Source organism: Paraburkholderia tropica (assembly GCF_914484835.1).
GTDB classification, from domain to species: Bacteria; Pseudomonadota; Gammaproteobacteria; order Burkholderiales; family Burkholderiaceae; genus Paraburkholderia; species Paraburkholderia tropica_A.
The window spans coordinates 1-56,255 of sequence record NZ_CAJZAR010000001.1 but is presented as its reverse complement, the minus strand read 5'-3'; the positions used below and the strand labels follow the sequence as shown (position 1 = coordinate 56,255).

Genomic DNA, 56,255 nt, shown 5'->3' with positions numbered 1-56,255 from the left:
CGCACGTCCCAGCGCGCCTTGTCGCCGCCCGCGCAGATCCAGTGCGCGAGGCCGATATGGTCGGGATGGCAGTGCGTGACGATCACGCGCAGCACCGGCAGGCCGTCGAGCTGGTTCTCGAACACCTGCTCCCAGTGCGCCTTGATGGTGTCGTTGGTGATGCCGCAGTCGACCACGGTCCAGCCTTGCTGGCCGTCGATCTCGTCGCGCAGCAGCCAGAGATTGATGTGGTCGAGCGCGAACGGCAGCGGCATGCGCAGCCACTTCACGCCGGGCGCGACCTCGAAGGCGTGGCCGGGTTCGGGCAGGGTGTCCTTGAAGGGGTAATCGAGCTGGTGTTCGAGCGCATTCATGGGGGTCTCAACTCCTGTCTTTTATGTGTGCGTGGCGGCGCGGCGGTTCGGCATCGTGCGCGCGCGCCGTCCGTCCCACGCCTTCCATCCACATTGTCGCCGCATTGCGGCATTTGTGCAGGAATTCCGGGAGAGTGTTCCGATACGCGGAACAATGTCCAGCGCGAGCCAGTCACGCTCGGTGGGCTCGCTCGGTGCAAGGTTGCGAAACCTGCAGGTTGACGATAACGTAAACGTCGATTCTAACGACGAACGAGCCGCCTTGCCGAACCCCACGGCCGGCGGCCAGAGGCGCCCGACCAGTCATGACCCATTACACGATTACCGAACTCGCCCGCGAATTCGACGTGACGCCGCGCGCGATCCGTTTCTACGAGGACCAGGGCCTGCTGGCGCCGAGCCGCGAAGGCGCGAGCGGCCTCAAGCGCGTATTCTCCGGCCGCGACCGCACGCGCCTGAAGCTGACCTTGCGCGGCAAGCGCCTGGGCTTCACGCTCAACGAAATCCGCGCGCTGCTCGATCTCTACGAGTCGCCGACCGACACGCTCCCGCAGCTCCAGGCCTTCCTCGACACGGTGGTGCGCCATCGCGAGATACTCGAACGTCAGCGCGCCGACCTCGACGCGACGCTCGAAGATCTCGCGCAGTACGAGGCGCAGGCGCGTGTGCTGCTCGAAAAGAACGCCGCGGCGGCGAACAAGTAAGCCGCGAGCTCCTGAGCATTGACCCCGGCGATCGACCCGAACTGAGCGCGCCATGAGACATTTTCCCAAGCTGCTCTCGTCGCAGATCGGTTACGACGTGGCGCAGACCATGCTTGAAGGCTTCGATCGCCATTACCGCAACTTCTGCGTGGCGGCGGCGCGGGCGCGCGAGTGCTTCGAGGCGCGCGACTGGCAGGGCTTGCAGCAGCTCGCGCGCGAGCGCATCGCGTCCTACGACGAGCGCGTGCGCGAATGCGTCGTGGCGATCGAGGACGAATACGACGCCGAGCATATCGACGACGATGTCTGGGAGCAGATCAAGCTGCACTACATCGGCCTGCTCACGACGCACCGGCAGCCCGAATGCGCCGAGACGTTCTTCAACTCGGTGTGCTGCAAGATCCTGCATCGCTCGTACTTCAACAACGCCTTCATCTTCGTGCGCCCGGCGATTTCGACCGAGTACATCGAGAACGACGAGCCCGCCGCCAAGCCCACGTATCGCGCGTATTACCCGCTCAAGGACGGCCTCGCCGCCACGCTCGAACGCATCGTCACGAACTTTCAGATCGACACGCCGTTCGAGGATCTGGGCCGCGACGTCGAATGCACGATGCGCGCAATGCGCGAAACCTTCGGCGACGTCGAGCCGAAAGCGAACTTCCAGATTCACGTGCTGGCCTCGCTGTTCTTTCGCAATCAGGCCGCGTATATCGTCGGGCGCATCATCAACGGCGACATGCTGGTGCCTTTCGTCGTGCCGATCCGTCATGTCGCGGATGGACGGCTCGCGCTCGACACCGCGCTGCTGCGCACCGACGACGTGCTCATCATGATGAGCTTCGCGCACTCGTATTTTCTCGTCGACATGGAAGTGCCCTCGGCCTATGTGGAGTTTCTGCGCAGCATCATGCCGCGCAAGGCGAAGGGCGAGATCTACACGTCGCTGGGCCTGCAAAAGCAGGGCAAAAACCTGTTCTATCGCGATCTGCTGCAACACCTCCGGCATTCGAGCGACCGTTTCATCGCCGCGCCCGGCATACGCGGCATGGTGATGATCGTGTTCACGCTGCCTTCGTATCCGTATGTGTTCAAGGTCATCAAGGACAGCTTTCCCGCGCCGAAGGAAACCACGCGCGAGCAGGTCGAGGCGAAGTATCAGCTTGTAAAGCGCCACGACCGCCTCGGGCGGCTCGCCGACACGCTCGAATATTCGAGCGTCGCGCTGCCGGTCGCGCGGCTGGACGAAGCGCTCGTGCGCGAGCTCGAAACGCTCGCGCCGTCGATGATCGAGTACGAGGGTGACCAGCTCGTGATCCGCCATCTGTATATCGAGCGGCGCATGGTGCCGTTGAACCTCTGGCTGCAAAACGGCAGCGACGCGGAGGTGGAGCACGGTATCCGCGAATACGGCAACGCGGTGAAGGACCTGATACGCGCGAATATCTTCCCGGGCGACATGCTCTACAAGAACTTCGGCGTGACGCGCCACGGTCGCGTGGTGTTCTACGACTACGACGAAATCGAATACCTGACCGACTGCAACGTGCGCGCGGTGCCGCCGCCGCGTCATGAGGAGGACGAACTATCGGACGAGCCGTGGTATCCGGTCGGCCCGCGCGATATTTTTCCTGAGACGTATCGCACGTTCCTGCTCGGCGACCCGCGCGTGCGCCGCTATTTCCTTCAGCATCACGCCGATTTTTTCGAGCCCGAGATCTGGCAGGACAGCAAGTCGCGCCTGCTCGCGGGCGAGGTGCCCGACTGCTTGCCGTACGACGCGAGCGCGCGGTTTTGCACGCGCTATCCGCAATTGTTCGAACGCGCACCCGAGAGCGGCGACGCCGCCGCGTGCGCGGCCTGATCGCGCATGACCGACTGACCGACATGACCGACGTATCGAGACATCCAATCAAGGAGACAGACATGAGTGAGACGCAGCAGGATCCCATCGTGATCGTGGCGGCCGCGCGCACGCCGATGGCCGGTTTTCAGGGCGATTTCGCCTCGCTCACCGCACCGCAGCTGGGCGCGGCGGCGATTGCGGCGGCGCTCGAACGCGCGGGTCTGAAGCCCGAGCAGATCGACGAAGTGGTGATGGGCTGCGTGCTGCCTGCGGGACAGGGCCAGGCGCCCGCGCGCCAGGCGTCGCTCGGCGCGGGACTGCCGCTCGCGGCGGGCGCGACCACCGTCAACAAAATGTGCGGCTCGGGCATGCGCGCGGCGATGTTCGCGCACGACATGCTGCTGGCGGGCTCGGCTGACGTGATCGTCGCGGGCGGCATGGAGAGCATGAGCAACGCGCCGTATCTGCTGCCCAAGGCGCGCGCGGGCATGCGCATGGGCCACGGCCAGGTGCTCGATCACATGTTCCTCGACGGTCTCGAAGACGCCTACGACAAAGGCCGTCTGATGGGCACCTTCGCCGAGGAATGCGCGGGCGAGCACGGCTTCTCGCGCGAGAGTCAGGACGCGTTCGCGATCGAATCGCTCAAGCGCGCCAAACGCGCGAACGAAGACGGCTCGTTCGCGTGGGAAATCGCGCCGGTGACGGTCGCGACGCGCGCGGGCGAGACGCTCGTCGAGCGCGACGAGCAGCCGTTCAAGGCCAAACCCGACAAGATCCCCACGCTCAAGCCCGCGTTCAGCAAGACCGGCACGGTGACGGCGGCGAATTCGTCGTCGATTTCGGATGGCGCGGCCGCGCTCGTGCTGATGCGCGCGTCGACCGCGAAGCGTCTCGGCGTCACGCCGCTTGCGCGCATCACGGGCCATTCGACCTTCGCGCAGGAACCGTCGAAGTTCACCACGGCGCCCGTCGGCGCGATCGCGAAGCTGTTCGAGAAGACCGGCTGGACGGCCGCCGACGTCGATCTCTACGAGATCAACGAAGCCTTCGCCGTGGTCACGATGGCCGCGATGAAGGCCCACGATCTGCCGCACGACAAGGTCAACGTGAACGGCGGCGCGTGCGCGCTCGGTCACCCGATCGGCGCGTCGGGCGCGCGCATTCTCGTCACGCTGATCGGCGCATTGCGCGCGCGCGGCAAGAAGCGCGGCGTCGCGAGCCTGTGCATCGGCGGCGGCGAGGCCACGGCAATGGGCGTCGAACTCCTGTAGGCTGACGCCTGAACGCGCGCCGCAGGGAGGCGGCGCGCGGCATCACCCGCACGCGGCGCTCCAGCAAAGGCCGCGGCACACAAGAGAAGGTGGCGAGATGAAAACAGCGTTGATCGTGGGTGCGTCGCGAGGCCTGGGTCTCGAGTTCGCGCGTCAATATGCGAAGGCCGGATGGCGCGTGCTGGCCACGGCGCGGTCCGAATCTGCGCTCGCGGATCTGCGGGCGCTCGGGGCGCAGACCTATGTGGTCGATATCGCGAACCCCGAGGACATCGCCGCGCTCGGCGGGAAGCTCGACGGCGAACGGCTCGACGTGGCGCTGATCGTGTCCGGCGTCTACGGTCCGCGCACCGAAGGCGTGGAATCGATCACCTCCGAGGACTTCGAATACGTGATGAACACCAACGTGCGCGGGCCGATGCAGCTGATTCCGATTCTGCTGCCGCTCGTCGATGCGGCGCACGGCGTGCTCGGCGTGCTGTCGAGCCGCATGGGCAGCATCGCGCAGACCACCGGCACGACGGGCTGGCTCTATCGCGCGAGCAAGGCGGCGCTCAACGACGTCCTCAAGATCACCTCGCTGCAGACGCGCCGCGCCACCTGCGTCGCGCTGCATCCGGGCTGGGTGCGCACGGACATGGGCGGCGCGCACGCGGCCATCGACGCCGCTGCGAGCGTGGCCGGCATGCGCGAGGTGGTGGCCGAGGCGGCCGCCGCGCGCGAGGTCTTCAACGGACGCTTCTTCCAGTACGACGGCACCGAACTCGACTGGTGAGCGCTGGTGAACGGCGTGCCGTTCAGGTAAAAATGCGAAAGGCCGCTTTGCTCGCGCGAAGCGGCTTTTGTTTTTTGCTCTTGTCTTTGTCCACGGATTTTCCCGATGACCGCTGATTCCCCGCGCGCCGCGCGTCCGCTCGACTGTCCTTGCGGCGGCGCCGCGCCGAACCTCAAGGCGGGCGCGAAGCCGCCGCGCTACGCGGCCTGCTGCGGCCGCTTCATCGACGGCGGCGAGTTGCCCGCCACGGCGCTCGAACTGATGCGCTCGCGCTACACGGCCTATGTGCTCGGCGACTCCGCGTATCTGCGCGCGAGCTGGGATCCGGCGACCTGTCCCGCCGATCTCGACGCCGACGCCGATGCGCCCGGCGCACCGCGCTGGCTCGGCCTTTCGGTCAAGCGCCACGAGCCGATCGACGAGACGCACGCGCGCGTCGAATTCGTCGCGCGCTACAAAAGCGGCGGACGCGCCTATCGTCTGCATGAACTGAGCCGCTTCACGCGCGGCGAGGACGGCCGCTGGCGCTATGTCGACGGCGACGTTTCCGATGCGTGACCTGCGCTGAACATCTGCCGATCGCGCCCATCGACAAGATGGCGCCATAACACCCGAAATATCGCGTTTGCAAACAGGCACTTACGTGAAAGCGGCGCGATTGTTGGCGCCGCGCGACGCGAAATTTCCCGAAATGTTTTTATTCCCTCTCCCCGCAAATCGGCCGAAATTCCCGCAGACGCCGTGCAGCAAGGGCTGCGCGCCGCTGGCATGCCTTATGCCGGGTTACTACTGAATTGCACAACAAATATTTGTCGTGCGAGGATGCAATCACGGTGTTCGTCCGCCACGTAAGCGAATGTTGAAAAAGCACTTTTTCGACGCATCGCAGTGGCATCCCGGGCGAGCGCTGGCGGCGGGTCTGGTCGATGACAGAACGGTGCCGCACAGGTTTTCCGATCGGTTTTCTTCCCCGCGATGGGTCACAAACGCGCTTTGGCTCCGGCCACGCGCAGCGGTGTCCTGTTGTGTCCCGCGAAAGCGGGCAGGTCGCGGGTGAGTCGCTCGGGTAGTCAGATTGACAGCGGGAATTTCGCGGGCAGGTGCAGCAGATGGCGTTCAGGAAGCTTCTTACCGGATGGGCAGTGACCGGCACGGCGTGCGTGCTGTCGGTCGCGCTGTCGAACGCTCACGCCGCCTCGCTGGCCGATGCGGCATCGGTGCCGAACAACACGCCCGCGCTTTCCGCTTCGCCTTCTTCCACGTCCACGTCCGGTCAGCATGCGAATGCGGGCGGCCCGCTCGGCAACGCCAAAGTGGCGCGCCTCGCGCTCGACGACGCGTATCTCCCCGTCGTCCACGCCGACATGAACGCGCAGATCATCCAGATCCCCGTCGACGGCGAACCTGGCGTGACGCTCGAAACCACCGTCTATCGCCCGGAAGGCTCCGGCCCGTTCCCGATGGTGGTGTTCAACCACGGCAAGATTCAAGGCGATCCGCGTTTGCAGGCGCGCAGCGACCCGATGTCGTTCGCGCGCGAATTCGTGCGCCGCGGCTACGTGGTCGTCGCGCCGAACCGCCGCGGCTTCGCCGGTTCGGGCGGCACCTACGAACAGGACGGCTGCGACGTCGCGAGCAACGGCATGGGCCAGGCGTCGGACGTCGCCACGGCGGTCGATTACATGTCGAAGCAGCCGTTCGTCGACGCGAACCACATCGTGGTCGCCGGCACCTCGCACGGCGGCCTGGCCACGATGGCCTACGGCACTGAAGCCGCGAAGGGCGTGCGCGCGCTCATCAACTTCTCGGGCGGTCTGCGCCAGGATGCGTGCACCGGCTGGCAGGGCAACCTGACCCAGGCGTTCGGCGACTACGGCGGCAAGGCCCGCGTGGCCTCGCTCTGGCTCTACGGCGACAACGACTCCGTGTGGTCGCCCGATCTCGTCACGAAGATGTTCGCGGCTTTCCGCACCGCGCAGGCGGGCGGGAACGGCAGCGTGGCGAGCGCGAAACTGATCGACTTCGGCGCATACAAGAACGACGCGCACCGCCTCGTCGGCGACCGCGACGGCGTGCAGGTCTGGTGGCCGAAGGTCGAATCCTTCCTCGCCGAGCAGGGCATGCCCACGTCCGTGCAGTACCGTGTGGCCACGGCGTCCGCGCCGCAGGCGACCGGCTATGCGTCGATCGACGCGGTGGGCGCGGTGCCGTTCCTCGACCAGGCGGGCCGCGACGGCTATCGCAATTTCCTCAAGCAGTATCCGAGCCGCGCGTTCGCGGTGTCCGATTCGGGCGCGTGGTCGTGGGCCGAAGGCGGCGACAATCCGATGGCCGTCGCCGTCGCGAACTGCCAGCAGCACAGCAGCGATCCGTGCCGCCTCTACGCGGTCAACGGCAACGTGGTGTGGGCGAACGACACCGCCACCACGGCGCAGAACGACAGCAATGGCGACGCGCATGCCGTCGCCGACGCCGCCGAGCCGTCGCACGCGCTCGCGAGCCGCTGAGCCACGCGCTCAGGCGTTTCCCCCATTTTTGCAGTGTGTTCGGATCGGGCGGCCCGCGAGGCTGCCCGTTTTTTTGCCGGTCTTTTCTGATCTCGCCCTAAAAAATACCGCTTCCGCATGGCCGACGCGCGCGCTCGCGCTCACGCGCCCCCGGATTTTTTTGCATAAGCGCGCATGACTTTGCCGTCGTCATCTACGGTCATTTCCGGGCTTTTAAAACGAACCCGCCGCAGATGTCGCGAACCGCGCCGTACCCCGGTCGAAGCCATGCTGGGCGGGGTTTTGAGGGGTAGTGCATTGCGCGGGCGAACGCGCTAATCTCGGTCCCGCTGTCGTACCTGGAGCCGTACTTGAATTCCGCAAACCCCTCATCCCAAGGCACTGCCAACGATGAATGGATCGCGCGCAGCCTGCGCGCCGTCTGGCATCCGTGCACCCAGATGAAGCATCACGAGCGCCTGCCGCTCGTCGCCGTCTCGCGTGGCGAAGGCCCGTGGCTCTACGACCACGAAGGGCGCCGCTATCTCGACGCCATCAGTTCGTGGTGGGTCAACCTGTTCGGTCACGCCAACGCGGACATCAACGCCGCGCTCAAGGCGCAGCTCGATACGCTCGAGCACGTGATGCTCGCGGGCTGCACGCACGAACCGGCGGTCGAACTCGCCGAGCGCCTGAGCGCGCTCACGGGCGGCACGCTCGGGCATGCGTTCTTCGCTTCCGATGGCGCGTCGGCGGTCGAGATCGCGTTGAAGATGAGCTTTCACGCGTGGCGCAACCGGGGCGCGATCGACAAGCGCGAATTCGTCTGCCTCGCCAACAGCTATCACGGCGAGACCATCGGCGCGCTCGGCGTGACCGATGTGAAACTTTTCAGGGATGCTTACGATCCGCTGCTGACGCACGCCCACGTGGTGGCGTCGCCGGACGCGCGCACGGCGCAGGAAGGCGAGAGCGCCGCCGATGTCGCGCGCCGCGCGCTCGCCGACGTCGAGCGCCTGTTCGCCGAACGCGAAGGCCGTATCGCCGCGCTGATCGTCGAGCCGCTCGTGCAGTGCGCCGCCGGCATGGCGATGCACGATCCGCTCTATCTGCAAGGCTTGCGCGCGCTTTGCGACCGCTATGAAGTGCATCTGATCGCCGACGAAATCGCCGTCGGCTGCGGCCGAACCGGCACCTTCTTCGCGTGCGAGCAAGCGGGCATCTGGCCCGATCTGCTGACGCTCTCGAAGGGCATCAGCGGCGGTTATCTGCCGCTCTCGATCGTGCTCTCGCGCGACGAGATCTACGCCGCCTTCTACGACGACGACACCACGCGCGGCTTCCTGCATTCGCATTCGTACACGGGCAATCCGCTCGCGTGCCGCGCCGCGCTCGCGACGCTCGACCTGTTCGAGCGCGATCACGTGCTGGCGACGAACGCGCAAAAGTCGCAGCAACTGCGCGAAGCGTTCGCGCCGCTCGAAGCGCATCCGCTCGTGCGCGATCTGCGCCAGTGCGGCACGATCCTCGCGTTCGACGTGAAGCTCGACGATCCCGCGCGCGCGCGCACGTTCTCGCGCCGCTTCTTCGAGCACGCATTGCAGCGCGAACTGCTGCTGCGCCCGATCGGCACGACGGTCTACGTGATGCCGCCGTACATTCTCGACTCGCAGACGCAGGCGCATCTCGCCGAACGCACGCGCGAAACTTTCGACGCGACCGTCGCGGAGGACCTGTAATGCCGCTTCTCGACACGCTCGAACAAGGCCTGCGCGAACTCGACGCGCGCGGCCTGCGCCGCCGCCGCCGCACCATCGACACGCCGTGCGACGCGCACATGACGGTCGACGGCCGCGAGACCATCGGCTTCGCGAGCAACGACTATCTGGGCCTCGCCGCGCATCCGCAGCTCGTTGCCGCGCTGGCCGAAGGCGCGCAGCGCTACGGCGCGGGCAGCGGCGGCTCGCATCTGCTCGGCGGCCACTCGCGCGCGCACGCGCAACTCGAAGACGATCTCGCCGCGTTCGTGGGCGGTTTCGTCGACGCGCCGCGCGCGCTGTACTTCAGCACCGGCTACATGGCGAATCTCGGCGTGCTGACCGCGCTCGCGGGCCGCGGCACGACGATCTTTTCCGATGCGCTGAACCACGCCTCGCTGATCGACGGCGCGCGTCTCTCGCGCGCCGACATCCAGATCTATCCGCATAACGACACCGACGCGCTGAGCGCGATGCTCGACGCCTCCGACGCGAACGTGAAGCTGATCGTCAGCGACACCGTGTTCAGCATGGACGGCGACGTCGCGCCGCTCGCGCGCCTCGTCGAACTCGCGGAACGGCACGATGCCTGGCTCGTGGTCGACGACGCGCACGGTTTCGGCGTGCTCGGGCCGCAAGGCCGCGGCGCGATCGCCGAAGCCGCGCTGCGCTCGCCGCAGCTCGTGATGGTCGGCACGCTCGGCAAGGCCGCGGGCGTCTCGGGCGCGTTCGTCTGCGCGCACGCGACCGTGATCGAGTGGCTCGTGCAGCGCGCGCGTCCGTATATCTTCACGACGGCGTCGTCGCCGTCGGTCGCGCATGCGGTGTCCGCGAGCCTGCGCATCATCGGCGGGGAAGAGGGCGACGCCCGCCGCGCGCATCTGAATCATCTGATCGGGCGCACGCGCGCGATGCTCAAGCAAACCTGCTGGCTGCCCGTCGATTCGATGACGGCTGTGCAGCCGCTCGTGATCGGCGCCAACGACGCCACGCTCGCGCTGCAAGCCGAACTCGAACGCGACGGCCTCTGGGTCCCCGCGATCCGTCCGCCGACCGTGCCCGAGGGCACGTCGCGCCTGCGCATTTCGCTGTCCGCCGCGCATTCGGACGCCGATCTCGATCGTCTGAACAGGTCGCTGCAACAGGCGAACCGCGCGGCCCAGGAGAAAAACGCATGAGCGCATCGACACTTTCGCTATTCGTCACCGGCACCGACACCGAAATCGGCAAGACCTTCGTGAGCGCCGCGATCCTGCGCGGGCTCACGCACGCGGGCCTGCGCGCCACGGCGCTCAAACCGATCGCGGCGGGCGCTTATGAGCGCGACGGCGTCTGGCACAACGAAGACGCCGATCAGCTCGACGCCGCCGCGAGCGTGCTGCTGCCGCCCGAAATCCGCACGCCCTTCCTGCTCAAGGAACCGGCCGCGCCGCATATCGCCGCCGCGCTCGAAGGCGTGACGCTCGATATGGCGCGCATCGTCGAGAGCCATCGCGAGGCGTGCACGCGCGCCGACGCGGTCGTGGTCGAAGGCGTGGGCGGCTTTCGCGTGCCGCTCACCGACGAGCAGGACACCGCCGATCTCGCGCTCGCGCTGAATCTGCCGGTGGTGCTCGTGGTCGGCATGCGGCTCGGCTGCATCAGCCACGCGCTGCTGACCGCCGAGGCCGTGGCCGCGCGCGGGCTCAAGCTCGCGGGCTGGGTCGCCAACCGCATCGACCCGAACATGACGTTCCCTGAAGAAAACATCGACGCATTGCGCACGCGACTCGCCGCCCAGTTCGGCGCGCCGCTGCTGGGCGTCGTGCCGCACATGCGCGGCGCGAGCGCCGACGATGCCGCCGAACACCTGAACATCGACACGCTGCTCGCACGGCTCGCCGCGCTGGCGCCGCAATCCGCACAATCGGCGCACTAAGCGCGTGTCCCGCAACAACAGTCAAACGTCACCAAGGACGCCGACACCATGACGCAAACCCACATCGACATCACCTCGCTCAAGGCCACCGCGCCGAGCGCCCACGCCGCCGCCGAAGCCGCCGCGCGCTGGAAGGTCGCGGACGTCGCCGCGCTTTACGAACTGCCGTTCAACGACCTGATGTTCCGCGCGCAGCAAGTGCATCGCGAGCATTTCGACGCGAACGCCGTGCAGCTTTCCACGCTGCTGTCGATCAAGACCGGCGGCTGCGAGGAAGATTGCGCGTACTGCCCGCAGTCGTCGCATTACGAAACCGAACTCGAAGCCGGCAAACTGATGGCCGTCGACGCGGTGCTCGACGCCGCGCGCGTGGCCAAGTCGAACGGCGCGACGCGCTTCTGCATGGGCGCGGCGTGGCGCAATCCGAAGGACCGCCATCTTGAGCCGATCAAGGACATGATCCGCGGCGTGAAGGCGATGGGTCTCGAAACCTGCGTGACGCTCGGCATGCTCGAAGATCACCAGGCGAAGGCGCTCGCCGATGCGGGCCTCGACTACTACAACCACAACCTCGACACCTCGCCGGAGTACTACGGCAAGATCATCTCGACGCGTACCTACGAGGACCGTCTGGAGACGCTCGAACGCGTGCGCGACGCGGGCATCAACGTGTGCTGCGGCGGCATCGTCGGCATGGGCGAGTCGCGCCGCGAACGCGCGGGCCTGATCGCGCAGCTCGCGAACATGGAACCGTATCCGGAGTCGGTGCCCATCAACAATCTGGTGCAGGTGACGGGCACGCCGCTCGAAGGCACCGAGCCGATCGATCCGTTCGAATTCGTGCGCACGATCGCGATCGCGCGCATCACGATGCCGACGGCGATGGTGCGTCTCTCGGCGGGCCGCGAGCAGATGGACGACGCGCTCCAGGCGCTGTGCTTCATGGCCGGCGCGAACTCGATTTTCTACGGCGACCAACTGCTGACGACGAGCAATCCGCAAGCGGAAGCCGACCGCAAGCTGCTCTCGCGTCTGGGCATCACGGCGCAGGCCGCGCAGCATCTGCCCGCCGACGATCATGGTCACGCGCATGGTCATGATCATTCGCACGGCGGCTGCGGCCATTGCGAATAAGCCTGTTTTGAAGGGCTAAAAACACAAACGCCACGCTGAGGCAATCAGCGTGGCGTTTTTTATTGGGCGCTTGAAATGGCTAGTGCGTGCGCGTCAGGCATACGCCGCGCGTCGGCGACCCGCGAGCACGAGATAGCACAGCGCGCCGACGACCAGCGCGGGCAGCGTCGCGCCCAGATTCGGCAGCCACTGATTGAGCGCGTGATAGGCGCCGATGCCGAGCGCCCACGCGATGAACGCGCTCACGTGCCAGCCGCCCGAATAACCGTAAGCGCCGCTGAGATCGGCGAGCGCGGCGGCGTCGATGCGGCGGCGGCGCACGATGAAGTGATCGGCCAGCACCACGCCGAACAGCGGCGCGAACACCGAGCCGATGAACAGCAGGAAGTTTTCGTACTTCGCCATCGGCACCACGAGGCCGATCAGCGTGCAGATCGCGCCGAACGCCGCCGACAGCCAGGGCACGCTGCCGCGCGTCCAGAACGTGCCGGTCGAGACGGCCGCCGAGTGGATATCGGCGAAGGCGTTGTCGATTTCGTCGATCAGCACCAGCAGCAGCGCGAGACCGCCGCCCGCCTGCGCGAGCGCCGTGGTCAGCAGCGCGTCGCCGCCGCCCGCCGCGAGGCCGTAGATCGCGCCGAGCGCGTAGAACCAGAGGTTCGCGATGCCATAGCCGAACAGCGTGCCGCGGAAGGTTTCGCCCGCCTTGCGGCCGAAGCGCGTGTAGTCGGCGATCAGCGGCAGCCACGAAAGCGGCATCGCCACCACGAGGTCGATCGCGCTGCCGAACGGCATGTCGCCGGTGCCGGGACGCTGCATCAGCGCGTGAATGTCGTGGCGCGCGAGCAGGCTCCACGTGAGCCACGCCGCGCCTGCGAGCAGCAGCCAGATGCCCCAGCTGCGCAGGAAGCGGCGCACGAACGAGAGCGGGCCGCTGATCGCGAGCAGCGTCGCCAGCAAGCCGAAGATCACGGTCCAGACCAGCGGCATCGAGAGGCCGAAGGCCTGCTTGGCGAGCGCGTCGGCGGAATCGCGCATCACGATGATCTCGAACGAGCCCCAGCCCACGAGCTGCACCATGTTGATGACGGCCGGAATCGACGCGCCGCGAATCCCGAGCGTCGGGCGCAGCGAGGACATGGCCGCGAGGCCGGTGTCGGTGCCGATCACGCCCGCGAGCGCGAGCAGGACGACGCCGATCACGCTGCCGATGCCGATGGCGAGCAGCGCGTGCGGCAGCGAGAGGCCGGGCACGAGCAGGGCGCCCGCCTGCGCGACCAGCAGGCCGATGCCGAGCGAGAACCACAGCGCGAAGGCGTCGCCGGTACGGAACTGGCGGCGCGCGTCGGGCACGGGCACGTTGGGTGCGTAGGTCGAGCCGGCGTCGGCGCCGGCTTGCGAGTCTTGAGTCATGGGAAAGCGTGTCCTCTGTGTCGTATGTTGTCTTTGCTGGCCGGCGGGCGGCGCGTGCTGGCTTCTCAACGCGCGGCGCCGTGCGGCGGCTGACGCGTCGTGCGCGCAAACCGGCGAATCCGCCGCGGTGTCTGTCTCGTGCTTCGCCTTGTCCGATGCGGACCGGCGGCCGTGCGCCCGGCCCGGCCGGGTCTCGCGCGTCGGCGCTGGCTGTCATAATGCAGGGCTGGCGCGGCGGCGCGGATTCAGGGCGCGATCAAACTGCAGACCGCGCCGCGCTATCCGCCGCGTCACTTAGCCGACATTATCGCGAAAACGTCATGTTTGAAGAAACCCGTGCCAACGTCCCCCTCGCCGAACGGCTGCGTCCGCGCACCATCGACGAGGTCATCGGCCAGAAGCATCTGCTCGGACCCAACAAGCCGCTGCGCGTGGCGTTCGAGTCGGGCGAGGCGCATTCGATGATCCTCTGGGGGCCGCCCGGCGTCGGCAAGACCACGCTCGCGCGGCTCATGGCCGACGCGTTCCATGCCGAATTCATCGCGCTTTCGGCGGTGCTCTCGGGCGTGAAGGACATCCGCGAGGCCGTCGAACAGGCGCAACTGCACCGCGCGCACGGCCACCAGACGCTGGTGTTCGTCGACGAGGTCCATCGCTTCAACAAGAGCCAGCAGGACGCCTTCCTGCCGCACGTGGAATCGGGCCTGTTCGTGTTCGTCGGCGCGACCACGGAGAATCCGTCGTTCGAGGTGAACAGCGCCTTGCTCTCGCGCGCGGCCGTCTACGTGCTCAAGAGCCTCGACGAAGAGGAGCAGGGCGAGTTGCTCGCGCGCGCCGCCGCCGAATTGGGCGGCCTCACGTTCACCGACGAAGCGAAAGCCGCGCTGATCGGTTCCGCCGACGGCGACGGCCGCAAGCTGCTCAACAATCTGGAGATCGTCGCGCGCGCGGCGGCCCAACAGAAGAAGGGCGAAATCGACGGCGAACTGCTCGGCAGCGCGCTCGCCGAAAACCTGCGCCGCTTCGACAAGGGCGGCGACGCGTTCTACGACCAGATCAGCGCGCTGCACAAGTCGGTGCGCGGCAGCAACCCGGACGGCGCGCTCTACTGGTTCTGCCGCATGCTCGACGGCGGCGCCGATCCGCGCTATCTGGCGCGCCGCATCGTGCGCATGGCGTGGGAGGACATCGGCCTCGCCGATCCGCGCGCCGCGCGCATGACGCTCGACGCCGCCGAAACCTACGAGCGCCTCGGCTCGCCCGAGGGCGAACTGGCGCTCGCGCAGGCCGTCATTTATCTGGCGGTCGCGCCGAAGTCGAATGCGGGCTACAACGCCTACAACGAGGCGCGCCGCTTCGTCGGCAAGGATCAGTCGCGCCCGGTGCCCGTGCATCTGCGCAACGCGCCGACCAAGCTGATGAAGGAACTCGGCTACGGCCACGAATACCGCTACGCGCACGACGAGCCCGACGCCTACGCGGCCGGCGAAACCTATCTGCCGGACGGCATGCGCGAACCGCGCTGGTATCAGCCGACGCCGCGCGGGCTCGAAGGCAAGATCGGCGACAAGCTCGCGCGCCTCGCCGACCTCGACGCGCAATGGCGCGAGGAGCATCGCGACGAAATCCGCGAGCGCAAGCGCAAGGGCTGAGGCCCCGGCCAAAGTCCAGGCAAAACGGCGCGCGCGCCACAGCTGCACCGTGCCGCGCGGATTGCCCGCGCCGGTGCGCTAAAATCGCCACTTCATACAACGAAACTGCGTCTCACAATCCCATGCTCGACATCCAGCTGCTGCGCAAAGACCTCGACGGCGTCGCGAAGCGCCTCGCCGACCGCGGCTACACCCTCGACGTCGCGGCCTTTTCCGCGCTCGAAGCGGAACGCCGTGCCATCCAGACCCGTACCGAAGAACTGCAGGCGCGCCGCAACAGCCTGTCGAAGCAGATCGGCGCGATGAAGGGCCGCGGCGAGGACACCTCGGCCGTGATGGCCGAAGTGGGCGGCATCGGCGACGAGATGAAGGCGTCGCAGGTCAAGCTCGACGAGATCCAGTCGAAGCTCTCCGATCTGCTGCTCGGCGTGCCGAACCTGCCGCACGACAGCGTGCCCGTGGGCCGCGACGAAAGCGGCAACGTGGAAGTGCGCCGTTGGGGCGCGCCGCGTGCCTTCGACTTCGAGGTGAAGGATCACGTCGACGTCGGCACGCCGCTCGGTCTCGACTTCGAAACGGGCGCGAAGCTTTCGGGCGCGCGCTTCACGATGCTGCGCGGCCAGATTGCGCGTCTGCACCGCGCGCTCGCGCAGTTCATGATCGACACGCACACGACGCAGCACGGCTACACGGAAACCTACACGCCCTATATCGTCAACCCCGAAATCCTGTACGGCACGGGGCAGCTTCCGAAGTTCGCGGACGACATGTTCCGCGTGGAGAAGGGCGGCGCGGAAAACACCGTCACGCAATATCTGATCTCGACGTCGGAAATTTCGCTCACGAATACCGTGCGCGAGAGCATCGTCGAAGGCAGCGCGCTGCCGATCAAGCTGACCGCGCATTCGCCGTGCTTCCGCTCGGAAGCGGGCTCGTATGGCCGCGACACGCGCGGCATGATCCGTCAACATCAGTTCGACAAGGTCGAAATGGTCCAGATCGTCGCGCCGGAAACGTCGTACGACGCGCTGGAGCAGATGGTCGTGCACGCGGAAACCATTCTGCAGAAGCTCGGCCTGCCGTATCGCGTGATCACGCTGTGCACGGGCGACATGGGTTTCTCGGCGACCAAGACGTACGACCTCGAAGTCTGGCTGCCGGCGCAAAACACGTATCGCGAAATTTCCAGCTGCTCGAACACCGAAGCGTTCCAGGCGCGCCGCATGCAGGCGCGCTACCGCAACGCGCAGGGCAAGCCGGAACTCGTGCACACGCTCAACGGTTCGGGCCTCGCGGTCGGCCGCACGCTGGTCGCGGTGCTGGAGAACTATCAGGAAGCCGACGGCTCGGTCACCGTGCCGGAAGCGCTGCGTCCGTATATGGGCGGCGTTTCGCGTCTGTCGCTGGACGTTTGATTGCGCTTGATCGGAACATGAACGGGGTCCTGCAGCGCCCTCGAAACTTTTTTCGTAAAAGGGCTTGCAGGATTCAAAATATGTTCTATAATCTTCGCTTCTCTGGTCGCCGACCAAGACCTGAGAGGCAGTAAAAAAGCAGTACCCCGGAGAGGTGGCAGAGTGGTCGAATGTACCTGACTCGAAATCAGGCGTACGGTTTCCCCGTACCGTGGGTTCGAATCCCACCCTCTCCGCCAAATTCTGAAAACCCCTGCATGCTTAACCGCTGCAGGGGTTTTTGCTTTGCGGCGCCGGTTTTTTGGTGCCCATTTGTCTGTCGGCGCCGGTTTGTCTCGCAGCGCCGCTTCTCTCCTTTCCCCGAGCCTCACACCCCCATATGCCCGCGCCGCTCCAGCGAGCGCAGATACGTGCCCGAGATCGCCGAAGCGCCGTGATGCACGATCTTTTCGTCGATGAGCGCCCACACCGACAGGCCCGCCTCCCGCACGCGCCGGCAGAACGACAGATCCTCGGATAGGTACACGCCTTTCTCGCCGACCGTGTCGAAGAACGCGTGAAAGCGGCCGTCGGGCAGATAGGGCGCATATTGCGCGGGCGGCCGGTAAAGCTGCGTGAGCGGCGCAATCGCGTCGATCGCGTCGCGGCGCACGAGGAAAATGCCCGTGCCGATATGGCTCACCTCGGCCCAGCCGTTCGCGACCGAGCCGTTGCCCTGAGCGTCGGCGAGGATCGCGGTGTTGTACTCCACGGTCTTTTCCTGCCATTCGGCGAGCGACAGGCCCACGTCGTCCGCCGTGATGGTCTTGTTGCGGTCGAAGAAGCGATACGGGCACGCGATCCCGGCAACCGGCTTGTTGCCCGCGAGCAGACGCGGAATGGCGTCGCGCGAGAAATCCATGTCCGTGTCGAGAAACAGGATGTGCGTGAACTCCGGGTGGCTCAGAAAGTAATTCGCGAAGAAATTGCGCGCGCGAATGATGTGCGACGAGGCCGTGTGGATGTACTCGAAGCGCACGCCGGTGGACTTGAACGTCTCCATCAGGCGCGCGAGCGCCATGGCGAAGTCGAGGTGCACCGAGTTGTCGTAGGTGGGCAGGGCGATCAGTACGTTGACCGGCGCTGCCGTTGCCGTCGGCGCGGCGGGGGAGAGTGTGGATGAATCCATGGGATGGTGTTCCGCGTATGTCGTTGTAAGATATTTCCCATTCTTGAGGGCGGCTTGCGCGCGGACAATCGGACAGTTCCGAATGTCCGCCGGCCGGAGCGCGGCAGCGCCCCGGTACAATGTGCCTTTGCTCCTTTGTATGCGCGGCGGATCGCCCTGGCGGCGCCGCGCTCACCTGGTTCTCAGATGGCTATCACCTACAAGTCCGCGGACGACATCGCGCGTCTGCGCATCTCGGGCCGCCTCGCCGCCGACGTGCTCGCCATGATCGGCGAACACGTCAAGCCCGGCGTCTCCACCGACGACCTCGACGCGATCTGCAACGACTTCATCGTCAAGACGCTCAAGGCCGTGCCGGCCAACGTCGGCTACCTCGGTTTCCCGAAGACGATCTGCACCTCGGTCAATTCGGTCGTCTGCCACGGCATTCCGAACCGCAACGAAGTGCTCAAGGACGGCGACATCATCAACATCGACGTGGCCGTGATCAAGGACGGCTATTTCGGGGACACGAGCCGCATGTACACGGTCGGCACCCCGAGCACGGTCGGACGCCAGCTGATCGACACGACTTACGAGGCGATGCTCGCGGGCATCCGCGAGGTGAAGCCGGGCGCGACGCTCGGCGACGTGGGCCACGCGATCCAGAAGCGCGCCCAGGCCGATGGTTTCTCGATCGTGCGCGAGTATTGCGGCCACGGCATCGGCAAGGTCTATCACGAGGAGCCGCAGGTGCTGCACTACGGCCAGCCGGGGCAGGGCCTGCGCCTGAAGCCGGGCATGGTCTTCACGATCGAGCCGATGGTCAACGCGGGCCGCGCCGGCACGGCGGTGCAGCGCGACGGCTGGACGGTCGTCACCAAGGACCGCTCGCTCTCCGCGCAATGGGAGCACATGGTCGCCGTCACCGACGACGGCTACGAACTGCTCACGCCCTGGCCGGATGGCACGGGCAGCTACGAAGCGCCGTGATGGCGGGGATGCGGCCGCTCGGCCGCTCTGTCAAGTGCGCGATGAAGTTCCGCACAGATCGCGCTCGGGGAACGTTTTCGTCAAATAAGGATTTGACTCTCTGGCCAGTTCGGTTAAAGCTACGCGTTAGTGCTTTATTGGGGTTTACGACTGCATGAGTCCGTCACTGACCGTTCGCCGTATCGCTGCCGATCAGGGTGCCGTGCTCCGCGAGCTTCGTACCGCTTCGCTGCGCGACGCGCCTTATGCGTTCGGCGACTCGCTCGAAGACGCGCTGTCCGCCGATGCAGCCGTCTACGACGCGGCGGCCGCGCGTCACGCCGATTCGCATGCCGCCACTTCGTTCATCCTCTACACCGAGGGGCATCCGGCGGGGCTGATCGGCGCGAATTTCGAGAGTGCGCCGGCGCGCCGTGCGTTCGTGTTCGCGCTGTGGGTGGCGCCTGCCGTGCGTCATCTGCGTGGCGGCGAGCTGCTGTTGAACGCCGCGCTCGAATGGCTCGTGAGCGAAGGCGCGACGCAGGTCTACGCCTGGGTCACCGATTCGAACACCACCGCCATGCGTTTTTACGAGCGTCTGGGCTTCGGGCCCACGGGCGATCACGCGCGCAGCCAGCACTCGCCGGAGCAATGGGAAACGCTGCTCGTGCGCGACGTGTCCGATCCGGCGCAGCACGCGTCGGCGCAATGACTGAATGACGCCGCGCGTCGGCTGGCTTTTTTTCGCTGGTCTTGCGCGGTTTTTTCTGTCAGCTTCCCTGCTGTCTTTTCTGTCGTCGATTCAGCCGTGACGCGCCGCCGTCGCGCCGTGCGCCACTGCGCGCGAGCGCAGCGGCGTCGGCACGGCGTCCGTCGCGACATCATTCGCGGCGTTGTTCTCGCCTTGACCCCTTGCCGCAGCATGCCGAGCCATTAAAAATGATGGCCGTGCGCGTCGGCGCCTGTAAAATACGCAAAATTTTTCGCCGATCGCCATGTCGCCCAGGAAATCGCCATATTTTGAACTGAAGAGCGGTTCAGTCGATACGCTTCTGTTCGTGGTCAAAACGACTGAACTCGATGCGATGCGCGCCGAACTCACGCGGCGCTTCGAGGCGACCCCGGAGTTCTTCGCCAACGATACCGTGGCTATCGACATCCGCCGCCTGGCCGATGGCGAGCAGGTCGCGCTCGGCGACATCGCCCGTCTGCTCGAAAGCGTGCGCATGCGTCCCGTGGGCGTGGTCGCGCAAGCCGCCCAGCACGGCTGGGCCGCCGAAGCCGGACTGCCGTTCCTCGAAGCGCGCGACAAGCGCGGCGCCCACGCGAAGGGCGGCGCCGATGCCGACACCAGCGCGGAGCAGGCCGCCGCGCCGCAGGCAGAAGCCGCCAATGTCCCGGCCGCAGCCGACAAAGGCGCCGCGCAGCCTGAACTCTTTCCCACCACGACGACCGCAGAAGATGCGGCCACGGAAACGCTGGCGGAAACCCCGTCGCGCAACGCGCCCAAGGAACCCACGCTGGTGGTCGACCGTCCGCTGCGTTCGGGCCAGCGCGTCTACGCCAAGGGCGACCTCGTGGTGCTCGGCATGGTGTCGAACGGCGCCGAGGTGATCGCCGAAGGCAACATCCATATTTACGCGCCGTTGCGCGGCCGCGCGCTCGCGGGCGTGCACGGCAATCACGACGCACGCATTTTCTGCACGAGCCTCGAAGCGGAACTCATTTCGATCGCGGGCATCTACCGTACCACTGAAGTTCCACTCGCCGACGACGTGCGGGGCAAGCCGGCGCAAATCCGGCTCGACGAAGAAAAGCTGTTGATCGAACCGTTGAGGCTCACCTGAGTCGCCGCTCGCGCACCCGTGTGGCAGGCGGGGCGCTCACGAGCGGCACGCGATGAGACCAAACTGAGAAACTGACGAACGCAAGGTAAGGGAATGGCAAAAATCATTGTGGTGACTTCGGGCAAGGGTGGCGTCGGCAAAACGACCACGAGCGCGAGTTTCGCATCGGGCCTCGCGTTGCGCGGCCACAAGACCGCGGTCATCGACTTCGACGTGGGCCTGCGCAATCTCGACCTCATCATGGGTTGCGAGCGCCGCGTCGTGTACGACCTGATCAACGTGATCCAGGGTGAGGCGAACCTCAATCAGGCGCTCATCAAGGACAAGAAGTGTGAAAACCTGTTCATCCTGCCCGCCTCGCAGACGCGCGATAAAGACGCGCTCACGAAGGACGGCGTGGAGAAGGTGATCGAGGACCTGCGCAAGATGGACTTCGAATACATCGTGTGCGATTCGCCCGCGGGTATCGAGTCGGGCGCGATGCTGGCGATGCACTTCGCCGACGAAGCGCTCATCGTGACGAATCCTGAAGTGTCGTCGGTGCGCGACTCGGACCGTATTCTCGGCATGCTGTCGTCGAAGACGAAGCGCGCGATCGAAGGCAAGGAACCGATCAAGGAGCACCTGCTGATCACGCGTTACAGCCCGAAGCGCGTCAACGAAGGCGAGATGCTGTCGCTGTCGGACATCTCGGAGATCCTGCGCATCGACCTGATCGGCGTGATTCCCGAATCGGAAGCCGTGCTGCACGCGTCGAATCAGGGCCTGCCGGCCGTCCATCTCGACGGTACCGACGTCGCGGAAGCGTACAAGGACATCGTGTCGCGTTTTCTCGGCGAGGAGAAGTCGCTTCGTTTCACCGATTACCAGAAGCCGGGGCTCCTGCAGCGCCTGTTCGGTAGCAAGTAAGGGAGGCGCACGTCATGTCGTTTCTTTCGTTTTTTCTCGGCGAGAAGAAGAAGTCCGCCTCGGTAGCGAAGGAACGCCTGCAGCTCATCATCGCTCACGAGCGCGCAGGCGGTCATCCGCCCGCCGATTATCTGCCGGCTCTCCAACGCGAACTGGTCGCGGTGATCTCGAAGTACGTGAAGATCTCCGACGACGATATCCGCGTGAGCCTCGAACGCCAGGACGATCTCGAAGTCCTCGAGGTCAAGATCGAGATTCCGCAAGCCTGATCGCAGGCACGGCGCGCGGCCTCATGGCGCCGCGCGCATCTCAATTTGCGGGGCGGCGGTGCGCGTGGTAAACGGCGCCGCCGGCCGCTTTATCAGCGCCTCGCGCCGCTGGTTTTCTCCCGCTTCGCCCCTTCCTGACCCGACCGAAATATTCGGTTTCACTTCACCCTGAGCGGTTACACGACCGTTGTCAGCGCGGCGTCGCGCTCGCGCATTGAACCGGTAACGCCACTCATGGCGTCTTACTCAAGGGTGATCAACATGAAGAATTCGCTCCGCCTGCTCGTCGCCAAAACTGCCATCGTCGTCGCGGGCGCTTGCGCCGTCGCCGCGCCGGCGTTCGCCGAAGTCATCGTCGTTGCGCCGAGTGCGCCGCCCGTCGAGCGCGTCGAGGTCGTGCCCGCGCCGCGCGTCGGCTACGTCTGGGACAAGGGCCACTGGCGCTGGGATCACGGCCGCTACGTCTGGATCGGCGGCCACTGGCAGGCCGAGCGCGTGGGCTATCACTGGGTGCCGGGCCACTGGATCGCGCACGGGCCGAACTGGCGCTGGGTCGAAGGCCACTGGGCCGCTTGAGGCGCACGCGCTTCGTGATCCACTGACGTTCTCCGACGTCGCGCCTCTCGCGCCATTCGCGCCATTCACGGCGCAGCGAGCCCGGCGCGCGGCAGCGGTGCGAGTTTTCGCCCGTTGCCGTGCGCCGGGCTCGTTGCATTATGCGGGCGTGTCGAGTGCGTGCCCGCTGCGCGGGCAGGGCGCCGAGGACGCCGCGCGAGCCGCGTCGAGCCTGCCATTCAGACCCACCATCAAGCCCCGCTGGCAAGCCCGGCAATTAGGGCAGGGAAAGCCTGCGTATTCCGACGCGGATTCCGTCACTCGCATCAGGCTTCGTCCGTTAAAATCTCGGAAAAACGCAGGCAAATCACTGAATTGGGCCTTCGCCGGTCCGCAGCACAATGAAACGAGTCTTGATTGTCAAGGTGACCTCGCTCGGCGACGTCGTCGAGGCCCTTCCCGTAGTGGCCGATGTCCAGCGCGCGTACCCTGGCGTGATCGTCGACTGGGCCGTCGACGACGCCTTCGCGGAAATCGTGCACTGGAACGCGGGCGTCGACCGCGTGCTGTGCGCGCCGTTGCGCCGCTTCAAGAAAGCACGCAGCTGGAACGATCTCAAATCGATCTGGCAGTCGATTTCCGAACTGCGTGCGCATCGCTACGACGCCATCATCGACATTCACGGCGTCTACAAGAGCGCGATCATCGCGTTTCTCGCGCGTGGGCGCCGCCGCTTCGGCTATCTCGCGAAGGATCTCGGCGAGCGCGGCGCGGCGTTTGCGTACAACGGCCGCTTCGGTCCGCGTCCGCAATGCGATGCGTGGCTCGGCATGCGTATCAGCACGGGCGAGGCGCTCGGCTACACGATCGACACGCCGCCCGATTTCCAGATGCGCATTCCGCGCGACGGCAAGGCGCTGCCCGCGCCCGATGCGCCTACCGCGCTGATCTTCCACGCCACTTCGAAGGAAGAGAAGAAGTGGCCCGTCGAGCATTGGGGCGAGCTGTGCCGCGCGCTGATCGCGCGTGGCCTGCGTATCGAGCTGCCCTGGGGCTCGGACGCCGAGCATGACACCGCCCGTGAGATCGCGGCGCTCGTGCCCGGCGCGACGATCCTGCCGCGCCTCACGGTCACGCAGGTCGCGCAGCGCATCGAGGATTCGGCGCTCGTCGTGGGCACCGATACCGGCTTCGTGCACCTCGCCCACGCGCTGCTCAAGCCGACCATCATGATCTTCATCGCGACCAATGCCGAGCACCTCGGCGTGCGTGCGCCGCATCGCTCGATTTCGATCGGCGACGGTCATCACGTGCCGCCTGTTTCGGTGGCGATCGATGCCGTCGATCGCGTGTATCCCGCGCGCGATGCGGACGGCGCGCTGAAAGATCCGCGCGCGTCGAACGTCTGATTTTTAGCGGCTGTTTTTAACGGTCCTCCGCGGCATTTTTCTCGCGGTTTCCTGGCGCGCGTTCATCGCGCGCCGGCCGCTTTTGCACGATGCCTCGCGCGTCGTTTCGCACGCAGCGTCGCGGGTTTCTCCACGCGTTTTCCACGCCTTTCCCGCGCGTTTCTCATTACGAGGTTGTTAAAAGTGTCGTGCCTGTGTTGCACTCGGCGCGGCGCGCGCGCCTGTCCGCGTGCGAATGCGCGCGTGCTGTAACACGGGCCACACCGCTGCTTACAAATTGCAACGCCTGCGATGCGCGCCGTCGTGTTCAATGCAAACCGTCCGCAGTACGCGATTCCTCAAGCGGAACGCGCCGGACGCAAGACATTGACTCGATGGGAGAACGAAGTGAAACGATTGACGCTTACCCTGATCGCAGGTGCACTCTTCGCGGCGTCGCTGAGCGGATGCATCGTGGTGCCGCCGGGCGGCGGCTATGGCGGCGGTTACCATCACGGCTACTACTACCGTTGAGCACGACGGGCGCGGTGCCGATGCAGGCGGCGCGCTCAGGCCAGCAGCATTTCGACGGTGATGACGGCCGCGATGGCCGCGGCGTTGGCGACCAGGGCTTCGAGGACCACCGCGCGCCACGTTCGCGTACTCAGACGGAAGGCCAGGATCAGTGAGATGCCCAGCGCGAGCGCGATCATCAGGACGAGATCGGCGTTGCTCAGATGCAGGTTCATCGTTGGCCTCCCTGGCGCGGTCGCGCGGACGGTGTTGATGCCTCGTCATCGAGTATAGGCACGCGGCGCGCGGGCCCAAAGTGAACACAATCACCCACAAGAAAAAAGCGGAATCCGATGACCGGATTCCGCTTTTTTGTTTTTTGGCTTCGCTTTCGGCTTGCCGGTTCAGCGCATTACGTCAGCGACGTGTGGCGCGTTTCGCGCATGCAGAGCACGCCGACGAGGCTCACGCAGGCCGCGATCGACACATAGGCGCCGACCCACGACAGGCCGCCGCGCGCGGCCAGCACCTGCGCGATATACGGCGCAACCGACGCGCCCAGGATGCCGCCGAGGTTGTAGGCGACGCCCGCGCCCGTGTAGCGCACGCTGGTCGGGAACAGTTCGGGCAGCAGGGCGCCCATCGGCGCGAAGGTGGCGCCCATCAGGAACAGCTCGATCACGAGGAAGAGCAGCACCAGCGGCAGCGAGCCGCTGCCGAGCAGCGGCTGCATCGTGAAGCCCGAGAGAATCGCCAGAATGCAGCCGACGATCAGCACCGGCCTGCGGCCGAAACGGTCGGACAGCGCCGCCGAAATCGGCGTGGCGATGCCCATGAACACCACCGCGATGCAGAGCATGCCGAGGAAGGTCGGACGCGGAATATGCAGCGCCGTCACGCCGTGCGAGAGCGAGAACACCGTCGCGTTGTAGAACAGCGTGTAGCAGACCACCATCGCCAGCGCGCCGAGGATCGTCGGCCACCAGTAGCTCGACAGCAGCGTCGCGACCGGCACCTTGACGCGCTCCTCGCGCTCGACGGCCGCCTTGAACGCGGGCGTTTCGGCGATCTTCAGGCGCACGTACAGGCCGAGCGCGACGAGCACCGCCGAGACGATGAACGGCACGCGCCAGCCCCAGTCGCGGAACTGCTGGTCCGAGAGCGTCGAGGCGAGGCCGAAGAACAGGCCGTTTGAGGCGAGAAAGCCCACCGACGGGCCGAGCTGCGGGAACATGCCGAACCAGCCGCGCTTGCCTTGCGGCGCGTATTCGGTCGCGAGCAGCGCCGCGCCGCCCCATTCGCCGCCGAGGCCGATGCCCTGGCCGAAGCGCAGCACGCACAGCAGGATCGGCGCGAGGCTGCCGATCGAGTCGTAGCCGGGCACGAAGCCGATCAGCGTGGTCGAGACGCCCATCACGAGCAGCGAGGCCACCAGCGTCGATTTACGGCCGATGCGGTCGCCGAAATGGCCGAACAGGAACGAGCCGATCGGACGCGCGACGAAGGCGATGCCGAAGGTCACGAACGCCGACAGCGCCTGCGCCGTCGCCGAGCCGTGCGGGAAGAACACCGGGCCGATCACGAGCGCGGCGGCCGTTGCGTAGACATAGAAGTCGTAAAACTCGATCGCGGTGCCGATAAAGCTCGCGAAAATCACGCGCGCCGTGCTTTGCTGGCGGGCGTCGGGCTGGTCGGCGCTCGCCGACGAGAGCGGGGAGGTGGACATCGGGGTCTCCAGTCGTTGTGACGCGCGCTGACGCGCTTTCCCCGCCGGGCCGAGGGCGGCGGCGAGGGCGCAAGGCGCGGCGCGGGCGTCTTTGTGCAGGTTTCGAAGTCCGGCGGGCGGGCGCGGATGCCGAGGCGGCACCTTGGGGCGACATGCTTGAGCCGGCAACGAATCGTCAGTATGCATCGCGCAGCGTCAGCTGTGCGCGCGAAGGCGTGGACCGTCCGGCGCGCGCGGATAGGCGCGGGCACGATGCAGATACGGTCGAAGCGCGCTTCGGCGCGGCGCGGGTGGCGACGGACGAAGGCGTGGCCGGGCAGATGCCGGCGAGGGGTAGCGAAAAATTATAACGAGCGGGCGCGCCGCGCAGCAAGGCACATGCAAGCGTGGCGCGGGCGCGTCGAAAGGCGCGCTCGCGGGCGAAGTGGACGCTCGGTTGAAGCTCGGTCGACGCTCAGTTGAAGTTCTGCGCTTGCGGCGAGGCGAGCGTGCGGAGCTGGAACTTGCCGTTGTCGTTGAACAGCCAGTCCTCGAACAGCTCGATCTGGCCGGCCGAGTCGAGCAGGCGCGGCGGCGGCGGCGGCAGCGGCGTTGCGTGACGCAGCGTGGCGAGCGCGGTGGATTCGGCGTCGTCGTCGCCATTGGTGCGGAACACCGACGACTTGACCACCTGACCCTCGCGATTGACCGTGAACGAGACGACCACGAGCGAACGCAGCATCGCCTGCGGCGTGCCGTGCAGCACCGCCGACGGATTGCGCTCGACGATGCGTTTCGCCACGGCCGCCTTGTATTGGTCGAGCGTCGTGCTGTTGATGGCTTCGGGAGGAATCACGAGCAGCGGTCGAGGCGGCGGCGTGATCGTGCAGGCGCTCGCGAGCGCGAGCAGCACGATTGCACCGAGACGCCGCAGCGGCGCTGCGTGTGCGATGTGAGCGATGTTCAGTCGGGAGGCGCTCGCGGTGTGATCACCGCTGCGCGTGCGGACGCGGATGAGCATGTTTGCCAGGCTCGAATGCGAAACCAGATTCGAGCTTAGTCGAAACGGTGCGGGATGCAATCCGAACTCTCCCGCGCAAGGGCGGGAAGCTGGCGGGTTGTGTGCGCCTGGGCGCTTATCGGCTGCCGCGTTTATTCGACGGGGAATTGCGCGCAGGGGTCCGCGGTCACGGTCGCGCAGGCGTACGAGTATTCGCCGCTCTTGAGGAACAGCTCCTTGCCGACTTGCACGTTCGCGCGCAGATCGGGCGAGCTTTCCCAGGCGATGTAGCCCGAGCACATCACGGCAGACAGAACGACGAACGAAAAGGCCAGCTTTTCAAAGACTTGGTAACGGTGCGGCATGGTGAGCAATCCCCTGAACAGGCGATAGTTTACCGCAATACTAGGGTTTTCACCTAGGGTTATGCCAGGGTTCTGGCATGGTGTATGAATTGGGCGAATTAGTTATTCGACCCTTAAAGTGGAATCGACGCGCGTGGGCCGTTGTCGAGCGAGGCTCGATGAGCGATTGGATGCGGTGCGTTGGGTGTTTTTTCAGCCGCGGAACGCGGGTCTGAGAGCGAAGCGTCGGTGCCGCGAAAAGGGCGCCGGGCGTTCGCGATGAGGCGTGCGAGGGTCGCTGGCGGAGGCGGTGAGATTCGAACTCACGGAAGGGTTACCCCTTCGCCGGTTTTCAAGACCGGTGCATTCAACCACTCTGCCACACCTCCGAAGGCGCGCATTGTAACCTGGAATGTGCGCGCGCCGGCAGCCTCGCCGGCGGCGCGCACCGAAATGCGCATTGGAACCTCAGCGCGAACCTCGGCGCAAACCTCGGCGCGAACTCAGGACCCGTCCTTGAGAAACAGCTCCTGCAGATCGTTGAGAAAACGCTGACCCAGCTCGGTCGGCACGATCTTCTCGTAATCGCGCGTGATCAGCCCGCGTTTCTCCGCTTCCTGTAATTGCGGTTCGATCGTCGTGATCGGCAAACCCGTGCGCTCGATGAAGCGATGCACCGGAAAGCCTTCCACGAGCCGCAGCGCGTTGAGCATGAACTCGAACGGCAGATCGCGCGCGCCGACCTCATGCTCCTCCTGCACCGGCGAGCCCGCGCGCGCCTGCTCGATGAACGTCGACGGATGCTTGTAGCGCATCTGCCGCACGATGCGGTTCGGGAACGACAGCTTCGTATGCGCGCCCGCGCCGATGCCGAGGTAATCGCCGAAACGCCAGTAGTTGAGGTTGTGGCGGCTCTGATGGCCGGGCTGCGCATACGCCGACACCTCGTAGCGCCCATAACCCGCCTCGGCCGTGCGCGCGTGAATCCACTCCTGCATGTCGGCGGACTGGTCGTCGTCGGGCAGGGCGGGCGGAAACTTCGCGAACAGCGTGTTCGGTTCCAGCGTGAGGTGATAGAGCGACAGATGCGGCGGCTTGAACGCGAGCGCCGTTTCGATATCGGCCTGACATTCGGCGAGCGTCTGCTGCGGCAGCGCGAACATCAGATCGAGATTGAAGTTGTCGAAGGTCTTCGCCGCGACTTCCACCGCGTGGCGCGCCTGCGCCGCGTCGTGAATGCGCCCGAGCGCCTTCAGATGCGCCTCGTTGAAGCTCTGGATGCCGACCGACAGCCGGTTCACGCCGCTCGCGCGGAATTGCGCGAACTTGTCCGCCTCGAACGTGCCCGGATTGGCTTCGAGCGTGATTTCGGCGTCGGCGTCGAGCGGCAGCAGCGCGCGCACGTCGGAGAGCAGGCGGTCGAGCCCTTTCGCCGAGAGCAGGCTGGGCGTGCCGCCGCCGATGAAGATCGTATGCACCTGGCGGCCCCATACGAGCGGCAGCGCCTGTTCGAGATCGGCGCGCAGCGCGTCGAGGTAATCGTCCTCGGGAAAGCGATCGCCTTTCCATTCGTGCGAGTTGAAATCGCAGTACGGGCACTTGCGCACGCACCACGGGAAATGCACGTAAAGCGAAAGCGGCGGCAGCGATGTGAGGCGGATGCTGCCCGGCATCGTGAACGACTTCACGACTTCGATGCCGATGCGGTGCTGCTGGCTCACGCTAGCTCCTCGAGGCGCGCGAGCAGGGCGCGCAGGGCGATCGCGCGATGGCTCGACGCGTTCTTGAGCGCCGGATCGAGTTCGGCGGCGGTGGCTTCGAGGCCCGGGATGTAGAAGTACGGGTCGTAGCCGAAGCCGTTCTCACCGCGCGGCGCGTCGATCACTTCGCCGTGCCAGCGGCCTTCGGCGATCAGCGGTTCGGGGTCGTCGGCGTGGCGCACGAGCGCGAGCACGCAGTAGTAGTACGCGCGGCGGTCGGCGTGTTCCTGCAGATTCGCGACGAGCAGCGCGTTGTTCGCGGCATCGCTTTTCTCGCCGCCCGCACGCTGCGCGTAGCGCGCCGAATACACGCCCGGCGCGCCGCCCAGCACGCTCACGCAAAGGCCGGAATCGTCGGCGATGGCCGGCAGGCCGGTCAGCTTCGCGGCGTGGCGCGCCTTGGCGAGCGCGTTCTCCACGAAGGTGACGTGCGGCTCCTCGGCTTCGGGCACGCCAAGCTCGCCTTGCGTCACGAGTTCGATGCCCGCCGCGCCGAGCAGCGCCGCGAATTCACGTAGCTTGCCGGCGTTGTTCGAGGCCAGCACGACGCGGCCCGACAGGCCGCCCTGGCCAGCGGTATCAGCCATGTGCGATCTCCAGCGCGGCCTTTTGCTTCTCGATCAGCGTGCGGATGCCGCCTTGCGCGAGGTCGAGGAGCGCGTTGAGTTCGTCGCGCGAGAACGGCGCGCCTTCGGCCGTGCCTTGCACTTCAACCATGCCGCCCGAGCCCGTCATGACGACGTTCATGTCGGTGTCGCATTGCGAGTCTTCGGCGTAGTCGAGGTCGAGCACGGGCAGGCCTTCGTAGACGCCGACCGAGATCGCCGCCACGTAGTCGGTGATCGGCGAGCGTTCGATGCGGCCGGTTGCGAGCAGCTTCGAGACGGCGTCGTGCGCCGCGACGAACGCGCCCGTAATGGCGGCCGTGCGCGTGCCGCCGTCGGCCTGCAGCACGTCGCAATCGAGGTTGATGGTGCGTGCGCCGAGCGCTTCCAGATCGAACACCGCGCGCATCGCGCGGCCGATCAGGCGCTGGATTTCCTGGGTGCGGCCCGTCTGCTTGCCGCGTGCGGCTTCGCGGTCGCTGCGCGTGTGCGTGGCGCGCGGCAGCATGCCGTATTCGGCGGTGAGCCAGCCCTGGCCCTTGTCGCGCAGGAACGGCGGCACGCTTTCCGAGACGCTCGCGGTGCACAGCACCTTGGTGTCGCCGAATTCGACGAGCACCGACCCTTCTGCGTACTTCGTGAAATGGCGGGTGATGCGGACGTCGCGAAGCTGGTCGGCGGCGCGGCCGGAGGGGCGCTGGATGGATTGGGTCATCGTCGGGCGTGCGGGGGCACGGCAAAGGAAGGGGAAAACGCAATTTTAGCGCCTTCGCACTGCGGACGCGGGGCGCGGGTTCCGGCCTGGCGGGGCCGGTTTCGCGCCGCACGCCGCCGCGGCTGGCTGGCGGCCCGCCGCTGGGCCGGCCGGCGGACCCCGCCGAACGGGCGGGCGCGCGGCCAAAAATGGGATAATGGCGATTCTCCGCCCCGCGTCATCGATTGCACGAGTCCACGCCGGGCGCCTCGATTTTTCCTCGCCGTGAGCCGCGCCCGTCATCGGCGCGCCGCATGGCTTTTACGCGAGACGAACCATGATCTACAGCATGACCGGCTATGCCAGCGCCACGCGCGAACTGGTGGCGGCATCGGGCACTGGCGGCGCCAGCGTGTCCGTCGAACTGCGCACCGTGAATTCGCGCTTTCTCGACCTGAATTTCCGCATGCCGGAAGACGTGCGCGTGTGCGAACCCACGCTGCGCGAAATGCTGATGACGAAGCTCTCGCGCGGCAAGGTCGATATCCGCATCAACATCCAGCGCAGCGAGCAGGGCGCCAACGCCGGCTCGCTGAACCGCGACGCGCTCGAACAGCTCGCCTCGCTCGAACGCGCGGTGCTCGACGCATTTCCCGAGTCGGGCCGCCTGCGCACCGGCGAGATCCTGCGCTGGCCGGGCGTGCTGGCGGAAAGCGGCGTCGCGCCCGAAGTGCTGCGCGACGCGGTGCTCGGCTGCGGCAAGCAGGCCATCGCCGACCTGATCGACGTGCGCGGCCGCGAAGGCGCGCAACTCGCGAACATGCTGCTCGCCAACGTCGCCGAGATGGAAGCGATCGTCGCGAAGATCACGCCGCTCGTGCCGGACCTGATCGTCAAGCATCAGCAGAAAATCGTCGAGCGTCTGCAGGAAGCGCTCGGCATCGCCGCGCCGGAAGCGAACGGCAACGGCAATATCGGCAGCGTGTCGCGCGAGGAAGTCGCCGAACGCATTCGCCAGGAAGTGACGATGTACGGCATCCGCATCGACATCACCGAAGAACTCTCGCGCCTGTCCGCGCATCTTTCGGAAACGCGTCACGTGATCGAGAAGGGCGGCCGTGTGGGCAAGCGTCTCGACTTCATGATGCAGGAGCTGAACCGCGAAGCGAACACGCTCGGTTCGAAGGCGGCGGCCAAGGAACTCGCCGACGCGTCGATGACGCTCAAGCTGCTCATCGAGCAGATGCGCGAGCAGGTGCAGAACCTCGAATAAAAAGTGCGCGCGGCAACATGTGCAAGCGCGCGTAAAGACGTATAAGCACGCATCAACACGCAGTAACACAGCAGCAAAACAGGAAGCAACGAACATGACCGACCAGACCAGCGGCGCCGGTGCGCACAAGTCCGAAACGAAACCGCGCAATCCGTACGTGGGCGTTTATCCGGGCAATCTCTTCATGGTGGTCGCGCCGTCGGGCGCGGGCAAATCCACGCTCGTGAACGCGCTGCTCGCCGAAGACAGCGCGATCTGTCTGTCGATTTCGTACACGACGCGCGAGCCGCGTTCGAAGGAGCGCGACGGCGAGCACTACCACTTCACGACCGTCGACGATTTCCTTTCGCGTCATGCGCAAGGCGAGTTCCTCGAAAGCGCGGAAGTGCATGGCAACTACTACGCGACGTCGCGCGTGTGGATCGAAGATCAGATGAAGATCGGCCATGACGTGCTGCTCGAAATCGACTGGCAAGGCGCGCAGCAGGTGAAGAAGCAATTCCGCAACGCCGTGGAAATCTTCATCCTGCCGCCGTCGCTCGATGCGCTCGCCGACCGTCTGCGCAAGCGCGGCGAGGACGAGCCCAACGTCATCACGCGACGCCTGCTGGCAGCGGGCAGCGAGATGGCGCATGCGAGCGAAGCGGAGTACGTCGTGATCAACGAGAACTTCGATCGCGCGCTGCAGGAGCTGCGCAACATCGTGAGCGCGACGCGTCTGCGCTTCACGTCGCAATACGCGCGGCACACCGAGCTGTTCGTGCAGCTTGGTATCCATCAGCCGCAGCCCGGCGCATCGGGCACATAAGGTAGAATAAGAACCTGTGAGAATGAGAAGGAACCCGACATGGCCCGCATCACCGTCGAAGACTGTCTGAAACAAATTCCGAACCGTTTCGAACTGGCGCTTGCCGCAACGTATCGCGCACGTCAGCTCGCCCAAGGTCACACGCCGAAGATCGAAAGCCGCGACAAGCCGACCGTCGTCGCGCTGCGCGAGATCGCGTCTGGCCAGGTGGGTCTGGAAATGCTGAAAAAGGTGCCCGTTTAACGGCGCCTTGCTGTACCCATACGTCGTGTAATTCGTGCCGGGCGGCGTTTGCCGGGCATTGCTCTCGCGCTAACCGCTAACGCCTGACCTGAAACGGAGGGGAACATGAGCACCACGCCCTCGCCGGCCACCGACGTGGACCAGGAAGCGGAAACCGCGAACCCCGCGCGCAATTACATCGACGCGGTCCTCGAACAGTCGTTTCGTCATCTGTTCGGGCCGACCGCCACACCGGAGCAGCCCCGCAAGCACGGGGTCGTCTCCATCGCCAATCTGACCGCGGCGCTTTCCGGTTACCTCACACCTGAGGAAATCAAGGAAGTCAAAGCGGCGTTTCACTTCAGCGACGAAGCCCACCTCGGGCAGTATCGTCAGAGTGGCGAACCCTACATCACGCATCCCGTCGCCGTCGCGGAAATCTGCGCCGGCTGGAAGCTCGACGCCCAGGCCATCCAGGCGGCGCTGCTTCATGACGTGATCGAAGACCAGGGCGTGACCAAGGCGGAGATCGCCGAGCGCTTCGGCGCCAAGGTCGCGGAACTGGTCGACGGCCTGTCGAAACTCGACAAGATGGAGTTTCGCAATCGCGAGGAAGCGCAGGCGGAGAACTTCCGCAAGATGCTGCTCGCGATGGCGCGCGACGTGCGCGTGATTCTCGTGAAGCTCGCCGACCGGCTGCACAACATGCGCACGCTGGGCGCGGTGCCGCCCGAAAAGCGCCGCCGCGTGGCGCGCGAGACCATCGATATTTATGCGCCCATCGCGCACCGGCTCGGCCTGAACAACACGTATCGCGAGTTGCAGGATCTGAGCTTCCAGAACTTCAACCCGAACCGCTACGCCACGCTCGAAAAAGCGGTCAAGGCCGCGCGCGGCAACCGGCGCGAAGTGGTCAGCAAGATCCTGGAAGCGGTGCAGCGCGCGCTCGGCGACGCGAAGCTCGACGCCGAAGTCACCGGCCGTGAGAAGACCATCTTCAGCATCTACAAGAAGATGCGCGACAAGCAATTGTCGTTCTCGCAGGTGCTCGACGTGTACGGCTTTCGCGTGGTCGTCGAGTCGGCGCTCGAATGCTATACCTGCATCGGCGCGCTGCATGCGCTCTACAAGCCGGTGCCGGGCAAATTCAAGGACTACATCGCCATTCCCAAGGTGAACGGCTATCAGTCCTTGCACACCACGCTCGTCGGCCCGTTCGGTGCGCCCATCGAGTTCCAGGTGCGCACGCGCAAGATGCACGAGATCGCCGAGGCGGGCGTGGCCGCGCACTGGCTCTACAAGAACGGCGGCGCCGATCTGAACGACGTGCAGAAGCGCGCGCATCAGTGGCTCAAGTCGCTGCTCGACATCCAGAGCGAGGCGGGCGATTCGAGCGAGTTCCTCGAACACGTCAAGATCGACCTGTTCCCGGACGCCGTCTACGTATTCACGCCGAAGTCGAAGATCATGGCGCTGCCGCGCGGCGCCACGGCGCTCGACTTCGCATATTCGATCCACAGCGACCTGGGCAACCAGTGCGTCGCCGTGAAGATCAACAACGAGCTGCTGCCGCTGCGCACCGAGCTCAAGAGCGGCGACATCGTCGAAGTGATCACCGCGCCGTATTCGAAGCCGAATCCCGCGTGGCTCGGTTTCGTGCGTACCGGCAAGGCGCGCTCGGCGATCCGTCACTACCTGAAGACGATGCGGCTCACGGAGTCCGTGCAGCTTGGCGAGCGTCTCGTCGACCAGGCGCTCAAGGGCTATGGCTACCAGCTTTCGGAGATCACGCCGGAAGTCTGGGAAAAGCTCGTGCAGTGGACCGGCAACAAGAATCGCCAGGAAATTTTCGCGGACATCGGCCTTGGCCGACGCGTGGCGGCGGTCATGGCCAAGCGCATCGAGGTGCTGGTGACCGGCCTCGACGCCGACGACGAAGACCATCACCATGCGCCGCGCGATCCGAACGCGCCGCATGCGCCGCCTGTGGTCATCACGGGCACCGAAGGCATGTCGGTGCAGCTCTCGGCCTGCTGCCGTCCGATTCCGGGCGACGACATCATGGGTTACATCGGCATCGGGCTCGGCATGGCGATCCATACGACCGACTGCCGCGTGGCGCAGCGCATCCATCGCCGCGATCCGGGCCGCTGGATCGACGTCGCGTGGGCGCCGCAGCCTGGCCGTCTGTTCGACGTCGCCGTGAAGGTGCTCGTGAAGAACACCAAGGGCGTGTTCGCGCGCGTGGCCGCCGACATCACGTCCGCCGACGCGAACATCGTGCACATCGCCATGGACGACGATCTCGCGCAGGAGTCGAACATGCTGCGCTTCGTGATCCAGGTGAGCGACCGCGTGCACCTCGCGAACGTCATGCGCCGCGTGCGCACGAACCCGGACGTGATGCGCATCACGCGCGAGCGGCCGAGCGACGAAGGGCATCATCGCCACGACGGCGGCATGCGCATCGACCGCGAACGCGCCGATTACTGACGTCGGCGTTTGACTGGCGCTTAGGTGGCACTTAGGTAGCGTTTAACCAGCCGGTGACCAGCGTTTAACGACAGGCGCGCCGCTCGCCCGCGCGCGCCGGCAGGAACGGGCCGCAGCACGGGCCGCCATCTTCGCGGCGCCTGGGCGGCTCTGCCCCCTCTCTGTCTCTCTTTCTGGCCCGGCTTTCTGCGGCCCGCAGGCGCGGCTCTCTCGCGCCGCCTCGAACCTCTTCAACCGGAAGCGAGGACACGCCATGAACGTAGCGGATATCTCCGGCCTCGCGCTCGACTACTGGGTGGCGCGCTGCCTGCCCGACTTCGTGCGCGAGATTTATTTCACCGATAGCGGCGAGACCGTCGCCGTGCGCGGCAACGATCGCGGCCGGCCGTGGGACGGGCGCTTCGAGCCGTCGACGTCGTGGGAAGCCGCGGGCGTCGTGCTCGACCGCACGCAGCGTCTGGATGTGCGCGAGCATCGGGACGGCGAGACGGTGATCTGCGTGGCCGAGTTCGCCGGCAGCCATCGCACGGCGCAAGCGCAGGGCGCGACGATGCGTGAGGCGCTGCTGCGCGCGTTCGTGACCAGTCGTTTCGGTGATGAGGTGGGTGCTGTGCTGCGCCAGCCGCAGGCGCTCTCCGGCATCGGCACGGAGCTGGCGGCGGAACCGGCCAATGTGGGCGACGTGGAGGATTTGCCGCGTCCCGATGCACAGATCGGCGATATCGGCACGCAGCCGCGTTAGAGCGGAGGGTGCGAGGTAGAGAAGGGGAGCAGCGGGGACGCTGCACGAAAAACGCAGCTAGAAAGACAAAGGGCCTTCCTGATCAGGAAGGCCCTTCGAAAGGTGGTGCGGCTGGCAGGATTCGAACCCACGACCCCTTGGTTCGTAGCCAAGTACTCTATCCAACTGAGCTACAGCCGCACGCTAAAACGATACTACTTACTGCAGTGTTACTGGAGATCTGCGCGATAAAACTGACGCAAAACTCTGAAAAGGTGGCGCGGCTGGCAGGATTCGAACCCACGACCCCTTGGTTCGTAGCCAAGTACTCTATCCAACTGAGCTACAGCCGCACACAGAAAAGAGAGTATAGCACCGATTTCGGGAAATGGAAGCCCCTTATCGCAATTTGTTTGCAGACGCGCTTCGTGTACCCTGAAGGGTGGGGCCGCAGCGCCGGGCGCGCGGTGTCCCGCAACCTTCGTGGCATTGAAGCAGGCGTGTCAGTACAGCAGCGCATCGAACGTATCGAACCATCATGAACAAGGCCTTTGTCAAAGAATCGACCGACAACGACGACGACGATCTCGAAGCCGGTCACCCCGAGATTCCCGCCGGGACCAAGAACTACATGACGCCCGCGGGCTACCAGCGCATGCGCAGCGAACTGCTGCATCTGCTCGACGAGGCGCGGCCCGAGGTGGTCAAGCTCGTCTCGTGGGCGGCGTCGAATGGCGACCGTTCAGAGAATGGCGACTACATCTACGGCAAGCGCAGGCTGCGCGAAATCGACCGGCGTATCCGCTTCCTGACGAAGCGGCTCGATCTGGCCGAGGTGGTCGACAGCAGCCGTCAGGAGAGCGTCGATCAGGTGTTCTTCGGCGCGACGGTCGAGTACGGCACCGAGGACGGCGAGTCGCATACGATCACGATCGTCGGCGTCGACGAAATCGATCTGGATCGCGGGCACGTGAGTTGGATCTCGCCGATCGCGCGCGCCTTGTTGAAGGCGAAGATCGGCGATCAGGTGACCTTGCATACGCCTACGGGCCCGGCGTCCATCGACGTGCTCGATGTGCGTTATCCGGCGCCTGGCGCGTAGGCGCTTTATCGCTCCGGCTCTGCCGGATCGGTAAACGAAAAAAAGGCGCCACGAGGGCGCCTTTTTCAGCTACACAGCTGGCCGAAGCGGCCAGCGGCGTGAAGCTTAGAAGCGGTGACGCATACCAACCGTCACAGCGATCTGGTCTTGACGGGTCGAAGCCGAACCCAGACCGTTCAGGTAAGCACCGATGCCGGCCGAGTTGTCCGACACGTGTTGCCAGTCGCCCTGGAGGTAGACGTCCGTGCGCTTCGACAGTGCGTAGTCCGACTGCAGAGCGACCGTGTTGTAGTTCGGGTTCACACCGCCACCCAGGTTTGCACGGGTGTACGTGTACGCGCCAGCCAGGCTCAGGGCCGGGGTCAGAGCGTAACGGATGTTACCTTCGAAGTTCTGGAAGCGAGCGCTGTCAGCACGGAAAGCGATGCCGCCGGTCGAGCCCGTGCCCGATTGCGTACCCGAGATGCCGCCGCCGGTTGCGTCCGACAGGTTCGTCTGCGTGTAGACGATGCCAGCCGTTGCCGGGCCGAACGTGTAGTTCACGCCGCCGCCGAACGTGCGCTGACGGCCAGCCAGGAACGTCCATTCGCCGGTTTGCGCGCCTGCTGCCGAAGCTGCCGGGCCGTTGGCGTTCGCGAACACTGCGTTCGTGACGTCGTTGTTCAGCTGCAGGTAGCCAGCTGCGACGTTCAGGCCGCCCCAGTTGTACGATGCGCCGAAGCTGTACGCACGGTTGTTCGCGAATTCGCTGCTGTTCGAGAACGAGTACGTGCCGCCGAACTTGAAGCCAGCGTAGTTGACGCTGCTGTACTTGATCGTGTTGTTGAAACGGATCGAGTTGTTCAGGTTGTCGTTGTCATACGGGTGAGCAGCGATCGTGCCGCCGTATTGCGTACCCGTGTTCGACAGCGGAGCCACGTAGTCGACGACGGAGTCGTACTGGCGACCGAGGGTGACAGCACCGTATTGGTTGCTTGCCAGACCGACGAATGCTTGACGGCCGAACATGCGGCTCGACTGACCTGCCGTGCCGTTCATGATGCTGAAGCCGCTTTCCAACGTGAAGATGGCCTTCAGACCGCCACCGAGGTCTTCCGAACCACGCAGGCCCCAACGGCTACCGTTGACGGTGCCGCTCGAAGCCTTCCACAGGCTGTGGCCGCCCGAGTTGTTCGCGTAGGTGATGCCGGCGTCGATCAGGCCGTACAGCGTGACGCTGCTTTGAGCGTGTGCTGCCGTTGCAAAAACGCCCGTGAGGGCAGCGACCATGAGAGTCTTTTTCATCTTTGTAAACTCCGAGAACAGAGGTGGGTTTCGTCGAACCCTGTTTGGGAAGCCGTCCACGCGATTGGCAGCGAGAGGCGAACTCGCGTGGCGCGTAAATCCGTCGAAGTCGGCTTCCGGACAGGCAGAGTGTAGAGACGGTGCTCGGAAAGCAGGCATTCCGATTTGCGCAATAAAGTATTGCGGATTTGGAAATGGTTACCGGATCTTCGTTTCCGCCTTGCTGGATGGGGCTTTCAGAGGGATTGCAGAGCGCGGGTGGGGAGTGTCAACCGAATGGCGTTGTGCGATCGCTACAACAATTGATTGCGAAAAACAACGTAAATCACGGTTAAGCAGGATTATTGCGTGTAACGTAACAGATGATTGTGCTGCGTACAGTTAATGCGCCAGAACGCTGCCGCTATACTGAACTCACTGCTTTCCGAAGCAGACTTTTTCGTTGACGAAAAAGATCTCCAAACCTTTGTCGGCGCGGCCATTGGCTGCGCTTTTTTTTGCCCGCCAATTAGCAGCGGGACATGGCGCCCCGCCTCGCATCCTGTCTGCCCTAACGACCACGCTCCTCGGGCGGTTCGGATTGCAGACTCCAGTCTTCCATTACATAGTGCCGGGCGTCCATCGGGGAACACAGCAGGTTGTGCCAGTGATCGCCGTGCCACGGACCATAAGTGTCGAGCTCACCGGCGGTGGCCTGATCGGGACCGTCGATTTCCACGAGCCAATGCATCCAACGTCGCAGAGTCGTCAGCATGATGACCTCCCTTTGCACGCGAATGTATTCATGATGAGTTGAACGTAATACTCGAACAACCGGTAAAAACACTTACGTTTGACACCAATTGTTACACTTCGGGAAATTTTCCCGACATATACCGAAGTCAGGTAATTAAGCGGATAAAGATGTCGCCGATGCCGCGTCTCCGATAATCATTCCGCTTGCATATATTTTTTGTGCGTTTTTTGATGCGTGCGGGTTTATCGCGAAAACGGGAATGCTGTTATAAAAAATTCGCTTGACTGGCGATTGTCGTTCCCCGTATAACGGCACTTCTGATTTACTTCTTTAGCGGTAATTGAATTGTCGCAGGAAAAGGAAGTGATTCAGCAAAGCATTCGGCGTGAGGATAGTGCCCGCGTCATTAAATTTTGAGGGAAACGGAAACATGGAAACCGGTATTGTCAAATGGTTCAATGATGCAAAGGGCTTTGGCTTCATCACGTCGGACGCCGGCGGCGACGACCTGTTCGCGCACTTCTCGGAGATCCGTGCAGACGGCTTCAAGTCGCTGAAGGAAAACCAGCGCGTGTCGTTCGACGTCAAGGTTGGCCCGAAGGGCAAGCAAGCCGCGAACATCCAGCCGATCTAAGCCGGGTGCGCTGCGCCAGCGGGCGCGAAAGGCTGCATGTCCAAGTCTGCGCGTCTGCTTGCCGCACGAACAAGCCCTGGAGAAACCAGGGCTTTTTTGTTTCTGGATTCGCATGAATGACGTGAAAGCCGCGTAATAATCGCCGCTCAGTAATTATGATTCGCGGGAAAACCCCGATTCAAAAAAACTCGTCAATTAGAATTAAAAACCGGGTGCGCGCGTCGGGGTCTTATCCGTGGAAATCGCCGGGAAGTCCAGCGCGCTTCGTCCAAACCGTGCATACTTGGGCGGATTTCTTTTTCACGTCTTACTGTTTCACCATGTCCGACACCTCCATGAGCGCCGAATCGAGCGCCGAATCGAGCGCTGAACTGAGCGCCGAACTGAGCGCCGAACGCTCGTCCGGCGACGTTCCGCTGGTCTTCGTGGATCTCGAAACGACGGGCGGCTCCGTGGGCGAGCATCGCATCACCGAAGTCGGCGTCGTCGAGGTCAAGGATGGCGAGGCCACGCGCTGGAGTTCGCTCGTCGATCCGCAGCAGCCGATCCCGCCCTTCATTCAGCAGCTCACCGGCATTACTAATCAGATGGTGCGCGGCGCACCCACGTTCGCCGAGATCGCGCCCGCGCTGTTCGAGCGCCTCGCCGGCAAGCTGTTCGTCGCGCACAACGCGAGTTTCGACCGCGGTTTTCTGCGCGCCGAATTCGAGCGCGCCGGTATCGCGTTCAATCCCGACGTGCTGTGCACCGTGCGGCTGTCGCGCGCGCTCTTTCCGTCCGAAAAGCGTCACGGACTCGACGCGCTGGTCGAGCGCCACGCGCTCGTGCCCGCCGATCGCCACCGCGCGCTCGCCGACGCCGATCTGCTCTGGCAATTCTGGCAGCGCCTGCCGGGCCTCGTGCCCGCGCAGATGCTCGCCACGCAGATCGACCGGCTCACGCGCCGTCACCGTCTCGCGGGCGACATCACCGACGAATTGATCGAATCCGCGCCGGCCGGTCACGGCGTGTACGCGTTTTTCGGCGAGAACGAGGCGCCGCTTTACGTGGGCCGCAGCGTGCGGGTGCGCCAGCGCGTGCGCTCGCATCTGTCGGGCGAGCGCCGCTCGGCGCGCGAGCAGCGCATGGCGCAGCAGGTGCGCCGCGTCGAATGGCAGGCCACCGGCGGCGAGATTGGCGCGTTGCTCGTGGAGGCGCGCTGGATCGCGCAGTGGCGGCCGTCGTTCAACCGCGTGCCGCGCGTGTCGAAGCAGGATCCGCTGTCCGCGCCCTGGCCGTTCGACGGTGCCGTGCTGATCGAAGAGGGCGACGCCGCGAGCGCTGCGCCCGTGTTCCATCTGATCGACCGCTGGTGCTATCTGGGCGCCGTCGCGAACGAGGCCGAAGCGGCCATGCTCTGCGCCGCGACTCGCGAGCCGGCGTTCGAACTCACGACTTGGCGCATTTTGCAGACGCGTTTCGAACGCGGCTTGCGCGTGTTGCCCTTGCCAGCGTCCTCGTCCGCGTCTGTCGACGACGGCTTGACGACCGCCGTCTAACGCTAACGCTCAAGTACTCGCGCGTTTGCGCTTACGCCATGCCGCCCACGCCGCCCGTCTCGCAGACGTGGCCGAGCGCGCGCGTCATGGCGTCGGCGCGCGTCGAGTCGTAGCGCGTCAATTCCTTCCAGTTCGCCACCGCACGCGCGACGCGCGCGGGGCAATCGTCCGCCATGTGCGTGGCTTGCGCGCGCGCGAGCGCGCCGATCAACTGACCCGTGAGCCGATCGAGTTGCGGACGCGTGACCGTCGCGAGGTCGGGCGCCGGCTCGGCGGGCGGCTGCGAGGAGCGCCACGTCGCGAACAGCGCGTTCTGCACGTCGGTGCTCGCGTCGATCTGATCGCGGAAGAACGCGCGCGCGAACGCCGGATCGACACCGGCCGCGGCGGCCCGCTTCTGCACATCGGCGAGCAGGGCGTTTTCGCGCGGCGTATCGGTGATCGCCTTATGGTTGATCCACTTCCAGTGCGCGACCGGTTCGGCGAGCGCGAGGCGCTGCGAAACGAGCGCGACGAGATTGGTGAGCGCGGTGTCGTCGCCATCGGCATGGGCCGAGACGGCGGGCAAGGCGAAGAGGAGGGCGGCGGCGCAGGACGCGAGGGCGCGAAAGCGGAAGGTCATTGCACGAAGAGGCCGGCTGGCCGATGAGGGAAAAGCGAAGGATAGCCGGTTGAGGACGTGGTGCCCGGAATTCGCGGCTCGCGGCGTTGAAGCGGAGCGACGATGTCGGCGATGCAGGGAGCGTGCAGGCCGGGAAGTGGGCCGGTCACGATGGTCCGAAAGCACGCGAGCGCGCACGAGCGCACACATTCGCCGCGCGGGCGGCTTTTGCGCGTACAGCTTGTGGTCAGCGTGCGCCCAGCGCCACGCGCGCGCCGCGATCGTTCGCGGCGGCGCCGTCAGCCAGGCGCGACTCGCACGCGCGAGCGGCAAGCGGGGCGGTCCATCGTGCCGCTTGCGTCGCGCGACTGCGCTTCCCCGTCACTTCTGTTCGTGTGCCTTACGTTGCTCGTCGAGGAATGCGCGCACGTGAGCGGGCAATTCGTCGCCGAGAAACTCGACGGCCACCGGTTCCGGATCCGGGCTGAAAACTTGGTCCGGGGTCGGAAGCTTTGGCGGTTTGGCGTCCATGATCTTTCTCCTATGTAAGCCGATTATCCGGCTCGGTCCTTCCGTCGCGCTAGTGCTCGTCAGAGCAAAGGTGCTTTTCCGATCTGTCTGTTGCTTTCTTCGCACAGCGATCGATTTTATCGAGCGTCCGGGAATATAATCTTTTGGATTCCCGTCTATTGTTCCAATTCGCCCGCATTCAGGTATTTAACGGATGAATGCGCGTGCGCTATAGACCAGGGTTTTGCCGCAGTCCGTCCCGCCGTCCATCACGTATCCCGTTAATGCCCCGCCAGGCGGGCGTTCTAGGCAGCTCGTCAAGTTGCACGCCCGGTTCGGGCCCCCGCGCTCAAGTCCATCTCTCTACAACGATCGATTATGAACGTTCGTTGACGCGAGATCTTTAAATACATTTAAAACACGTAAGCGATCGTTTCTATCGAGTCTGATGATTAATGACTCGCTGGAAGCGCTTTTCAGACGGATTTATTGAGCGAATTCGCAGGAATGCAGGATTAAACGCGGCTGAGCGCGTTGTGTTCCCTCATCTGCGTACCGGAGCGCGCTTCGCGCCGTCATTTCAGAAACGTCCGATTCGATCCGCCGGCGCGCACGGCTATCTTCAAAAGCGCGGCCGACGAAGCCGATGCGCACGACCGCCGCATCGCGGCGCGCACGCGATCTGGACGCCTCATGAACGACCCGCATTCCACAGACTCGACACTGTCCCCAGCGCTGCCCTCAGCTCTGCCCATCAACGAAGCGACAGCGGCCGACTTGCATCGGCACGCGCTCGCCGCCTTTCGCGCGGGCGAGACCGCGCGTGCGCGCGACACGCTGGAGCGCGCGCTTCACCTCGCGCCTGGCGACACCACGCTCTGGGAGCATCGCGGATTGATCGCGGCGCTCGCGGGCGAACATCTCGTCGCCGAGGCGTGCTATCGCCGCGCGCTCAGTCTTTCGGGCGGCACGGCGAGCCAGCATCGCAATCTTGCCGATGTGCTCAAGCTCGCCGGCCGCGCCGACGAAGCGTGCGAGCACTATCGGCAAGCGCTCGCGTGCGATCCCCGGCTGCGTCACGCGGCGCGCCGTCTCGGCGATCTGCATCAGGAAGCGGGGCGCATCGACGAAGCCGCGCAGGCGTTGCGCCACGCGTGGTCGCTCGACGACGCGACCCAGCAAGACGGCGTCGATCTGCTCAACGCGCTGGCGCGCCTCGCGCCCGCGCCCGAAACGGAGATCGATGCGCTGATCGCCGCGTACCGCGCGCGCTTCGCGAGCGATGCCGTGGCGCTGAAGGAACTCGCGTTTGCGCTGAATGGCCTCGATCGCTTCGCCGACGCGCTCGATGTCGCGCGGCAAGGTCTGGCCATCGACGCCACGTTGCCGCTGCTTCATCACAACGCCGCGTACGCGCTGCACATGCAGGGCGATCACGCGGGCATGCGTCGCCACAACGTCGAGGCCGCGCGCCTCGCGCCCAACGAGGCCAACATCCAGTTCAATCTCGCGATTTCGCTGCTGCGCGACGGCGAGTACGAGGCGGGCTGGAAGCAGTATCGCTGGCACGAGCGTCTGGCGCACAACCGCACGCTCGCGCAACCGCCGTTTCCCGAGTGGCAGGGCGAGCCGGTGGACGGACGGCGCTTTCTGCTGTTGGGCGAGCAAGGTCTCGGCGATCAGGTGCAACTGCTGCGTGGCGCGGACTGGCTCGCGCGTCGCGGCGCGATCGTCGATGTCTGGGTCGACGCGGCGCTGGTCGGCATCGCGAGTCGCGCGCGCGGCGTGCATCGCGCGAGCGCCGCGCTGCCACCGGGGCCGTACGACTACTGGTGCCGCATGTTCCGCATGCCCGAACGCATGGCGATGACGCTCGATACGCTGCCGGGCGCCATGCCGTATCTCCACGCCGAACCCGATGCCGTCGCGCGCTGGTCCGACCGGCTCGACGCGGCAGCGCCGCGCAGGCCTGGGCGTCTGCGCGTGGGGCTCGTCTGGGCCGGCAATCCGGGTTATGACCTTGACCGCTATCGCTCGATGAAGCTCGCTGCGCTGTTGCCCGCGATGTTGCCTTCGCTCGGCGGCGCAGCGGTTTCATGGTTTGCGTTGCAGAAGGGCGCGGCGGAGCGCGAACTGGCCGCGTTGCCCGCCGGCATCGACATGACGGCGCTCGGCCCCGAGATCGCGACTTTCGACGACACGCTCGCGATCGCGCAATCGCTCGATCTGGTGCTGACCGTCGATACCTCGGTGGCGCATCTGGCGGGCGGGGCGGGCGTGCCGGTGTGGGTCATGTTGCCGTTGTGCACCGACTGGCGCTGGATGTGCGATCGCGCGGACAGTCCGTGGTATCCGTCGGCGCGGCTTTTCCGGCAGCGCGAGCTGGGCAATTGGGATGACGTAGTCGAGGCGGTGCGCGTGGCGTGCGTGACGTTACTCGCGCTGGCCGCTCAGCGCTAGAAGCGGGGGAAACGGAGGCGGAAAACAAAAAGCCCAGTCCGAAGACTGGGCTTTTTGATGAAACTTGGTGGTGCCGGAAAGAGGAATCGAACCCCCGACCTTCGCATTACGAATGCGCTGCTCTACCGTCTGAGCTATTCCGGCGTCACATCAGAGAAGAAAGATTATAGGAAACTGGCCGAAAGAATGCAAGCCCTTTCCCCATCTTTTTTCATTTTTTCGCTTCGAGGTGATAACGCGTCACGCGCTCGACCTCGTTCTTCGAGCCGAGGAACACCGCGACGCGCTCGTGCAGGCTGGTCGGCTGGATGTCGAGAATGCGTTCCGTGCCGTTGGTGGCCACGCCGCCCGCCTGCTCGACGATGAACGACATCGGGTTCGCTTCGTACATCAGGCGCAGCTTGCCCGGCTTCGACGGATCGCGCTTGTCGGCCGGATACATGAAGATGCCGCCGCGGTTCAGGATGCGGTGCACGTCGGCGACCATCGAGGCGATCCAGCGCATGTTGAAGTTCTCGCCGCGCGGGCCGTCCTTGCCTTCGTTGAGTTCGCCGATGTACTGCTGGACCGGCTCATACCAGTGGCGCGCGTTCGAGGCGTTGATCGCGTATTCACGCGTGTCTTCGGGAATGCGCATGTTGCTCTGCGTGAGCACCCACGAACCGAGTTCGCGGTCGAGCGTGAAGCAGTTCACGCCGTTGCCCGTCGTGAGCACGAGCACGGTCTGCGGGCCGTAGACGGCGTAGCCCGCCGCGACCTGCTTCGTGCCCGGCTGCAGGAACGATTCCTCGGTGGCTTGCTGGCCGTCCGGGCAGCGCAGGACCGAGAAGATCGTGCCGATCGAGACGTTCACGTCGATGTTCGACGAGCCGTCGAGCGGATCGAACACCAGCAGGTATTCGCCCTTCGGATAGTTGGCCGGAATCGGGAAGAACGTTTCCATTTCCTCCGACGCCATGGCCGCGAGGTTGCCGCCCCATTCGTTGGCGTCGAGCAGGATTTCGTTCGACAAAATGTCGAGGTTCTTCTGCACTTCGCCCTGGACGTTTTCGCTGCCCGCCGTGCCGAGGGCGTCGCCGAGCGCGCCCTTGCTGACGTTGAAGCTGATCGCCTTGCACGCGCGTGCGACGACTTCGATCAACAGACGCAGGTCGGCGGGCAGGTTCTTGTGCTCGCGTTGCTGCTCGATCAGGTACTTCGTGAGAGTGGTACGACGGTGCAAAGCCATTGCATTACTCCGGGGAGCTTGGGGAATAGCGCAATTCTACCCGCTGGGCTGTGACTGCCCGGTGCGTAAAACGGCAAAAAGGCCGCCAGCCAGCGGCCTGGCGCGCCGGGCAGGGGCTGCGGCGGGGAAAAAACTCGAAAAAAATCCGCGAAAAATGCGCGAAAAAAAGCCGGCCCCATGATGTTCACGGGGCCGGCTCCACGTGCCGGGCTCAACGCATCAATGCATCAGCGCATCGAGGACTCGTCCGTCAGGCCAGCGCCTTTTCGACGATCTCGCGCACGTCGCGCGATTTCGCCTGCTTCGCGACCTGTTCGAGCGCGGCGCGCATCGCGTCGCGCAGCTTCGGCGTGAAGCGGCGCCACAGTTCCAGATTGCGCGCGAGGCGTGCGGCCACCTGCGGGTTGATCGCGTCGAGCGCGATGACCTGTTCGGCCCAGAACGCGTAGCCCGAGCCGTCGGCGGCGTGGAACTGCGCCGGATTCGCCGCGCAGAAGCTGAAGATCAGCGAGCGAGCGCGGTTCGGATTCTTCAGATTGAAGGCCGGATGGCGCATCAGCGCGCGCACCGTCTCGATCACCGGACGCTGCGCCGTGCCGCGCTGCGTGGCTTGCAGCGAGAACCACTTGTCGATCACCAGCGGCTCGTTCTCGAAGCGCGCGTAGAAGTCTTCGAGCGCGCGCTTCGCGGCGTCGCCGCCCGCCGCCGCCGAGGCGTTCAGCAGCGCCGAAAGCGCCGCCGCGCGGTCGGTCATGTTGTTCGCGGCGTCGTACTGCGCGCCGGCGAGACGCAGCGCGTCGGCGGGATCGTCGACTTCCGAGAGATACGAGAGCGCGAGATTCTTCAGGCCGCGATGACCGGCGGCTTCAGGCGTCGGCTCATAGGCGCCCGGCGTGAGGTTCTGCTCGTAGGCGGCGAGCCACTCGGCCTTGAGCGCATTCGCGAGATGCTTGCGCACGAACTGGCGCGCGGCGTGCACGGCGGCCGGATCGGACTCGGCCATCTGCTCGGCCAGATAGGTTTCCGACGGCAGCATCAGCGCGAGTTCGCGGAACGACGGCGAGAGCGAGGCGTCGCTCAGCACGCGGCGGAACGCTTCGACGAGCGCGTCGCTCATCGCCAGCGGCTGGCCGGCGCTCGCGCGCGTGGCGAGCGTCAGCAGCTCGCGCGTGGCGAGGCGCTGGCCCGCTTCCCAGCGGTTGAATGGATCGCTGTCATGCGCGAGCAGGAACGCGAGTTCGGCGGTGCCGTAGTCGTACTCGACGATCACCGGCGCCGAGAAGTTGCGCAGCAGCGAGGGCAGCGGTTTCGCGTTCACGTCGGCGAAGGTGAAGGTCTGCTGCGCTTCGGTGAATTCGAGCACGCGCGTCGTGCCGCTCGCCGCGCTTTCGCCTTCGAGCTTGAGCGGCAGGTCCTGGCCGTCCGGGCCGATCAGGCCGATCGCGAACGGAATGTGCAGCGGTCCCTTCTGCGTTTCGCGCGCGGCGGGCGAGCCGTTCGCGTAGCCCTGCGTGAGCGTCACGCTATAGCGCTTCGCGGCTTCGTCGTAGCGCGTGCTGACGGTCACGCGCGGCGTGCCCGCCTGGCTGTACCAGCGCTCGAATTGCGCGAGGTCGCGGCCGTTGGCGTCGGCCATCGCGCGGCGGAAGTCGTCGCAGGTGACGGCCTGGCCGTCGTGGCGCTGGAAGTAGAGATCCATGCCCTTGCGGAAGCCGTCGCGGCCGAACAGCGTCTGATACATCCGCACGACTTCCGAGCCTTTCTCGTAGACGGTCATCGTGTAGAAGTTGTTGATCTCGACGTAGCTCTCGGGGCGCACCGGATGCGCCATCGGGCCCGCGTCCTCGGCGAACTGCATCTGGCGCAGCACGCGCACGTCCTCGATGCGCTTGGTGGCGCGCGCGGCTTCGTTCTCGTCGCCGCCCGACATCGCCGCCGAGAATTCCTGGTCGCGGAACACCGTGAGGCCTTCCTTCAGGCTCAGCTGGAACCAGTCGCGGCAGGTCACGCGGTTGCCGGTCCAGTTGTGGAAGTACTCGTGGCCGACCACGGCTTCGATGTTGGCGAAGTCGACGTCGGTGGCCGTTTCGGGATTCGCGAGCACGTACTTCGTGTTGAAGATGTTGAGCCCCTTGTTCTCCATCGCGCCCATGTTGAAGTCGCTCACGGCGACGATCATGAAGCGGTCGAGATCGAGTTCGAGGCCGAAGCGCGACTCGTCCCAGCGGATCGAGTTGATCAGCGAGTCCATCGCGTGCTGCGTCTTGTCGAGATCGTGCGGCTCGACCCAGACCTGCAGCAGCTTTTCCTTGCCCGAGCCGCTCTGGATGCGTTCTTCGAGCGCGACGAGCTTGCCCGCGACCAGCGCGAACAGATAGCTCGGCTTGCGGAACGGGTCTTCCCACTTCGCATAGTGGCGGCCGTCGGGCAGATCGCCTTCGGCGATCAGGTTGCCGTTCGAGAGCAGCACGGGGTAGGCGGTCTTATCGGCGCGCAGCGTGACGGTGTAGGTAGCCATCACGTCGGGGCGGTCGAGGAACCAGGTGATGCGGCGGAAGCCTTCGGCCTCGCACTGCGTGAAGAAGTTGCCGCTCGACACGTACAGACCCGAGAGCGTCGTGTTGGCCGCCGGATCGCAGGCGCCCGTGAGCGTCAGCGTGAACGACTCGGGCACGTTCTCGACCGTCAGGCCGTGTTCGTGCGTGCGCACGTGCTCGTAAGGCTGGCCGTCGATGGCCGCGCCGATGAATTCGAGCTGCTCGCCCATCAGTTCCAGATGCGCGGCGTGCTTCGCTGCCGGATTGCGGCGCACGGCGAGCGTGCTCTTGACGATGGTGCGCTCGGGCACGAGGTCGAATTCGAGATCGACGGTGTCGATCAGGAAGGCGGGCGGCGCGTAGTCTTCGCGGCGGATCACGTTAGGCGTAGCGGTATCGGACAGGGTTTCCATGGGCGAATGTGGTGAGCGGCTCGGGTCGGATGAAGAAAGCTGCGCTGCGGTGGCCTGCAGGGGTGGCCTGCAGTGGCCAGTCGTCCCATTGTACAAAGGCTCGCGCTGCTTGTCCGTCGGGGCAAAAAGCGGCGGGGCGCGTCACGCAAGGCGCATCATGGACGTGGCGCGGATGTCGCGCAGCGTAACGATGTCGGCGGACGCGGACGGGCGTCGAACTTTCCCGGTGCCGCGCGAGTCAGTATGATCGTGCTGCCGCAAAATGAGCGCGACCCCGATTCCGCCAGGATCGCGGCTGGCGCGCCGCGGCGCTTGCGAATCGGCTACAACGCCGCTTACGAAACTGCGACAGACAGGGAATAAGCCAGGCCGCCGATTCGTATCGCAAACAGGTGAAGCAAGCGGTCCCCACGACTGCGCTTTTCCCACCACTGGCACTACTGCAACGAGAAGACCATGATGCCCGACCGATGGACCCGCCGCGCCCTGCTGATGCTGGCGGCGCTTGCCGTGACGCTGTCCGGCTGTACCACCTACGTGACGAGCCAGGTGACCGCGTTCTCCGCCTGGAACGGCGGCAGCGACGCCACCCGCACCTATGCGTTCGCGCGCAACCCCGACCAGGAACACAGCATCGAGCAGTCGACCTACGAGAATCTCGTGGCCGACGGGCTCGCCGTGCAGGCGTTCCATCAGGTGCCCCAGCCGCAGGCGCGCTATCTCGTGGGCCTCGCCTACGGCAGCCGCATGGACACCGTGACGGTTCCGCAGCCCGTGTACTACAACCCGTGGCCGGGTCCGTATTGGGGGCCGTTCAATCCGTGGGGCCCGTGGGGTCCGTACGGTCCGGGCTATGTGAACCAGACTTATCCGGTCTATTCGCACGCGCTGTCGATCCGCATCACGGAGAAGGGCAGCGGCAAGGAGGTCTATAACGTCTCCGCGCGCACCTCGGGCGACGATCCCTCGCTCGTGCGCGTGATGCCGTATCTCGTGCGCAGCGCGCTCGCCAACTTCCCGCTGCAGAACGGCACGGTCACCGAGGTGAAGCTGCCGCTCGACAGTCATGGCGGCGCGCCCAACGAGGCGGCCGCGCCGATGCCCGCTTCGGCGCCCGGCAGCGCGCAGGCGAAGTAAGCCGCGCGTCGGCTGAATCGACGAATCGACGATTCGACGGATCGACGAATCGACGGCGATGAAAAAAGCGCGCCGGACCCGCAAGGTCCGGCGCGCTCTGCTTTTGGCGCGCGGCGAGGAACGTGCCGCTTTAGCGGCCGCTTCGTCGCGATGGCGGCTTTTAGCGCTGCGTCTGCGCGCGGCTATGCACGCGCGCGCCCGCCGCATACGTTTCGTACACGGCGCGGTCGTCGCCGAGCAGGGCGAACGCGAACAGCAGTTCCTCGAGCGAGTCCACGCGCGCGGTGCGGCGCGCGAGCAGCGGCGTCGCCTGCGGATCGAGCACGACGAAATCGGCTTCGGTTTGCGGCGCGAGCGTGCCGATCTGGTCGGCGAGATCGAGCGCCTGCGCGGCGCCCGCCGTCGCGAGCCAGAACATGCGCGTGGCCGTCAGATGATGGCCGCCCATGCGCGCGACCTTGTGCGCTTCGTTCATGGTTTGCAGCATCGAGAACGAGGTGCCGCCGCCCACGTCGGTCGCGAGCGTGACGGGCATCTGCGTCTGCTGCGCCTTGTCGAAGTCGAACAGGCCGCTGCCGAGGAACAGATTCGACGTCGGGCAGTGCGCCGCGACCGTGCCGGTTTCGGCCATGCGGCGACGGTCTTCGTCGTCGAGCCAGATGCAGTGGCCGTAGACGGCGCGGCGGCGCAGCAGGTTGTAGCGGTCGTAGACATCGAGATAGCTGCGCTGACGCGGAAACAGCTCCTTCACCCACTTCACTTCGTCGAGATTCTCGGCCACGTGGCTCTGGATGAAGATGTCGCCGTGCGCCTTCGCGAGCGCCTCGCAGGCTTCGAGCTGCGCCTCGGTCGAGGTCGGCGCGAAGCGCGGCGTGAGCGCGTACATCTGGCGGCCGTTGTTATGCCAGCGCGCGATCAGCTCGGCGCTGTCGTCGTAGCCGCTTTGCGGCGTGTCGCGCAGGAATTCGGGGCAGTGGCGGTCCATCAGCACCTTGCCCGCGACCATGCGCAGGTTCTTGGCCGCGCTCGCCGTGAACAGCGCGTCGGCCGACTGCTTGTGCACCGTGCAGTAGACGAGCGCCGTGGTCGTGCCGCTGGCGAGCAGTTCGTCGACGAAAAAGCGCGCCGTGTCGGCGGCCACGGCTTCGTCGGCGAAACCGCGCTCGGTCGGGAACGTGTACGTTTCCAGCCAGGGCAGCAGGCCCGGCGCCGGCGAGGCGATCATGTCGGTCTGCGGATAGTGGATGTGCGTGTCGATGAAGCCCGGCACGATCAGCTTGTCGCGCAGGTCGTGCACGCTCGCGCCCTCGCTCACGCGGTCCTTGAGCGCGGACCACGCGCCGGACGCGGCCACGCGGCCGTCCTCGACGATCACGACGCCGTCCTCGTGGAACACGGCGGCGTCGGGCGACTGCGCGGGGTCGCCGGTGAACGTCAGCAGTTTTGCGCGAAAAGCCGATTGAGTCATGGGTACTTCGTCTCCGGAAAATTCAGGTATTCGTCAGCAGGAAGCGTGCGCGCTTCGTCATCGCATTAGCGCGCATCGGGCGCGCCGCTCCTGAAAACGCGGCGCGCGAGAGTCGGCCCTGCATCGCTTCAGTCGAGGCGAACACGCGGGCGTCGATCCATCCAGGCGCGACAGCGCCCCGGGCGCGGCGCGCGTGCGCCGTTCCCTGAGTCGTACTTCGTGCGTCATGGGCACTGTCCGGGCCGCATCGGTCTGCTGCGGCCCGCAGCGCTCGCCGCTTTCGCTCCGGCTTAGTTCGCCGGCCAGTAAGCGTCGAGCTTCGCGATCAGCGCGGCGCGCTCGTCGGGCGTCACGAACGACGCCTCGAAGCCGTTGCGCAGGATCGTGTACACCTCCTGGTCGTCGAGCTTCAGCGCGTCGATGATCGCGCTGTAGTTCTCGTTCACGTAGCCGCCGAAGTAGGCCGGATCGTCCGAATTGACGGTGACCGCGACGCCTTTGTCGAGCAGCTGCTTGAGCGTGTGCTGCGTCATGTCGTCGAACACGCAGAGCTTGGTGTTCGAGAGCGGGCAGACCGTGAGCGCCACGCGCGTGTCGGCCAGACGCGTGACGAGCGCCGGGTCCTCGATGCTGCGCACGCCGTGATCGACGCGGTCGACCTTGAGCAGATCGAGCGCTTCGTAGATGTAGGCGGGCGGGCCTTCCTCGCCCGCGTGCGCGACGAGCTTCAGGCCCTTCGCGCGCGCCTTCTCGAACACGCGCTCGAACTTCGAAGGCGGATGGCCGCGCTCCGACGAATCGAGGCCCACGCCGATCATGCGCGGATAGCGGTCGAACAGCGGCAGCGCGGCGTCCCACGTGGCGAGCGCGTCGGCTTCGCTCAGATGGCGCAGGAAGCACAGGATCAGCTTGCTCGTGAGGCCGCGCTTTTCGGCGTCGGCGAGTGCGCGGTCGATGCCCGCGACTACCGTGTCGATCGACACGCCGCGTTCGGTGTGCGTCTGCGGATCGAAGAAAATTTCGGTGTGCGTGACGTTATCGGCGAGCGCGCGCTCGCAGTACGCCATCGTCATGTCGTAGAAGTCCTGCTCGTGCAGCAGCACGCTCGCACCCGCGTAGTAGATGTCGAGAAACGACTGCAGGTCGGTGAACGCGTAGGCCGCGCGCAGCGCCTCGATCGACTCGTAGGCGAGCGTCACGTTGTTGCGCTGCGCGAGCGCGAAGATCAGCTCGGGTTCGAGCGAGCCTTCGATATGGATGTGCAGCTCGGCCTTGGGCGCGCCGAAGGCCTTCTGGACGAGCGGGTTGGCAGTGGTCGTGATCGTCATGGTGTGGTCGGTCGATGCTGTTGTTCAGTGGGTGACATCACGCGGAATGGGGCATGGCGGCCGTCGCGCGCACGGGCGCCGAGGCGGCCTCGATCGCCTGCAGCAATTGCGCGGCGGCCGAAATGGCGATGACCTCGGGCGACTTGTCGACGATGCCGTCCACGCCGAGCGGGCAGTTCATGCGCGCGATCTGCGACGGGTCGATGCCGCGCGCGGCCAGCCGGTGCTCGAACTGCTTGCGCTTCGCGTGCGAGCCGATCATGCCGAAGAACACGAAGTCGCCGCGCCGCAGGATGCGTTCGGCGAGATCGAGGTCGTGCGCATGATCGTGCGTCATCACGATGAAGCTGGTGCCGGGCGGCGCGGCGTCGACGGCTTCGTCGGGCGCGTCGCTGGCGTCGATGACGACGTTCGGCGCGCCCAGCGCCGCGAACGCTTCCGGCGAGGGAAACGCCGCGTCTCGCGCGTCGACCCAGCGCACGCGGCAGGGCAGCGTGCCGAGCACGCGCACGAGCGCCGCGCCCACGTGGCCCGCGCCGAACAGCACGACGGGAAAGTCGTTCGGCGCGATGGTCTCGGTGAGCAGGATCGTGCCTTCGCCGGGCGAGGCCGAATTGGTGTCCCAGAGCAGGCAGTCGGGCGTTTGCGCGCCCGGCTCCGGCTCGGACAGCATGACGGCGTCGACGCTGGCGTCGAGACTGGCCGATGCCGTGGCGGGCTCGCCATTCCGCGAGGAGCGGAATGATACGCTACGAACGGTCGATGCGCCCGCGCCGAGCCGGCGCGCGAGTGTGGCGAGCCAGCCGAGGTCGGCCACGTCGAGGCGCTCGAAGGCGAGCACGACCGCGCCGCCGCAGCACTGGCCGAGGCTCGGGCCGAGCGCGAGGCGTTCCAGACGGCGCGCGTGCGGCGTGCGCATGCCGTCGCGCAGCACCTGGCGGGCGATCTCGATGGCCTTCCATTCCAGATGGCCGCCGCCGATCGTGTGCCGCGCGGCCTCGCGCGTGACGATCATCTTCGTGCCGGCCTCGCGCGGCGCCGAGCCTTCCACGCGCGCGACGGTCACGAGCACGGCGGCGTCGCCATGCGCGAGCAATTGCTGCAGATCGGTGAGCCAGGCTTGCATCGGGTGCATCTCCTACAAAACTGCGTGGCGGCGCGCCGGGCGCGCGGCCGGTGGATCGTCATGGCGTCGCGCGCGGCTTCCCGCTGCCGCGCGCTCAAGGGTTCGAGCATGCCAGAACCCGAGCGGTTCGCGACGACGCATCGTCATGGCGCCGGGTGCGCGGCAGTGGACCGACGCTGGCGGAACGCGCGCATCGAGATGACGAAACCGGGTATGCAGAAGCGGCGTGGCGAGGTGATCGGCCATCGTCGGCTGGAGCGAATGCGGGGCACGGCCGCGCCCAACCGGAAAGGACGGGCGGGATGCGGACGAATCGCGGAAGAGTCGGATGGTGTGCGTTGTCATGTGAAGCCCAGGAGACATTGCGGATCAGGCGCGCGTTACGCAGAAACCCGACGAGCCTTGATCGGCCTCGCGCACGTAGATCGCCATCCAGTCTCGAATTTAGCACTGACAGCGGCAGGAAAGTATTCCCTGCGCATGATGGGGGCTATCAGCCGGCGGCCATGTGCGGCGAACGTCGATGCGGCCCTTTGAGCCGCCGAGCGGGAAACAAGCAGGTAAACGAACGCGCCGCCCAGGGCGGGCGGCGCGGCGTGAAGCGGGAGACGTCGAGCGGTGTGGCGCCGAATCAGCGACGGATGCCGGGCCACGACACCTGGCGGCGGCGGTTGCGCCACAGGCTCGCGAGCACTGCGAGGAAGATCACGGCGAACGCGACGAGCGACCACTGCGGCAGCGTCAGGCCGAGAATCGGCGCGTAGGTGGTTTCGCACAGGCCCTGCACCTTGAAGATGCCGGGCAGCCAATGCGCGGGCGGCAGCGCGTCGACGATCGGTTGCAGCGTGTCGAAGCCGCAGCTGAAGCTCGGGAAGGCCTGCACCCACGCGAGACGCGCGGCGGCGACCATGCCGCCCGCCGCCGACAGCACGATGAGCGTTTCGAGCACGCGCAGCCCGCGCCAGCTCGTCAGGCGCGCGCCGAGGAACGCGAACACGGCGATCAGCAGCGTGAAATAGCGCGTGAGAATGCACAGCGGACACGGGTCCTGATGCTTCACGTACTGCATGTAGATTGCGCCGGCCAGCAGCGCGAGGCAGATCAGACCAAGCAGGACCAGCAGGCCGCGTTCGCGGCGCAACAGCGCGTTATCGTCGTTCATGTGGCGTTTTTCTTCGGGTGAGTGGCGCAGCGCGCGCGACGGGCGCGGCGGCGACGGCGTGTCGGGATTCTAGCGCGAAGGCTGCGCCGCGCGAGGAAGCGGCTTGTCGCGGAACGTTGCGCGATTCGACGCGCGTGACGATCCGCGACTGTTTTAGCGTCGGCTCAGTCTCCCGAGCAGTTCTCCGATCAGCCGCCGCCTGCGCCCGTAATTTCAGCGCAGCGGCGCGAGCACCGCTTCCACGCCGCGGCCGATGGCGAGCAGCGCGTCGTCGGCGTAGGGCGCGGCGGCCAGCATCAGGCCCACCGGCGCGTCGCCCGGATGATGGATCGGCAGCGACAGCGCGCAGGCGTCGAGGAAATTGAAGGCGCTCGGATTGCGCAGCACCAGCGCGTTGACGCGCGCGAAGAAGTCGGCGTCGGCGGCGAGCGGGGCGACGGCGGGCGGCGCGATCGGCACGGTCGGCGCGATCACGGCGTCGAAGCGCGACCACAGCGTGGCCTGCGCCTGCTCCATCACGGCCGCGCGCGCGGCGATCAGATCGATGTAGTCGGCGGCGGTCGCCGCCTCGCCCTTCAGGATGCGCGCGAGCACGCGCGCGTCGTACTCGCCGCGATGCTGCGCGATCAGCTCGCGATGCCACGCGTACGCTTCCATCGACGACAAGCCGATGCGGTTGATCTGCGCGAACTGCTCGAACGGCGCGAAGCGCACCTCGTTGACGATCGCGCCCGCGGCGTCGAGATGCTTGAGCGCCGTGTCGAGGCTTTCGGCGATGGCGGGATCGACGTCGTCGGTCACGTAGTTCGTCAGCACGCCGATGCGCACGCCTTCCAGATGGCGCGCGCCCGGCACGACCGGCGCGAGGCCGGCGAGCAGCCGATCGACCAGCGCGCAGCACGCGACGCTGTTGCCGATCGGGCCGAACGAGTCGAGCGTGGTCGAGAGCGGCACGCCGCCGCTGCGCGGAATGCGTGCGGCGGTGGGCTTGAAGCCGGTCAGGCCGCAAAACGCGGCGGGAATGCGCAGCGAGCCGCCG

Annotated in this window: 52 protein-coding genes and 5 tRNA genes (1 of these 57 running past the window's edge); 31 read left to right on the top strand and 26 right to left on the bottom strand. The window is 65.8% G+C overall.

Translation table 11 applies throughout. From position 1 onward, the window contains the following. Positions 1 to 353 carry the start of an MBL fold metallo-hydrolase gene (locus LDO54_RS00285; RefSeq protein ID WP_224004356.1) on the bottom strand. 718 nt of this gene lie to the left of the window's left edge, so only the first 353 of its 1,071 coding nucleotides appear in the window; the start codon lies at positions 351 to 353; the stop codon falls past the left edge of the window. Positions 354 to 658: 305 nt separating this feature from the next. Between LDO54_RS00285 and LDO54_RS00280 the strand changes: the two genes are divergently transcribed. From LDO54_RS00280 to bioB, 10 genes are all read left to right on the top strand, one after another. Next, positions 659 to 1,057, top strand: a complete 399-nt coding sequence (locus LDO54_RS00280) for a MerR family transcriptional regulator (RefSeq protein WP_224004353.1) — start codon at positions 659 to 661, stop codon at positions 1,055 to 1,057. Between the two features lie 52 nt (positions 1,058 to 1,109). After that, positions 1,110 to 2,921, top strand: coding sequence for a bifunctional isocitrate dehydrogenase kinase/phosphatase (gene aceK / locus LDO54_RS00275; protein ID WP_224004350.1), 1,812 nt, complete (start codon positions 1,110 to 1,112; stop codon positions 2,919 to 2,921). Positions 2,922 to 2,983: 62 nt separating this feature from the next. Beyond that, a complete protein-coding gene (locus tag LDO54_RS00270; protein ID WP_224004347.1) occupies positions 2,984 to 4,177 on the top strand; it encodes an acetyl-CoA C-acetyltransferase in 1,194 nt (397 codons plus the stop codon). A gap of 97 nt (positions 4,178 to 4,274) precedes the next feature. Then, positions 4,275 to 4,952 carry an SDR family oxidoreductase gene (locus LDO54_RS00265; RefSeq protein WP_224004344.1) on the top strand — a complete coding sequence of 226 codons (678 nt, stop codon included), beginning with the start codon at positions 4,275 to 4,277 and terminating at the stop codon, positions 4,950 to 4,952. A gap of 105 nt (positions 4,953 to 5,057) precedes the next feature. Then, positions 5,058 to 5,510, top strand: coding sequence for a YchJ family protein (locus LDO54_RS00260; protein WP_224004341.1), 453 nt, complete (start codon positions 5,058 to 5,060; stop codon positions 5,508 to 5,510). Positions 5,511 to 6,061: 551 nt separating this feature from the next. Beyond that, positions 6,062 to 7,459 carry a dienelactone hydrolase family protein gene (locus LDO54_RS00255; protein ID WP_224004338.1) on the top strand — a complete coding sequence of 466 codons (1,398 nt, stop codon included), beginning with the start codon at positions 6,062 to 6,064 and terminating at the stop codon, positions 7,457 to 7,459. A 350-nt stretch (positions 7,460 to 7,809) separates the two neighbouring features. After that, on the top strand, positions 7,810 to 9,177 hold the full coding sequence (bioA, locus tag LDO54_RS00250; RefSeq protein ID WP_224004335.1) for an adenosylmethionine--8-amino-7-oxononanoate transaminase: 1,368 nt from the start codon (positions 7,810 to 7,812) through the stop codon (positions 9,175 to 9,177). Beyond that, positions 9,177 to 10,373 (top strand): 8-amino-7-oxononanoate synthase, encoded by a 1,197-nt coding sequence (gene bioF / locus LDO54_RS00245; RefSeq protein WP_224004332.1) that lies wholly within the window; start codon positions 9,177 to 9,179, stop codon positions 10,371 to 10,373. The genes bioA and bioF overlap by 1 nt, the downstream gene beginning before the upstream one ends. Then, a complete protein-coding gene (gene bioD, locus LDO54_RS00240) occupies positions 10,370 to 11,113 on the top strand; it encodes a dethiobiotin synthase (RefSeq protein WP_224004329.1) in 744 nt (247 codons plus the stop codon). The genes bioF and bioD overlap by 4 nt, the downstream gene beginning before the upstream one ends. A 48-nt stretch (positions 11,114 to 11,161) precedes the next feature. Next, complete coding sequence (gene bioB / locus LDO54_RS00235) at positions 11,162 to 12,247, top strand: biotin synthase BioB (RefSeq protein ID WP_176080785.1); 1,086 nt, start codon at positions 11,162 to 11,164, stop codon at positions 12,245 to 12,247. Between the two features lie 93 nt (positions 12,248 to 12,340). Here bioB and cytX read toward each other — a convergent pair whose 3' ends face one another. After that, a complete protein-coding gene (gene cytX, locus LDO54_RS00230; RefSeq protein WP_224004326.1) occupies positions 12,341 to 13,660 on the bottom strand; it encodes a putative hydroxymethylpyrimidine transporter CytX in 1,320 nt (439 codons plus the stop codon). 320 nt (positions 13,661 to 13,980) lie between these two features. Here cytX and LDO54_RS00225 point away from each other — a divergent pair, with 320 nt between their 5' ends. The 3 genes from LDO54_RS00225 (at position 13,981) to LDO54_RS00215 (ending at position 16,966) form a co-directional block, all read left to right on the top strand. Continuing rightward, on the top strand, positions 13,981 to 15,312 hold the full coding sequence (locus LDO54_RS00225) for a replication-associated recombination protein A (protein ID WP_224004323.1): 1,332 nt from the start codon (positions 13,981 to 13,983) through the stop codon (positions 15,310 to 15,312). A gap of 122 nt (positions 15,313 to 15,434) precedes the next feature. Next, complete coding sequence (gene serS / locus LDO54_RS00220; RefSeq protein ID WP_224004321.1) at positions 15,435 to 16,727, top strand: serine--tRNA ligase; 1,293 nt, start codon at positions 15,435 to 15,437, stop codon at positions 16,725 to 16,727. A 148-nt stretch (positions 16,728 to 16,875) separates the two neighbouring features. Then, a tRNA-Ser gene (locus LDO54_RS00215) sits at positions 16,876 to 16,966 on the top strand. Between the two features lie 128 nt (positions 16,967 to 17,094). On the opposite strand, the gene LDO54_RS00210 is transcribed toward LDO54_RS00215, so the two are convergent. Further along, on the bottom strand, positions 17,095 to 17,895 hold the full coding sequence (locus LDO54_RS00210; protein WP_224004319.1) for a hypothetical protein: 801 nt from the start codon (positions 17,893 to 17,895) through the stop codon (positions 17,095 to 17,097). 186 nt (positions 17,896 to 18,081) lie between these two features. Between LDO54_RS00210 and map the strand changes: the two genes are divergently transcribed. Continuing rightward, positions 18,082 to 18,867, top strand: a complete 786-nt coding sequence (map, locus tag LDO54_RS00205; RefSeq protein ID WP_224004317.1) for a type I methionyl aminopeptidase — start codon at positions 18,082 to 18,084, stop codon at positions 18,865 to 18,867. 154 nt (positions 18,868 to 19,021) lie between these two features. Continuing rightward, entirely contained in the window at positions 19,022 to 19,558 is a 537-nt protein-coding gene (locus tag LDO54_RS00200; protein ID WP_224004314.1) for a GNAT family N-acetyltransferase, read from the top strand. A gap of 90 nt (positions 19,559 to 19,648) precedes the next feature. Here LDO54_RS00200 and LDO54_RS00195 read toward each other — a convergent pair whose 3' ends face one another. Further along, the gene (locus LDO54_RS00195; protein ID WP_224004677.1) at positions 19,649 to 19,912 is read right to left on the bottom strand and encodes a hypothetical protein; all 264 of its coding nucleotides are present in this window, start codon (positions 19,910 to 19,912) and stop codon (positions 19,649 to 19,651) included. On the opposite strand from LDO54_RS00195, the gene minC reads away from it, so the two are divergent. From minC to LDO54_RS00165, 6 genes are all read left to right on the top strand, one after another. After that, positions 19,842 to 20,693 (top strand): septum site-determining protein MinC, encoded by an 852-nt coding sequence (minC, locus tag LDO54_RS00190; protein WP_224004311.1) that lies wholly within the window; start codon positions 19,842 to 19,844, stop codon positions 20,691 to 20,693. The genes LDO54_RS00195 and minC overlap by 71 nt on opposite strands. Positions 20,694 to 20,786: 93 nt before the next feature. Then, entirely contained in the window at positions 20,787 to 21,602 is an 816-nt protein-coding gene (gene minD, locus LDO54_RS00185; protein ID WP_224004310.1) for a septum site-determining protein MinD, read from the top strand. Between the two features lie 14 nt (positions 21,603 to 21,616). Then, on the top strand, positions 21,617 to 21,871 hold the full coding sequence (gene minE / locus LDO54_RS00180; protein ID WP_028215841.1) for a cell division topological specificity factor MinE: 255 nt from the start codon (positions 21,617 to 21,619) through the stop codon (positions 21,869 to 21,871). 261 nt (positions 21,872 to 22,132) lie between these two features. Beyond that, on the top strand, positions 22,133 to 22,447 hold the full coding sequence (locus LDO54_RS00175) for a YXWGXW repeat-containing protein (RefSeq protein WP_224004307.1): 315 nt from the start codon (positions 22,133 to 22,135) through the stop codon (positions 22,445 to 22,447). A gap of 380 nt (positions 22,448 to 22,827) precedes the next feature. Next, the gene (gene waaC / locus LDO54_RS00170) at positions 22,828 to 23,835 is read left to right on the top strand and encodes a lipopolysaccharide heptosyltransferase I (protein ID WP_224004291.1); all 1,008 of its coding nucleotides are present in this window, start codon (positions 22,828 to 22,830) and stop codon (positions 23,833 to 23,835) included. A gap of 291 nt (positions 23,836 to 24,126) precedes the next feature. After that, positions 24,127 to 24,348, top strand: coding sequence for a hypothetical protein (locus LDO54_RS00165; RefSeq protein WP_224004674.1), 222 nt, complete (start codon positions 24,127 to 24,129; stop codon positions 24,346 to 24,348). Between the two features lie 35 nt (positions 24,349 to 24,383). On the opposite strand, the gene LDO54_RS00160 is transcribed toward LDO54_RS00165, so the two are convergent. The 8 genes from LDO54_RS00160 to rph all read right to left on the bottom strand — a co-directional run bounded on the left by LDO54_RS00160 (position 24,384) and on the right by rph (position 30,456). Next, the gene (locus tag LDO54_RS00160) at positions 24,384 to 24,563 is read right to left on the bottom strand and encodes a hypothetical protein (RefSeq protein WP_224004288.1); all 180 of its coding nucleotides are present in this window, start codon (positions 24,561 to 24,563) and stop codon (positions 24,384 to 24,386) included. A gap of 176 nt (positions 24,564 to 24,739) precedes the next feature. Beyond that, positions 24,740 to 26,053: an MFS transporter gene (locus LDO54_RS00155; protein WP_224004285.1), complete on the bottom strand. Its 1,314-nt coding sequence runs from the start codon at positions 26,051 to 26,053 to the stop codon at positions 24,740 to 24,742. 454 nt (positions 26,054 to 26,507) lie between these two features. Next, positions 26,508 to 27,053 carry a TonB family protein gene (locus LDO54_RS00150; RefSeq protein WP_224004282.1) on the bottom strand — a complete coding sequence of 182 codons (546 nt, stop codon included), beginning with the start codon at positions 27,051 to 27,053 and terminating at the stop codon, positions 26,508 to 26,510. Positions 27,054 to 27,184: 131 nt separating this feature from the next. Then, on the bottom strand, positions 27,185 to 27,397 hold the full coding sequence (locus LDO54_RS00145; protein ID WP_224004279.1) for a hypothetical protein: 213 nt from the start codon (positions 27,395 to 27,397) through the stop codon (positions 27,185 to 27,187). A gap of 278 nt (positions 27,398 to 27,675) precedes the next feature. Then, positions 27,676 to 27,765 (bottom strand) — tRNA-Ser (locus tag LDO54_RS00140). A gap of 114 nt (positions 27,766 to 27,879) precedes the next feature. Continuing rightward, positions 27,880 to 29,049: a radical SAM family heme chaperone HemW gene (gene hemW / locus LDO54_RS00135; protein ID WP_224004647.1), complete on the bottom strand. Its 1,170-nt coding sequence runs from the start codon at positions 29,047 to 29,049 to the stop codon at positions 27,880 to 27,882. Positions 29,050 to 29,093: 44 nt separating this feature from the next. Further along, positions 29,094 to 29,723 carry an RdgB/HAM1 family non-canonical purine NTP pyrophosphatase gene (rdgB, locus tag LDO54_RS00130; protein ID WP_224004276.1) on the bottom strand — a complete coding sequence of 210 codons (630 nt, stop codon included), beginning with the start codon at positions 29,721 to 29,723 and terminating at the stop codon, positions 29,094 to 29,096. Next, positions 29,716 to 30,456, bottom strand: a complete 741-nt coding sequence (gene rph / locus LDO54_RS00125) for a ribonuclease PH (RefSeq protein WP_224004273.1) — start codon at positions 30,454 to 30,456, stop codon at positions 29,716 to 29,718. Before rph ends, rdgB begins: the two co-directional genes overlap by 8 nt. Before the next feature lie 316 nt (positions 30,457 to 30,772). Here rph and LDO54_RS00120 point away from each other — a divergent pair, with 316 nt between their 5' ends. The 5 genes from LDO54_RS00120 (at position 30,773) to LDO54_RS00100 (ending at position 35,973) form a co-directional block, all read left to right on the top strand. Next, on the top strand, positions 30,773 to 31,708 hold the full coding sequence (locus LDO54_RS00120; protein WP_224004270.1) for a YicC/YloC family endoribonuclease: 936 nt from the start codon (positions 30,773 to 30,775) through the stop codon (positions 31,706 to 31,708). A gap of 94 nt (positions 31,709 to 31,802) precedes the next feature. Beyond that, a complete protein-coding gene (gene gmk / locus LDO54_RS00115) occupies positions 31,803 to 32,516 on the top strand; it encodes a guanylate kinase (RefSeq protein ID WP_224004267.1) in 714 nt (237 codons plus the stop codon). A 39-nt stretch (positions 32,517 to 32,555) separates the two neighbouring features. Continuing rightward, the gene (rpoZ, locus tag LDO54_RS00110; protein WP_027817423.1) at positions 32,556 to 32,759 is read left to right on the top strand and encodes a DNA-directed RNA polymerase subunit omega; all 204 of its coding nucleotides are present in this window, start codon (positions 32,556 to 32,558) and stop codon (positions 32,757 to 32,759) included. A gap of 105 nt (positions 32,760 to 32,864) precedes the next feature. Next, complete coding sequence (locus LDO54_RS00105) at positions 32,865 to 35,231, top strand: RelA/SpoT family protein (protein ID WP_205992309.1); 2,367 nt, start codon at positions 32,865 to 32,867, stop codon at positions 35,229 to 35,231. 253 nt (positions 35,232 to 35,484) lie between these two features. Further along, on the top strand, positions 35,485 to 35,973 hold the full coding sequence (locus tag LDO54_RS00100; RefSeq protein ID WP_224004264.1) for a phage protein NinX family protein: 489 nt from the start codon (positions 35,485 to 35,487) through the stop codon (positions 35,971 to 35,973). A gap of 103 nt (positions 35,974 to 36,076) precedes the next feature. On the opposite strand, the gene LDO54_RS00095 is transcribed toward LDO54_RS00100, so the two are convergent. Both LDO54_RS00095 and LDO54_RS00090 read right to left on the bottom strand, forming a co-directional pair. Next, positions 36,077 to 36,153 (bottom strand) — tRNA-Arg (locus tag LDO54_RS00095). 75 nt (positions 36,154 to 36,228) lie between these two features. Next, positions 36,229 to 36,305 (bottom strand) — tRNA-Arg (locus LDO54_RS00090). 185 nt (positions 36,306 to 36,490) lie between these two features. On the opposite strand from LDO54_RS00090, the gene greB reads away from it, so the two are divergent. Beyond that, positions 36,491 to 37,054, top strand: a complete 564-nt coding sequence (greB, locus tag LDO54_RS00085; RefSeq protein WP_224004261.1) for a transcription elongation factor GreB — start codon at positions 36,491 to 36,493, stop codon at positions 37,052 to 37,054. 105 nt (positions 37,055 to 37,159) lie between these two features. On the opposite strand, the gene LDO54_RS00080 is transcribed toward greB, so the two are convergent. Further along, positions 37,160 to 38,338 carry a porin gene (locus LDO54_RS00080; protein WP_224004258.1) on the bottom strand — a complete coding sequence of 393 codons (1,179 nt, stop codon included), beginning with the start codon at positions 38,336 to 38,338 and terminating at the stop codon, positions 37,160 to 37,162. 550 nt (positions 38,339 to 38,888) lie between these two features. Beyond that, the gene (locus tag LDO54_RS00075; protein WP_224004671.1) at positions 38,889 to 39,092 is read right to left on the bottom strand and encodes a hypothetical protein; all 204 of its coding nucleotides are present in this window, start codon (positions 39,090 to 39,092) and stop codon (positions 38,889 to 38,891) included. A gap of 412 nt (positions 39,093 to 39,504) precedes the next feature. Here LDO54_RS00075 and LDO54_RS00070 point away from each other — a divergent pair, with 412 nt between their 5' ends. Together LDO54_RS00070 and LDO54_RS00065 are read left to right on the top strand one after the other, a co-directional pair. After that, entirely contained in the window at positions 39,505 to 39,708 is a 204-nt protein-coding gene (locus tag LDO54_RS00070; RefSeq protein ID WP_065058198.1) for a cold-shock protein, read from the top strand. Positions 39,709 to 40,028: 320 nt separating this feature from the next. Beyond that, on the top strand, positions 40,029 to 41,246 hold the full coding sequence (locus tag LDO54_RS00065; RefSeq protein WP_224004255.1) for a 3'-5' exonuclease family protein: 1,218 nt from the start codon (positions 40,029 to 40,031) through the stop codon (positions 41,244 to 41,246). A 31-nt stretch (positions 41,247 to 41,277) separates the two neighbouring features. On the opposite strand, the gene LDO54_RS00060 is transcribed toward LDO54_RS00065, so the two are convergent. Next, positions 41,278 to 41,868, bottom strand: coding sequence for a chorismate mutase (locus LDO54_RS00060; protein ID WP_224004252.1), 591 nt, complete (start codon positions 41,866 to 41,868; stop codon positions 41,278 to 41,280). Between the two features lie 360 nt (positions 41,869 to 42,228). After that, positions 42,229 to 42,378, bottom strand: a complete 150-nt coding sequence (locus LDO54_RS00055) for a hypothetical protein (protein ID WP_167371414.1) — start codon at positions 42,376 to 42,378, stop codon at positions 42,229 to 42,231. A 672-nt stretch (positions 42,379 to 43,050) separates the two neighbouring features. On the opposite strand from LDO54_RS00055, the gene LDO54_RS00050 reads away from it, so the two are divergent. Further along, positions 43,051 to 44,817, top strand: coding sequence for a tetratricopeptide repeat protein (locus tag LDO54_RS00050; RefSeq protein ID WP_224004249.1), 1,767 nt, complete (start codon positions 43,051 to 43,053; stop codon positions 44,815 to 44,817). A gap of 68 nt (positions 44,818 to 44,885) precedes the next feature. Here LDO54_RS00050 and LDO54_RS00045 read toward each other — a convergent pair. From LDO54_RS00045 to pepN, 3 genes are all read right to left on the bottom strand, one after another. Further along, positions 44,886 to 44,961 (bottom strand) — tRNA-Thr (locus tag LDO54_RS00045). Positions 44,962 to 45,028: 67 nt separating this feature from the next. Continuing rightward, positions 45,029 to 46,045, bottom strand: a complete 1,017-nt coding sequence (locus LDO54_RS00040; RefSeq protein ID WP_224004246.1) for a class 1 fructose-bisphosphatase — start codon at positions 46,043 to 46,045, stop codon at positions 45,029 to 45,031. Between the two features lie 250 nt (positions 46,046 to 46,295). Beyond that, positions 46,296 to 48,986, bottom strand: coding sequence for an aminopeptidase N (gene pepN, locus LDO54_RS00035; RefSeq protein ID WP_224004644.1), 2,691 nt, complete (start codon positions 48,984 to 48,986; stop codon positions 46,296 to 46,298). Positions 48,987 to 49,451: 465 nt separating this feature from the next. Between pepN and LDO54_RS00030 the strand changes: the two genes are divergently transcribed. Then, on the top strand, positions 49,452 to 50,132 hold the full coding sequence (locus tag LDO54_RS00030; protein ID WP_224004243.1) for a DUF4136 domain-containing protein: 681 nt from the start codon (positions 49,452 to 49,454) through the stop codon (positions 50,130 to 50,132). A 160-nt stretch (positions 50,133 to 50,292) separates the two neighbouring features. Here LDO54_RS00030 and guaD read toward each other — a convergent pair whose 3' ends face one another. The 5 genes from guaD to LDO54_RS00005 form a co-directional block, all read right to left on the bottom strand. Beyond that, positions 50,293 to 51,600, bottom strand: coding sequence for a guanine deaminase (gene guaD / locus LDO54_RS00025; RefSeq protein WP_224004240.1), 1,308 nt, complete (start codon positions 51,598 to 51,600; stop codon positions 50,293 to 50,295). 290 nt (positions 51,601 to 51,890) lie between these two features. Beyond that, positions 51,891 to 52,928, bottom strand: a complete 1,038-nt coding sequence (locus tag LDO54_RS00020; RefSeq protein ID WP_224004237.1) for an adenosine deaminase — start codon at positions 52,926 to 52,928, stop codon at positions 51,891 to 51,893. Between the two features lie 37 nt (positions 52,929 to 52,965). Beyond that, on the bottom strand, positions 52,966 to 54,054 hold the full coding sequence (gene xdhC, locus LDO54_RS00015) for a xanthine dehydrogenase accessory protein XdhC (protein WP_224004234.1): 1,089 nt from the start codon (positions 54,052 to 54,054) through the stop codon (positions 52,966 to 52,968). Between the two features lie 631 nt (positions 54,055 to 54,685). Beyond that, positions 54,686 to 55,216 (bottom strand): disulfide bond formation protein B, encoded by a 531-nt coding sequence (locus LDO54_RS00010; protein ID WP_224004231.1) that lies wholly within the window; start codon positions 55,214 to 55,216, stop codon positions 54,686 to 54,688. A gap of 213 nt (positions 55,217 to 55,429) precedes the next feature. Then, on the bottom strand, positions 55,430 to 56,255 hold an 826-nt coding region (locus LDO54_RS00005; RefSeq protein ID WP_253074363.1), incomplete at its 5' end, for an amidase family protein.

Bases quoted from the DNA above. Each gene is read 5' to 3' on its own strand.
- LDO54_RS00280 (WP_224004353.1), top strand. From the start codon at position 659: ATGACCCATTACACGATTACCGAACTCGCCCGCGAATTCGACGTGACG.
- aceK (WP_224004350.1), top strand. From the start codon at position 1,110: ATGAGACATTTTCCCAAGCTGCTCTCGTCGCAGATCGGTTACGACGTG.
- LDO54_RS00270 (WP_224004347.1), top strand. From the start codon at position 2,984: ATGAGTGAGACGCAGCAGGATCCCATCGTGATCGTGGCGGCCGCGCGC.
- LDO54_RS00265 (WP_224004344.1), top strand. From the start codon at position 4,275: ATGAAAACAGCGTTGATCGTGGGTGCGTCGCGAGGCCTGGGTCTCGAG.
- LDO54_RS00260 (WP_224004341.1), top strand. From the start codon at position 5,058: ATGACCGCTGATTCCCCGCGCGCCGCGCGTCCGCTCGACTGTCCTTGC.
- LDO54_RS00255 (WP_224004338.1), top strand. From the start codon at position 6,062: ATGGCGTTCAGGAAGCTTCTTACCGGATGGGCAGTGACCGGCACGGCG.
- bioF (WP_224004332.1), top strand. From the start codon at position 9,177: ATGCCGCTTCTCGACACGCTCGAACAAGGCCTGCGCGAACTCGACGCG.
- bioD (WP_224004329.1), top strand. From the start codon at position 10,370: ATGAGCGCATCGACACTTTCGCTATTCGTCACCGGCACCGACACCGAA.
- bioB (WP_176080785.1), top strand. From the start codon at position 11,162: ATGACGCAAACCCACATCGACATCACCTCGCTCAAGGCCACCGCGCCG.
- cytX (WP_224004326.1), bottom strand. From the start codon at position 13,660: ATGACTCAAGACTCGCAAGCCGGCGCCGACGCCGGCTCGACCTACGCA.
- LDO54_RS00225 (WP_224004323.1), top strand. From the start codon at position 13,981: ATGTTTGAAGAAACCCGTGCCAACGTCCCCCTCGCCGAACGGCTGCGT.
- serS (WP_224004321.1), top strand. From the start codon at position 15,435: ATGCTCGACATCCAGCTGCTGCGCAAAGACCTCGACGGCGTCGCGAAG.
- LDO54_RS00210 (WP_224004319.1), bottom strand. From the start codon at position 17,895: ATGGATTCATCCACACTCTCCCCCGCCGCGCCGACGGCAACGGCAGCG.
- map (WP_224004317.1), top strand. From the start codon at position 18,082: ATGGCTATCACCTACAAGTCCGCGGACGACATCGCGCGTCTGCGCATC.
- LDO54_RS00200 (WP_224004314.1), top strand. From the start codon at position 19,022: ATGAGTCCGTCACTGACCGTTCGCCGTATCGCTGCCGATCAGGGTGCC.
- minC (WP_224004311.1), top strand. From the start codon at position 19,842: ATGTCGCCCAGGAAATCGCCATATTTTGAACTGAAGAGCGGTTCAGTC.
- minD (WP_224004310.1), top strand. From the start codon at position 20,787: ATGGCAAAAATCATTGTGGTGACTTCGGGCAAGGGTGGCGTCGGCAAA.
- minE (WP_028215841.1), top strand. From the start codon at position 21,617: ATGTCGTTTCTTTCGTTTTTTCTCGGCGAGAAGAAGAAGTCCGCCTCG.
- LDO54_RS00175 (WP_224004307.1), top strand. From the start codon at position 22,133: ATGAAGAATTCGCTCCGCCTGCTCGTCGCCAAAACTGCCATCGTCGTC.
- waaC (WP_224004291.1), top strand. From the start codon at position 22,828: ATGAAACGAGTCTTGATTGTCAAGGTGACCTCGCTCGGCGACGTCGTC.
- LDO54_RS00165 (WP_224004674.1), top strand. From the start codon at position 24,127: ATGCGCGCCGTCGTGTTCAATGCAAACCGTCCGCAGTACGCGATTCCT.
- LDO54_RS00160 (WP_224004288.1), bottom strand. From the start codon at position 24,563: ATGAACCTGCATCTGAGCAACGCCGATCTCGTCCTGATGATCGCGCTC.
- LDO54_RS00155 (WP_224004285.1), bottom strand. From the start codon at position 26,053: ATGTCCACCTCCCCGCTCTCGTCGGCGAGCGCCGACCAGCCCGACGCC.
- LDO54_RS00150 (WP_224004282.1), bottom strand. From the start codon at position 27,053: ATGCTCATCCGCGTCCGCACGCGCAGCGGTGATCACACCGCGAGCGCC.
- LDO54_RS00145 (WP_224004279.1), bottom strand. From the start codon at position 27,397: ATGCCGCACCGTTACCAAGTCTTTGAAAAGCTGGCCTTTTCGTTCGTC.
- hemW (WP_224004647.1), bottom strand. From the start codon at position 29,049: ATGCCGGGCAGCATCCGCCTCACATCGCTGCCGCCGCTTTCGCTTTAC.
- rdgB (WP_224004276.1), bottom strand. From the start codon at position 29,723: ATGGCTGATACCGCTGGCCAGGGCGGCCTGTCGGGCCGCGTCGTGCTG.
- rph (WP_224004273.1), bottom strand. From the start codon at position 30,456: ATGACCCAATCCATCCAGCGCCCCTCCGGCCGCGCCGCCGACCAGCTT.
- LDO54_RS00120 (WP_224004270.1), top strand. From the start codon at position 30,773: ATGATCTACAGCATGACCGGCTATGCCAGCGCCACGCGCGAACTGGTG.
- gmk (WP_224004267.1), top strand. From the start codon at position 31,803: ATGACCGACCAGACCAGCGGCGCCGGTGCGCACAAGTCCGAAACGAAA.
- rpoZ (WP_027817423.1), top strand. From the start codon at position 32,556: ATGGCCCGCATCACCGTCGAAGACTGTCTGAAACAAATTCCGAACCGT.
- LDO54_RS00105 (WP_205992309.1), top strand. From the start codon at position 32,865: ATGAGCACCACGCCCTCGCCGGCCACCGACGTGGACCAGGAAGCGGAA.
- LDO54_RS00100 (WP_224004264.1), top strand. From the start codon at position 35,485: ATGAACGTAGCGGATATCTCCGGCCTCGCGCTCGACTACTGGGTGGCG.
- greB (WP_224004261.1), top strand. From the start codon at position 36,491: ATGAACAAGGCCTTTGTCAAAGAATCGACCGACAACGACGACGACGAT.
- LDO54_RS00080 (WP_224004258.1), bottom strand. From the start codon at position 38,338: ATGAAAAAGACTCTCATGGTCGCTGCCCTCACGGGCGTTTTTGCAACG.
- LDO54_RS00075 (WP_224004671.1), bottom strand. From the start codon at position 39,092: ATGCTGACGACTCTGCGACGTTGGATGCATTGGCTCGTGGAAATCGAC.
- LDO54_RS00070 (WP_065058198.1), top strand. From the start codon at position 39,505: ATGGAAACCGGTATTGTCAAATGGTTCAATGATGCAAAGGGCTTTGGC.
- LDO54_RS00065 (WP_224004255.1), top strand. From the start codon at position 40,029: ATGTCCGACACCTCCATGAGCGCCGAATCGAGCGCCGAATCGAGCGCT.
- LDO54_RS00060 (WP_224004252.1), bottom strand. From the start codon at position 41,868: ATGACCTTCCGCTTTCGCGCCCTCGCGTCCTGCGCCGCCGCCCTCCTC.
- LDO54_RS00055 (WP_167371414.1), bottom strand. From the start codon at position 42,378: ATGGACGCCAAACCGCCAAAGCTTCCGACCCCGGACCAAGTTTTCAGC.
- LDO54_RS00050 (WP_224004249.1), top strand. From the start codon at position 43,051: ATGAACGACCCGCATTCCACAGACTCGACACTGTCCCCAGCGCTGCCC.
- LDO54_RS00040 (WP_224004246.1), bottom strand. From the start codon at position 46,045: ATGGCTTTGCACCGTCGTACCACTCTCACGAAGTACCTGATCGAGCAG.
- LDO54_RS00030 (WP_224004243.1), top strand. From the start codon at position 49,452: ATGATGCCCGACCGATGGACCCGCCGCGCCCTGCTGATGCTGGCGGCG.
- guaD (WP_224004240.1), bottom strand. From the start codon at position 51,600: ATGACTCAATCGGCTTTTCGCGCAAAACTGCTGACGTTCACCGGCGAC.
- LDO54_RS00020 (WP_224004237.1), bottom strand. From the start codon at position 52,928: ATGACGATCACGACCACTGCCAACCCGCTCGTCCAGAAGGCCTTCGGC.
- xdhC (WP_224004234.1), bottom strand. From the start codon at position 54,054: ATGCAAGCCTGGCTCACCGATCTGCAGCAATTGCTCGCGCATGGCGAC.
- LDO54_RS00010 (WP_224004231.1), bottom strand. From the start codon at position 55,216: ATGAACGACGATAACGCGCTGTTGCGCCGCGAACGCGGCCTGCTGGTC.